This window comes from Streptomyces sp. SID5464 (assembly GCF_009862985.1).
GTDB classification, from domain to species: Bacteria; Actinomycetota; Actinomycetes; order Streptomycetales; family Streptomycetaceae; genus Streptomyces; species Streptomyces chartreusis_D.
The window spans coordinates 7,842-65,316 of record NZ_WWIQ01000001.1; the positions used below are offsets into that span (position 1 = coordinate 7,842).

The following is a 57,475-nucleotide window of genomic DNA, read 5'->3' on the forward strand; positions in this document are numbered from 1 at the left end:
GACTCAGGTCACTAGGCGGAACCCGAAAATCCGCCGATGCTGCGCACATGACATCTAACCTGATGCCCCGTCAGCTGACAAGACGTCAGATCCTCGGCATGGCAGCCCTGCAAACCGCAGCCACCCTGGGATTCACCCGCATCGGACTCGACTCCGCCCGAGCGGCGCAGCCACACGCAGTCGACACCGCCCCCGCCATCGTCGTCGGCTCCGGCTACGGCGGCGCCGTAGCCGCCCTCCGCCTCGCCCAGGCCGGCATCCGCACCCTCGTCCTGGAAATGGGCCGCCTCTGGAACACCGCGGGCCCGGACGGCAACGTCTTCTGCTCCACCCGCACCCCGGACCAGCGCTCCATGTGGTTCCGCACCCGCACCGAGGCCCCCCTGGGCACCTTCCTGTGGCTGGACGTCGTCAACAGGGACATCAGCCGCTACCCGGGCGTCCTGGACCGCGTCCACTTCGCGCAGATGTCCGTGTACGTCGGCCGGGGCGTCGGCGGCGGCTCGCTGGTCAACGGGAGCATGGCGGTCACCCCGCCGAGGGCGTACTTCGCCGAGCAGTTCCCCACCGTCGACGCCGACGAGATGTACGGCACGTACTTCCCGCGCGCCCGCGCCGCCCTCGGCGTGAACACCGTCGACCCCGCCTGGTTCGAGTCGACGGACTGGTACCGCTTCACCCGCGTCTCCCGCAAGCACGCCGACAACGCCGGCCTGCGGACCACCTTCGTGCCGAGCGTCTACGACTTCGGCCACATGGCGCGCGAGGCGGCCGGCACCGCCCCGAAGTCCGCGCTCGCCGGCGAGGTCATCTACGGCAACAACCACGGCAAGCGCAGCCTCGACAAGACCTACCTCGCCGCCGCCCTCGGCACCGGCAAGGTCACCATCCACACCCTGGAGAAGGTGCGCGCGATCAGCAGGGCGCCGGACGGCACCTACGTCCTGACCGCCGACCGCATCGACGCCACCGGCCGGGTCGTCGAGACCAAGGAGTACGGCTGCACGTACCTCTTCCTCGGCGGCGGCAGCCTCGGCACCACCGAACTGCTGCTGCGCGCCCGGGAGACGGGCACCCTGCCCGATCTCGACCCCGGCGTCGGCACCGGCTGGGGCACCAACGGCAACGTGATGCTCGGCCGGGCCAACCACCTGTGGGACACGGTCGGAGCGAACCAGTCGACCATGCCGGTCATGGGCATCGACGACTGGGCCAACGCCGCCAACCGCGTGTTCGCCGAGATCGCCCCGCTGCCGACCGGGCTGGAGCACTGGGTGAGCCTCTATCTGGCGATCACGGGGAACCCGGAGCGGGCGTCCTTCTCGTACGACACCGGCTCGGGCGAGCTGCGCCTCGGGTGGACGGCCGCCCACAGCGCGGTCTCCGTGGCCATGGCCAGGAAGCTGTTCGACCGGATCAACGCGGCCAACTCGACGATCTACCGCTACGACCTCTTCGGATCGAGCAGCAAGGTCTTCGCCGACGACTTCACCTACCACCCGCTGGGCGGCTGCGTGCTGGGCCGGGCGACGGACGACTACGGGCGCGTGAAGGGGTACCCCCGGCTGTACGTCACGGACGGCTCGCTCGTGCCCGGGTCGCTCGGGGTGAACCCCTTCGTGACCATCACCGCGCTCGCCGAACGCACGATGGCGCGGGTCCTCGCCGAGGACACCGCGCCATAGCCGACCCCTGGGGTCACTTCGCGTAGATCGCCTCGACCTCGTGCGCGTAGTCCTTCGCCACCACGTTCCGCTTCAGCTTCAGCGAGGGGGTCAGGTGGCCCGACTCCTCCGTGAACTGGGAGGACAGAATGCGGAACTTCCGCACCGATTCCGCCTTCGACACCGCGGCGTTGCCGTCGTCGACCGCCGCCTGGATCGCGGCCAGCAGATCCGGGTCCTCGCACAGCGACGCCGCGGTGGAACCCGCCGGCTTGCCGTGGTCCGCGCACCAACGGCCCAGGAACTCCTCGTCGATGGTGATCAGCGCGCCGACGAACGGCCGCCCGTCGCCCACCACCATGCACTCCGCGACCAGCGCGTGCGCCCGGATGCGGTCCTCGATCACGGCCGGGGCGACGTTCTTGCCGCCCGCGGTGACGATGATCTCCTTCTTGCGGCCGGTGATCCGCAGGTAGCCGTCCTCGTCGAGGGTGCCGATGTCACCGGTGTGGAACCACCCGTCGGCCAGCGCCTCCGCGGTCGCGCCGGGGTTGTTCCAGTACTCCTTGAACAGGTGCTCGCCGTGCAGCAGCACCTCGCCGTCGTCGGCGATCCGGACCACCGAACCGGGCAGCGGCTGGCCGACCGTGCCGATCTTCTGCCGGTCCCAGGGGTTGAACGCGGTGGCCGCGCAGGACTCGGTCAGGCCGTAGCCCTCCAGGACCGTGAAGCCGATGCCGCGGAAGAAGTGGCCGAGGCGCTCGCCCAGCGGGGCACCGCCGGAGATGGCGTACTCGCCCCGGCCGCCGAGGACCGCGCGGAGCTTGCTGTAGACGAGCTTGTCGAACGTCCTGTGCTTGATCCTCAGGCCGAGGGAGGGGCCCGAGGGGGTGTCCAGCGCCTTGCTGTACGCGATCGCCGTGTCGGCGGCCTTGTCGAAGATCTTGCCCTTGCCGTCGGCCTGCGCCTTGGCGCGCGCCGAGTTGTAGACCTTCTCGAAGACCCGCGGCACGCCCAGGATCAGCGTCGGGCGGAACGCGGCCAGCTCGTCGGTGAGGTTCTTGATGTCCGGGACACAGCCCAGCTTGATCGGCGCCATCATCGGCGCGATCTGCACCAGCCGCCCGAAGACGTGCGCGAGCGGGAGGAACAGCAGCACCGAGCACTCACCGGTGCGGAACAGCGGACGCAGCCGCTCCACGATGTTGCCGCACTCCGCGAAGAAGCTGCGGTGGGTGAGCACGCAGCCCTTGGGGCGGCCGGTGGTGCCCGAGGTGTAGACGATGGTCGCCGGGTCGTCGGCCTTGGCGAACGAGCCGCGCTCCTCGACCGTCTCGTCGGTGACGTCCTGGCCGAGCCGGCCCAGCTCGTCGATGCCGCCGCCGTCGATCTGCCACACGTGCTTGAGCGCCGGAAGCCCGTCGCGCACCGACTCGATCGCGGCCGAGTGGGCGTCCGACTCCACGACACAGGCGGTCGCGCCGGAGTCGCCGAGGATCCACTGCACCTGCTCCGGCGAACTGGTCTCGTACACCGGCACGGTCACCGCGCCCGCGCTCCAGATCGCGAAGTCCAGCAGCGTCCACTCGTAACGGGTGCGGGACATCAGGCCCACCCGGTCGCCCGGCTGGACCCCGGCGGCGATCAGCCCCTTCGCGGCCGTGTGCACCTCGGCGAGGAAGGCGGTGGCCGTGACGTCCTGCCAGGCGCCGCCGACCTTGCGGGCGATGACGGCGACGTCCGGGTGCTGCGCGGCGTTTCTGCGGACGATGTCGGTCAGATTGCCGTCCGCAGGGACCTCGTACAAAGCCGGAAGGCTGAACTCGCGCAAGACTGCTGCTCCTCATAGGGCGCCGGCGCCACGACGTTGTGTGATGCGACGGTCCGGTCCAAGGCTCGGGCAGGTGCTCGGACATTCACTTGTTGAAATGCAGAGCACGACTGGACTGCCCGGACGTTACCCGCCGGTATGCGTCTCCGACAGGGGGTCCCGTCGAGATGTTCGCTGCGTCACACAGTTGGGTATTCCTTCGCGCACAGTAGTCCACCCACTAACTGACTGGCCAGTAACCGCAGGTAGGGCCGCCACTGTTCACAACCGCACCGCTCGACCTACCCTTGATCGCCATGGCACCCACACCAGCCGGAAAACACAGGACGCGCGTGCATGTGGTGAGCGACGTGCACGGCAACGCCCGTGACCTGGCCAGGGCCGGCGAGGGCGCCGACGCCCTGATCTGCCTGGGCGACCTCGTCCTCTTCCTCGACTACGCCGACCACTCGCGCGGCATCTTCCCCGACCTGTTCGGCGCCGAGAACGCCGACCGCATCGTCGCGCTGCGCACCGCCCGCCGCTTCCAGGAGGCGCGGGAGTTCGGGGCCCGGCTGTGGGCCGGCGTCGGCGAGGACCGCGCCTCGGTGATCGAGAAGGCGGTGCGCAAGCAGTACGCCGAGATGTTCGCGGCGTTCCCCACTCCTACGTACGCGACCTACGGCAATGTCGACATGCCGCCCCTGTGGCCGGAGTACGCCGGCCCCGGCACGACCGTCCTCGACGGCGAGCGCGTCGAGATCGGCGGCTGGGTCTTCGGCTTCGTCGGCGGCGGCCTGCGGACGCCGATGCGGACACCGTACGAGATCAGCGACGAGGAGTACGCGGCGAAGATCGAGGCGGTCGGCGAGGTCGACGTGCTGTGCACGCACATCCCGCCCGAAGTGCCCGAACTGGTCTACGACACCGTCGCGCGCCGCTTCGAGCGCGGCAGCCGGGCCCTGCTGGACGCCATCCGCCGCACCCGCCCCCGCTACTCCCTCTTCGGGCACGTCCACCAGCCGCTGGTGCGGCGGATGCGGATCGGGGCGACCGAGTGTGTGAACGTGGGGCACTTCGCGGGGACCGGTACGCCGTGGGCGCTGGAATGGTGAGGACGTCCCAGGTCGGGTGAGATCGGCGGGTCCCGTGCGCGGTAGCCTTCACGCTGCACGCGTTTGCGCACGACGACCTCATACCGGCCCGTATCTGGAGGAGCCACGGCGATGGCGGAACACACCAGCTCGAGCATCACCATCGAGGCGGCCCCGGCCGACGTCATGGCGGTCATCTCCGATTTCGCCCGCTACCCGGACTGGACGGGCGAGGTGAAGGAGGCCGAGGTGCTCAAGAGCGACGAGCAGGGCCGCGCCGAACAGGTCCGGCTCGTCATGGACGCCGGTGCGATCAAGGACGACCAGGTCCTCGCGTACACGTGGACCGGCGAGAACGAGGTCTCCTGGACCCTGGTCAAGTCCCAGATGCTCCGGTCCCTGGACGGCACATACCTGTTGAAGCCGGCGGGGGCGGGGGGCACCGAGGTCACGTACGCGCTGACCGTCGACGTCAAGATCCCCATGCTCGGCATGATCAAGCGCAAGGCGGAGAAGGTCATCATCGACCGGGCGCTGGCGGGTCTGAAGAAGCGAGTGGAAGCGGGCAAGTAGGGGTCGCGCCGTAGCGGCGCCCGCGCCGTGCCGGGCGCGGCCCGTCGTGGCTGGTCGCGCAGTTCCCCGCGCCCCGGAGGGCGTGTCGGTTACCGTTCACCCCCATGCGCACCATCCTGATCACCGGCCCCGGCGGCAGCGGCCGTACCACCCTCGCGGCCGCCACCGCCCTGGCCGCGGCGGCCGACGGCACGGACACCCTCGTGCTGTCCGCCGACCCCGTGGACACCCTCGGTGCCGCCCTGGGCGTGGCCACCGGCCCGACCCCGGTCGAAGCCGCCCCCCGGCTCACCGCCTGGCGTCCCGACCCCGCCCAGGACTTCCGCAAGGACCTCACCGCCCTCCAGGACCGCGCCTCCTCCGCCCTGGACCTCCTCGGCGCCTCCCGCCTCGACCCTGAGGAACTCACGCCCCTCCCCGGCGCCGGTGAACTCGCCCTCCTGCGCGCCCTGCGCGACGCCGCACTGTCGGAGTCGCACGACCTGCTCGTCGTCGACCTGCCCCCGGTGCCGCAGGCCCTCGCCCTCCTCGCCCTGCCCGAGGAGCTCCGCCGCTACCTGCGCCGCCTGCTCCCGCCCGAACGCCAGGCCGCCCGCGCCCTGCGCCCCGTGCTGGGCCGGCTCGCCGGCGTCCCCATGCCCGCCGAGTGGCTGTACGAGACGGCCGCCCGCTGGGACCTGGAGCTGGCCGCCGTCGAGGCGGTCGTCGCCGACCGCGACACCGTCGTACGACTGGTCGCCGAGCCCGGCCCGGCCGGTGCCGACGCCCTCCGCACCGCCGGCCTCGGCCTCGCCCTGCGCGGCCTGCGCACCGACGTCGTGGTCGCCAACCGCGTACTGCCCGAGGCGTCCCCGGACACCTGGCTGGCCGGTCCGGTCGCCCAGCAGCGCAAGACACTGGACGAGTGGCGGGAGGCGTACGACGTCCGGACCGTCGCCCACCTCGGACGCGACCCGGTCGGCGCCGACGACCTGGCCGCCCTCGCCGTGCCCGGCACCGACCCGGGCGCCCCCCTCCCCCCGGTCGAGTGGCGGGTGGCCGACCGGCTCGGCGAGGAGGGTGTGCTCGTCTGGCACATCCCGCTGCCCGGTGCCATACGCGAGGAGCTGGACCTCGTCCGGCGCGGCGACGAACTCGTCGTCACGGCGGGGCGGTTCCGCCGTATCGTTCCGCTGCCCTCCGCGCTGCGCCGCTGCACCGTCGACGGGGCCGCCCTGCGCGAGGGCGAACTGCGCATCCGCTTCGCCCCCGACCCGAAGCTGTGGCCGCAGACCCGTTGAGAGGGGGGTAACGTCGTAGGGACGAACCGTAGTCAGGAGTCCGTCATGAGCGAAGAGCTCCCCCCGTCCGACGCCGCCCGCGAAGAGGCCGCGGACGAGGTGCGGGACACCGACGCCGACGCCTGGGCGACCGCGTGCGCCGAGGACCTCGAGGCGGAGAAGGCCCGCCGCCGTGCCCGGTACGGCCCGCCCCCGGGCTCCGCGGCCGAGGAACTGAAGAAGCTCGTCGACGCCGTCGCGGACAAGCTGTCGGGGATCCAGTCCCCGTTGTTCGGCGCGGTCGCGGGGCCCGCCGCCGAGCAGGTCGTCCGCCAGGTCGTCCAGCAGGCCAAGGCAGCCGTGGAACCCGTCATCGAACGCAACCCGGACGTCTTCGACCACCTGGCCGCCGCCGGGAACGAACTGCTCGCCGCCTACCGCTCCGCCGTCGAGGCCCAGGAGCGGCGCTGGAGCGGCCGGGACGACCGGATCGACCCGCGTGACGTGGACGATCGTCATGACCGGGGCGACGACGCCGGTCCCGGGGAGCGCATCGACCTGGACTGAGCCCCCCAGCTCGGGACGAGCCGCGACCGGTGTGCCGCCGCCGGTCCTGCCCAGCGTGCGGACGACAGCGAACCGACGGCAGTGCCTCGGGTACCGTTGGCCGTAGCGGGGCTCGACCGAAACTGAGGGATTCATGGGACTCACCATCGGCGTCGACATCGGCGGCACGAAGATCGCGGCCGGCGTGGTCGATGAGGAAGGCAACATCCTCTCGACCCACAAGGTGCCGACCCCGGGCACGCCCGAGGGCATCGTGGACGCCATCGCCTCGGCGGTGGAAGGCGCACGCGTCGGACACGACATCGTCGGCGTGGGCATCGGCGCCGCCGGCTACGTCAACCGGCAGCGCTCCGAGGTGTACTTCGCGCCCAACATCCACTGGCGCAACGAGCCGCTCAAGGAGAAGGTCGAGGCCCGTGTGGGCCTCCCGGTGGTCGTCGAGAACGACGCGAACGCCGCGGCGTGGGGCGAGTACAAGTTCGGCGCGGGCAAGGGCCACCGCAACGTCATCTGCATCACGCTCGGCACCGGCCTCGGCGGCGGCATCATCATCGGCAACAAGCTGCGCCGCGGGCACTTCGGCGTGGCCGCCGAGTTCGGACACATCCGCATGGTGCCGGACGGCCTGCTGTGCGGCTGCGGCTCGCAGGGCTGCTGGGAGCAGTACGCGTCGGGCCGGGCGCTGGTGAGGTACGCCAAGCAGCGCGCCAACGCCACCCCCGAGAACGCGGAGGTCCTCCTCGGCCTCGGCAACGGCACGCCCGACGGCATCGAGGGCAAGCACATCTCCATGGCCGCCCGCCAGGGCGACCGTGTGGCGGTCGACTCCTACCGTGAGCTGGCCCGCTGGGTCGGCGCGGGCCTCGCCGACCTCGCCTCCCTCTTCGACCCGTCCGCCTTCATCGTCGGCGGCGGCCTCTCCGACGAGGGTGAACTGGTCCTGGGCCCGATCCGCAAGTCCTACAAGCGCTGGCTGGTCGGCGGCAACTGGCGCCCGGTCGCCGAGGTCCGCGCCGCGGAACTGGGCAACAAGGCCGGCCTGGTGGGCGCGGCCGACCTGGCGAGGGAACCCGACCCGATCATGTAGACGCCTTCGGGGCCGTGCCCCGAGGGGCGCGGGGGAACTGCGCGACAAGCCACGAACAACCGGTACGCGCGCGCAGTCCCCGCGCCCCGAGCTCTGGGGCGTAAATTGATCACATGCCGCTGCTCCCCAACTCCCGTACGGAACCCGACGGTTCCGCGGTCATCAGGGTCCTCAGCTACAACATCCGCTCCATGCGGGACGACACCGCCGCCCTGGCCCGTGTCATCAAGGCCTGCGAGCCCGACCTGGTGCTCGTCCAAGAAGCCCCCCGCTTCTTCCGCTGGCGCAAGAAACTCGCCCGCCTCGCCCTCGCCTCCGACCTGGTCGTCGTCACCGGGGGAGCCACCACCACGGGGCCGGCGATCCTCAGCTCGCTCCGGGCGAGCGTCGAACGCACGGAGGACGTCCTCCTGCCCCCCACGCCCGGACTGCACCGCCGTGGCTTCGCCACCGCCGTCGTCCGGTTCGCCGGCACCCGCCTCGGCGTCCTCAGCTGTCACCTGTCGCTCCAGAAGGACGAGCGCTACGACCAGGCCGGCCTGCTCCTGGACCGGCTCGCCGGGATGGGCGTGGAGCACGCGATCGCGGGCGGCGACCTGAACGAACGCCCTGACGGACCCGCCTTCCGCCGTCTCGCGGATGCCCTGCGGGACTGCCACGCGACCGCGCCGTGGGGCGGCGAGCACACCTGGACACCCACCGACCCCTACCAGCGCATCGACGCGATCTTCGCGACCGAGGGCATCGAGGTGCTGGGCTGCGGCGTGCCGGCCGGCCACCCCGGGGTGACCGACACAGACCTGAGGGCGGCCACCGACCACCTCCCGGTCCTGGCCGCCCTCAGGATTCCAGTCGCCTGAAATCCAGCCGTCTAGACGACCGCACCCCGCCCGGGGTCGTCGTCGTCCTCGTCGTCCGTCCGCATGCGCATCACCAGCGTCGCGAAGCCGCCGAGGAACCCGCCGATCCCCAGCGTGGCCAGCCACCAGGTCATCTCCCAGCCGAGCAGCACGGCGAGCATGAGCAGCACCGGCCCGCCCAGCACGCCGAGCCAGGCGAACTTCGCGGTGGGGTCGGCGGACGGCAGCGGGGGCGGCTCCGGCGGCACGAAATGCCCCTCGTCGTCCTCGTCGAAGTCGTCCTCGGCGGGCTCGGGCGCGGTGTAGTCGCGCGGTCCGACGCCGGGCGCGAAGGAGACGGAGCCACCCAGCGGCTTGTCCGGCTTGTCCGGCTTGTCTGCTGACGCCTTCGGCTCCGGCCCGTCCGGCTCGCCGGGCTTACCGGCCTCTGCGGGGGCCGGCCCGGTCCCCGCTGCCGTGTCCACCCTGTCGTCGTTGGTCGGAGACTCCAGCAGCGCCAGGTCCTCGACCGACTTGAACGGCTTGGCGCCCGGCGGGTCCGGCGGCTCCTCGCCGTACCCGGCGACGATCGCCGCCCAGGCGGCCTCCTCGTCGAACGGGACGCCCTTCTCGTCCGGCTCGCGGCCCTCGCGGTCGGAGTCGTGCTCAGCCACCTGCGGTCGTCCCTTCCTTGCCGAGACCGGGCTCCTTGCCGAGGCCGGACGCGAGCCGACCGATGAAAGCGGTGCTCTCCTCGAAGATCCGGTCCGCGTCATGGTCCAACGTGGCGACGTGGTAGCTCTGTTCCAGGAGGACCTCTTTCACGTCCGTCGACGAGATGCGGCTGAGGATACGGGCCGAGTCGGCGGGCGGCACCACATGGTCCTGCGGGCTGCGCAGCAGCAGCACCGGCTGGGTGACCTGCGGCAGCTCGCGGTCGGCGACCTGGAAGAACTGGCGCAGGGAGTGCGCGGCGTGCAGCGGCACCCGGTCGTAGCCCAGCTCCCTGCTGTCCGGCTTGGCGATGTCACTGGCGATGCCCTTCGTCGCGGGGACGAAGTGGCGGATCACCGGCAGGGCGTGCGCGGCCAGGCCGTGCACCTTGTTCGCCGGGTTGACGACCACCACACCGCTGACGGCGTCGCCGTGCCGCGCGGCGAGCCGCAGGGCCAGGGCGCCGCCCATGGACAGCCCGGCCACGAACACCTGCTCGCGGCGCTCGCACAGGAGGCGCAGCTCGCGCTCCACCTCCGCGTACCAGTCCTGCCAGCCGGTGATCCGCAGGTCCTCCCAGCGCGTGCCGTGCCCGGGCAGCAGCGGCAGCGAGACGGTCATGCCGCGTGCGGCGAGATGCTCCGCCCAGGGGCGCAGCGACTGCGGTGAACCGGTGAAGCCGTGGCAGAGGAGCACGGCGATCTCCCCGCCCTCGTGGCGAAACGGCTCGGCTCCGGCAAGGACCGGCACCTTCGGCCTCCTGGTCGTGAGAAGGGACTGGCACGATCACGGATTGTCACGGAACGTCATGACGGGGATCGCACGGCGTTCGCGGGACCTTCACCGTACGCGACGGCACTGACACCGACCAGGGCCGTCGGCGCCTTTGACAGCGCGCCGGGTTAAGGTCTGATCGACACATACAGGAGGCACTCGGTTGTTGTACGGCGCGATGAAGGTCGCTGTTGGGGGACCGCTGAAGGTCGCCTTCAGGCCCTGGGTGGAAGGCCTGGAGAACGTTCCCGCAGAGGGCCCCGCGATCCTGGCGAGCAACCACCTGTCCTTCTCGGACTCGTTCTTCCTGCCCGCGGTCCTGGACCGCAAGGTCACGTTCATCGCGAAGGCCGAGTACTTCACCACGCCCGGGGTGAAGGGCCGGCTGACGGCCGCCTTCTTCAAGGGCGTGGGCCAACTGCCCGTCGACCGCTCCGGTGCGCGCGGCGCGGGTGAGGCCGCCATCAAGAGCGGCATAGAGGTGCTGGAGCGCGGCGAGCTGTTCGGCATCTACCCGGAGGGGACCCGCTCGCCCGACGGGCGGCTCTACCGCGGCAAGCCGGGTGGCCTCGCGCGCGTGGCGCTCGCCACCGGCGCGCCGGTCATCCCCGTCGCCATGATCGACACGGAGAAGATCCAGCCGCCCGGAAAGGTCATGCCGAAGCTGATGCGCCCCGGCATCCGGATCGGCAAGCCCCTGGACTTCAGCCGCTACCAGGGCATGGAGCACGACCGGTTCGTGCTGCGCGCGGTGACCGACGAGGTCATGTACGAGATCATGAAGCTCTCCGGCCAGGAGTACGTCGACATGTACGCGACGGCCATGAAGCGGCAGCTCGCGGAGGCGGCGAAGGCGGAGAAGGAAGCCGGGAAGGCGGCGAGGGCCGCGCTCGCACGGGCGGAGAAGGAACAGGCGGACAAGGAAAAGTCGGAGCGGGAAGAGCCGGAGAACAGGCGGACGGAGCCCTAGTCGGGGGTCCGCTTCGGGGGTGGGGGAGATGGCCGAGCGCGAGCGAGTCATGAGGATGTCGGTCGAGCAGCCGCTGTGGCGCGCGCTGACCGCCTACCGGGTGCTCACGATGCTGTACGCGGTCGGCCTCTTCGCCACCGCCTACGAGGAGTTCGTCCGGCCCTGGGTCGCCGTCGCCTACTACGCCGTGCTGGCCGTGTGGACCCTGGCCACCCTGCCCCGGGTCGCGAACGCCGCCCGCTGCACCAAGCGGTTCCTCGCCGCCGACCTCACCGTCGCCCTCACCGGCATCCTGCTCACACCCGTCGCCGACGCGCACGAGCGGGTCCAGGCGGGCGGCCCGACCCTGCCGTCGATATGGACCGCCGGCGCCGTCCTCGCCTTCGCGGTCAAGGGCGGCTGGCGCTGGGCGGCCCTCGCCTCCAGCCTGGTGGCCGCCGCCAACCTGGTGGAGCGCGGCAGCCCGGCCCGCGACACCGTCCACAATGTCATCCTGGTCTGCATCGCCTCCATCGCCATCGGCTACGTCGTGGAGGTCGCCCGTGCCTCCGAGCGCACCCTCGCCCGCGCCCTGGAGATCGAGGCCGCGACACGCGAGCGGGAGCGTCTCGCCCGGGACATCCACGACAGCGTGCTCCAGGTGCTGGCGATGGTGCAGCGGCGCGGCGCAGTGATCGGCGGCGAGGCGGCCGAGCTGGGCCGGATGGCCGGTGAGCAGGAGGTCGCGCTGCGCACCCTGGTCTCCGGCGGACTCGTGCCCGTCTCCCGGGTCTCGGAGGACGCCGCCGATGGAGCCGTCGTCCGGGCCGTCGACGAACAGCCGGAGGGGAGCGGCCCCGTCGACCTGCGCGCCCTGCTCGCGCCGTACGCCGGCGCCAGGGTCAGCCTCGCCGAGCCCGGCGCGCCCGTGCCGCTGGTGCCGGTCGCGGCACGGGAGGTGGCCGCCGCCGTCGGGGCGGCCCTGGACAACGTCCGCAAGCACGCCGGGGAACAGGCGCGCGCGTGGATCCTCGTCGAGGACGAGCCGGACGAGGTGATCGTCACCGTGCGGGACGACGGACCCGGCATCCCGGAAGGGCGGCTCGCCCAGGCCGAGGGCGAGGGGCGGCTCGGTGTCGCCCTGTCGATCCGCGGCCGGCTGCGCGACCTGGGCGGCAGCGCGGAGCTGATCTCGGTGCCGGGCCAGGGCACGGAGGTCGAGCTGAAGGTACCGAAGGACGTGACGACCGTACGGGGGAAGGCGGAGCAGCGATGACGGAGACCACCGCGGACCAGCGGGAGCCGATCAAGGTCATGGTGGTCGACGACCACCCCATGTGGCGCGACGCGGTCGCCCGTGACCTGGCCGAGTCGGGCTTCGAGGTGGTCGCCACCGCGGGCGACGGCGAGCAGGCCGTGCGCCGCGCCAGGGCCGCCGCTCCCGAGGTCCTCGTGCTCGACCTGAACCTGCCCGGCAAGCCCGGCGTCCAGGTCTGCAAGGAGGTCGTCGCCGCGAACCCCGCGCTGCGCGTCCTGGTGCTGTCCGCGAGCGGCGAGCACGCCGACGTCCTGGAGGCGGTGAAGTCCGGCGCGACCGGCTACCTGCTGAAGTCGGCCTCCACCGAGGAACTCCGGGACGCGGTCCGCCGTACGGCCGTCGGTGACCCCGTCTTCACCCCCGGCCTCGCCGGACTGGTCCTCGGCGAGTACCGCCGCCTGGCCTCCGAACCCGCCCCCGCGCAGGACACCGACGAACCGAAGGCGCCCCGGCTCACCGAGCGCGAGACCGAGGTGCTGCGCCTGGTCGCCAAGGGCCTGAGCTACAAGCAGATCGCCGAACGCCTGGTCATCTCCCACCGCACGGTGCAGAACCACGTCCAGAACACCCTCGGCAAGCTCCAGTTGCACAACCGCGTGGAGCTGGTCAGGTACGCGATAGAGCGCGGCCTCGACGACGAGTGAGGCGCACGTCACACTGACCCTTCGTCAGGCACCTGCGGCGAAGGGACTGTTCCATGCGCGTCGGAGTACTGACCGGAGGCGGCGACTGCCCCGGGCTCAACGCCGTCATCCGGGCCATCGTCCGCAAGGGCGTGCAGGAGTACGGCTACGACTTCACCGGCTTCCGGGACGGCTGGCGAGGCCCCCTGGAGAACGACACCGTCCGGCTCGACATCCCCGCCGTGCGCGGCATCCTGCCCCGCGGCGGCACCATTCTCGGCTCCTCGCGGACCAATCCGCTGAAGGTGGAGAACGGCATCCGCCGCATCAAGGAGAACCTCGCCGAGCTGGAGGTCCAGGCGCTCATCGCCATCGGCGGCGAGGACACCCTGGGCGTGGCCGCCCGGCTGTCCGACGAGCACGGCGTGCCCTGCGTGGGCGTGCCGAAGACCATAGACAACGACCTGTCCGCCACGGACTACACCTTCGGCTTCGACACCGCGGTCGGCATCGCGACCGAGGCCATCGACCGGCTGCACACCACCGCCGAGTCCCACATGCGGGTCCTGGTCTGCGAGGTGATGGGCCGGCACGCCGGCTGGATCGCCCTCCACTCGGGCCTGGCCGGCGGCGCGAACGTCATCCTCATCCCCGAGCAGCGCTTCGACGTCGAGCAGGTGTGCGCCTGGGTGACGTCCCGCTTCCGGGCGTCCTACGCGCCGATCGTCGTCGTCGCCGAGGGGGCGATGCCCAAGGACGGCGACATGGTCCTCAAGGACCAGTCGCTGGACTCCTTCGGGCACGTCCGGCTGTCCGGTGTCGGGGAGTGGCTCGCCAAGGAGATCGAGAAGCGCACGGGCAAGGAGGCCCGCACGACGGTGCTGGGCCATGTCCAGCGCGGCGGTACCCCCAGCGCCTTCGACCGCTGGCTCGCCACCCGTTTCGGACTGCACGCCATCGACTGCGTCCGCGACGGCGACTTCGGCACGATGGTCGCCCTGCGCGGCACGGACATCGTCCGCGTCCCCATCGCGGACGCGACGGCCCGCCTGAAGACGGTGGACCCGACGCTGTACGAGGAGGTCGGGGTGTTCTTCGGCTGACCGCCCGGTGCCGGTGCCGGTCGGGGCCGCGCGGCCCCGACCGGACCCGTCCTACGCCGAGGGCGTGCTCGTGCCCCGCAGCTGCCGCACCAGCTCCCGTACGACGGTCGCGCCGTTCAGCGTCAGCACCGACTCGGGGTGGAACTGGACGCCCGCGAACCCGGGCCCGCGCAGCGCGTGCACCTCACCGTTCGCGGCACGGCTGACCTCCACGCCGTGCGCGGCCAGCTCCTGACGGGCCCCCTCGTCGCAGCACGCCACGAAGCTGTTGTAGAAACCGACCGTCTCCGGCCGCCCGAACAGGTCGATCGTCGTCTGCGCCCCCTGGTAGGGCACTTCCTTCCGTACGATCTCCAGCCCCAGCTCGGCCGCGATCAGCTCGTGTCCGAGGCAGACGCCGAGCACGCCCTGCCGTTCTCCCCGGATCACTTCGGCGGTCAGGGAGCGCAGGAACCGCATCTTCGGATCCGCCAGGTCGGACGGATCACCCGGCCCGGGCCCCAGCACCACCGGCCCCTCGTGCCCCAGCACCGCTTCCCGCAGTCCGGGCTCGTCGTAGCGACGCACGCTCACCTCCAGGCCGCTGGAGCGCAGCACGTGCGCGAGCATCGCCGTGAAGGTGTCCTCGCCGTCGACGACCAGGGCGTGCCCCGCCAGTTCCCCGGACCGCTCCTGCATCCGCAGCCAGAAGGGCGCGAGCGAGGCCCGGCGGCCGTCCAGCGCCGCCCGGACCCGGGGGTCGTCGGCCAACTGCGGCCGTGCGGCCTCCGCGCGCGGCCGTCCCGGCCGTACGCCCAAGGCCGCCAGCACACCCGCCGCCTTCGCGTGCGTCTCCGCGACCTCGCCCGCCGGGTCGGATCCCCGCACGAGCGTGGCGCCCACCGGCACCCGCAGCCGCCCGTCGGCGTCGATGTCGGCGGTGCGGATGAGGATGGGGGAGTCGAGGGTCTGCGTCCCGCCCGCGTCCCGGCCGAGCAGCGCCAGCGCGCCGGCGTAGTACCCGCGCCCGCCGACCTCGTGCCGCTCGATGACCCGGCAGGCGTTCTGCACCGGCGAGCCCGTGACGGTCGCCGCGAACATGGTCTCCTTCAGGACCTCCCGCACGTCCAGCGAGGACTTCCCGCGCAGTTCGTACTCGGTGTGCGCGAGGTGCGCCATCTCCTTCAGACGGGGCCCGACGACGACCCCGCCCATGTCGCCGACGGTGCACATCATCTTGAGCTCCTCGTCGACGACCATCGACAGTTCCTCGATCTCCTTGCCGTCGGCGAGGAAGCCGAGCAGGTGCTCGGGCGTGGGCCCCTCGGCGGGATAGCGGTACGTCCCGCTGATCGGGTTCATGACGACCGTGCCGCCGGACATCCGCACGTGCACCTCCGGGCTCGCCCCGACCAGGGTCCGGTCCCCGGTGTGCACGACGAACGTCCAGTACGCGCCCCGCTCGCCCTCCAGCAGCCGCCGGAACAGCGCCAGCGCGTCGGCCCGGCCGAACCCGGGGATCTCACCCTCGTACGTCCGCCGGATGACGAAGTTCGCGCCCTCGCCCCGCCCGATCTCCTCCCGCAGCACGCGCCCGACGATCTCCGCGTACTCCTCGTCACCGACGTCGAAGCCACCGCCCTCGACCCGTACGTGGTGCGCCGGGAGCTGCTCCAGGGCGTCGGCGAGCGGGACGACGGAGGACTCCGCGGGTGTCAGCACCGACAGCGGCGTGCCGTCGTCGCGGACGTCGAAGCCGCGCTCGCGGATCTGCCGGAAGGGGACGAGCGCCAGGCCCTCGTCGGGCAGGTCGGCGAGGCGGTCGTACGTGGTGACCGGGCCGACGAGGACCTCGATCACGTCGTGGTCGTGGCCCGGGGCGCGGCGGCGGAGCAGCGCGAAGGGGCGGGGCTCGTGCAGCAGCTGTGTCAGGTCCATGGTTCCTCCGTGGCTGTCGATCGACGGCGATCGATGTCGGTGAGGAACGGACCCCGGAAACGCCGAAGGCCGCCCCTCGGGCGGCCTTCGCGAAGTGAAGTCGTACGCGCAGTCAGCGGGCCGCCGGATGAGCGGTCCACCACCAGGTCTGGATCGAGTGCGCGAACATGGCAGGCACACTACCCCATGTCCGAGTCGTGTACCCCGTGTCTCAATTGCTGGGCATGGGTCAGGACGCCCGACACGACCCCGTAATGTTGAGGCCGTGACCGTGAACGCTAAGACCAGCGCGAGTGCTGGCAACACCTGGCGAGACCTGCCCGCGGCGCAGCAGCCCGAGTACCCCGACACCGAGGCTCTGCGCGCAGTCGTTGCGGACCTCGAGTCGTATCCGCCGCTCGTCTTCGCGGGCGAGTGCGACCAGCTGCGCGCCCGGATGGCGGCCGTCGCCAAGGGAGAGGCGTTCCTCCTCCAGGGCGGCGACTGCGCCGAGGCCTTCGACGCGGTGTCCGCGGACCACATCCGCAACAAGCTCAAGACGCTGCTCCAGATGGGCGCGGTGCTGACGTACGCCGCGTCCGTGCCGGTCGTGAAGGTCGGCCGCATCGCCGGCCAGTACTCCAAGCCGCGCTCCAAGCCGACCGAGACCCGCGACGGCGTGACCCTGCCGACGTACCGGGGCGACTCCGTCAACGGTTTCGAGTTCACCGAAGAGGCCCGCGTCCCGGACCCCGAGCGGCTGAAGCGGATGTACCACGCCTCGGCCTCCACGCTGAACCTCGTGCGCGCCTTCACCACCGGCGGCTACGCCGACCTGCGCCAGGTGCACGCCTGGAACCAGGACTTCGTGAAGTCGTCCCCGTCGGGGCAGCGCTACGAGCAGCTCGCCCGCGAGATCGACAACGCGCTGAACTTCATGCACGCCTGCGGGGCCGACCCGGAGGAGTTCAAGACGGTCGAGTTCTACTCCTCGCACGAGGCGCTGCTGCTCGACTACGAGTCCGCCCTGACCCGGGTCGACTCGCGCACCGGACAGCTCTACGACGTCTCCGCGCACATGGTGTGGATCGGTGAGCGCACCCGGCAGCTGGACCACGCGCACATCGAGTTCGCCTCCAGGATCCGCAACCCGATCGGCATCAAGCTGGGTCCGACGACCACGGCCGAGGACGCGCAGCAGTACATCGAGCGCCTCGACCCGGAGCGGGAGCCGGGCCGGCTGACCTTCATCGTCCGCATGGGTGCCGACAAGGTCCGCGACAAGCTCCCCGAGCTGGTCGAGAAGGTCACCGCCTCGGGCGCCACCGTCGCCTGGGTGACCGACCCGATGCACGGCAACACCTTCGAGGCGGCCTCCGGGCACAAGACCCGCCGCTTCGACGACGTGCTCGACGAGGTCAAGGGCTTCTTCGAGGTCCACAAGGCGCTCGGCACCCACCCGGGCGGCATCCACGTGGAGCTGACCGGCGACGACGTCACCGAGTGCGTGGGCGGCGGCGACGAGATCTTCGTCGACGATCTGCACCAGCGCTACGAGACGGCCTGCGACCCGCGGCTCAACCGCAGCCAGTCGCTGGATTTGGCGTTCCTCGTGGCCGAGATGTACAGGGACCAGTAGCGGGATCGCCTGTCACCCGACACGACTGGGGCGCGGATCACATACGATCCGCGCCCCTCTCCACTTTTGTGCCTCCCACCCGGCGGGTAAGGTTAGGTTAGCCTCACCGATCAACGGGGACGGCGCCTTGGAACGACCTGTCGGGAGGTGGACCGCGTGTACGTGTGCAGTTGCTTCGGGATCACCGAGCAGCAGGTCAAGCAGCACGCGGACGGCGGCGCCTGCACCCCTCGGCAGATAGCCTCCGCCTGCAAGGCGGGCACGGACTGCGGGTCGTGCGTACGCCGCATCCAGGCGCTCCTCGGCAGGGGGTCGTGCCCTCGCCGCGAGCTGGCGGACCGGGGCGAGCCGGTGCTCGCGGAACTGGAAGACGCCGCCTAGGCCCGCCTAGCTCGGCTGCTCGATCTGCTGCGCGATGTACAGCGCCTCGCCGATCTTGTCGATGAGCTCCAGCTGCGTGTCCAGGTAGTCGATGTGGTGCTCCTCGTCCTCGAGGATCGACTCGAAGAGGTTCGCGGACGTGATGTCGCCCTTGGTGCGCATCACCTCGATACCGCGCTTGAGGCGGTCGATGGCCTCGACCTCGACCTGCCGGTCGGCCTGGAACATCTCGGTGACCGTCTGGCCGACCCGTACGTGGAAGAGCCGCTGGTAGTTGGGCAGGCCGTCCAGCATCAGGATGCGTTCGGTGATCTTGTCCGCGTGCTTCATCTCGTCGATGGATTCTTCACGCGTGTACTTGGCGAGCTTGGTCCAGCCTTTGTTGTCCTGGATCCGGTAGTGCAGCCAGTACTGGTTGATCGCGGTCAGCTCGCCGGTCAACTGCTCGTTCAGGAATTCGAGGACCTCGGGGTCGCCCTGCATCGCAGAGGCTCCTTCCACGCGGGGGAACTGGCAGGTTGCGCCGCATGATTCCACCGGCGACGAAGATCGTCCAGTAAGTCTTCACTTAGTAAGTAAGGGCATGCTTAGTTCTAATTGCCCCGTTTTGGGATTGCCCCGGTCAGGGGCATCACCGGGGGTCTGTCAGGATGGAGTCATGGGTCAGCCGGTGGGACACGAGTCGGGAGAAGGGCGCGATCCGGCAGGAGCGACGCAGCCCGGGCTTCCGCCGGGACAGCGGGTCCAGCGCGGCTGGCCGGTCACGCACTACGGGCCCGTCCCCAAGTTCCGGCCCGAGCGCTGGGAGTTCAGGGTCTTCGGCGCCACGGCGGACGGCGGCAAGCACTGCTGGACCCACGAGGAGTTCACGGCCCTGCCGTACACCACCGTCGTGGCCGATCTGCACTGCGTCACGAAGTTCAGCATGCTCGGCGCCGAGTGGGGCGGTATCCCCGCGCGCACGATCCTCGACATCGCGCCGCCCGCGGACGACGTCACCCATGTGATGGTGTGGGCCGAGTACGGATTCAGCTCCAACCTCCGGCTGTCCGACTTCGCCTCCGAACACGTCCTGTTCGCCACCCACAAGGACGGCGAACTGCTCACCGCCGAGCACGGCTTCCCGCTGCGCCTGATCGTGCCCCACCTGTACGCCTGGAAGGGCCCCAAGTGGGTGCGCGGCGTGGAGTACATGACCGCCGACCGGCGGGGCTTCTGGGAGGAGCGGGGCTACCACAACATCGGCGATCCATGGCAGGAGCAGCGCTACTCGTACCAGGAGGAGCCCGGGGACGGCCCCGACCTCTGAGGCCCGGGGCTCCGACGCCTCCGGGGTCTGTCTGGGCCTTCAGCAGTCGCGCAGCTTCTTCAGCCGCTCCACGTCCGCCGCGTGCCCCTCCTTGCCGCCCGGCGTCTCGATGATCAGCGGCACGCCCGCGGTCGCGGGGTGCGTCATCAGGGCCCGGAACGGGTCCTCGCCGATGTGGCCCACGCCGATGTTCTCGTGCCGGTCCTTGTGCGCCCCCACCACGTCCTTGGAGTCGTTGGCGTGGATCAGCTTCAGCCGGCCCTCGCCGACCGTGTCCACCAGCAGGTCCAGCGTCTGGTGCATGCCGCTGGGGCCGGTCAGGTCGTGCCCGGCGGCGAAGATGTGGCAGGTGTCCAGGCACACGCCGAGCATCGGATGGGCGTCCAGCGCCTCGAAGTACGGGCCGAAGTCCCACGTCCGCGAGCACAGGGAGGCGCCCTGGCCGGCGGTCGACTCCAGCAGCAGATACGGGTCGTCGTCGTGGGTCAGCTCGTCGAGCAGCGGCAGCAGATGCTCCCGGACCTGCTTCAGCGCCACCGACCGCTCCCGGCCGCCGGTCGCACTGCCGGTGTGCACGACCACGCCCAGCGCCCCGATCTCCCGCCCGCGGCGCAGCGAGTGCCGCAACGACTCCACCGACCGCTCCACGGTCGCCTCGGTGTGCGAGCCGAAGTTGATCAGGTAGGGGGCGTGCACGTACGCCGGGATGGACTCGGCCTCGCACGCGGCGCGGAACGCCTCGTCCTGCTTCGGATTGCCGGCCGGAGTGGCCCAGCCGCGCGGGTTGGCGACGAAGACCTGGACGGTCTCGGCCTTCAGGTCACGGGCGTAGGTCAGGCCGACGGAGTGGAGCCCACCGGCCACCGGGACGTGGCCGCCCACGGGGTTGCGGGGGCGGCCGGACAGCTGATTGTTCACCCGTTCAGGGTGTCATGCGTCCGGCCCTGCCCCGTCCACGGGCTCCCTGCCCGCATCCGTCACCTGATCTTGATGGTGATCGTCGAGCCCTTGGGCGCGGTCTCCCCGCCCTTCACGGACTGGTCCTTCACCGTGTCGCCGAACAGGCCGAGCAGTCCGCGGTCCTCGTCGACCTGGAATCCGGCGCTCTTCAGCTCCCGGGTGGCGTCGTCGACGCTGTCGCCGACCACGTCCGGGACCTCGATCATCTCGGGGCCCTTGGACACCGTCAGCGTGATCGTGTCGCCCTCGGCCGCCCGGCCGCCGGGGTTCGGGCTCTGCTCGGCGACCTGGCCCTTGTCGAACTCGGAGGAGGTGACCCGCTCGGCGGCGACCTTCACCTTGAGACCGGCGCCCGTCAGCTCGGCCCTGGCGTCGGCCAGGTCGTCACCGGTGACGTCGGGGATGTCGATGGGGCTGCCCTTGCTGACGACGAGCGCGACCGCCGTGCCCGCGCGCACCTTGGTGCCGTCCGCCGGCCGTGCGGAGATCACCGAGCCCTTGGGCACGTCCTCGCTGAACTCCCGGGTGACCATGCCCGGCTCCAGCCCGTCCTCCTTCAGCAGGGACCGCGCCTTCTCCAGCCGCTGACCCTCCAGGGCGGGCACCCGTACGTTCTGCGGGCCGTCGGAGATGGTGAGGGACACCGAGTCGTTGCCGCGGATGCGTGTCCCGGCCTTCGGGTCGCTGCTGATGACCGTGCCGCGCTCCACGGTGTCGCTGTAGGCGTGCTCCACCTTGCCGAGTTCCAGCCCGGCGTCCTGCAGCCGGTCCTCGGCCTGCGCCTGGGTCTTCGCCAGCAGCGGGGGGACCTCGGTGAACTGGCCCGAGTTGATGTACCAGATGCCGGCGCCGAGTCCGAGCACCAGCAGGACGGCGGCGACGATCGCCATCGGGCCGCGCCGGGGCCCCGAGCGGCGCCGGGACGGCGGGGGCGGCGGGGACGCGAAGCGGCTCGTGCGGTTCAGCGCGGCCGCGGACCCCTCCTCGTCCTCGTTGACGGGCAGCGGGCGCGGCGTGGCGAGCGCCCGGGGGATCACGCTCGTACGGTCGTCGGCGTTGTCGTGGTCCGCCGCGAGCGCCTGCGGCGGCACGGCGTCCAGCTGCTCCACGGTCAGCCGGCCGCGCCCGTCACGGACCTGCGCGAGCAGCGCCACCGCGTCGTGCGGGCGGATGTCCGGGGTGCGGGCGGTCGCCGAGGCCACCATCTCGTCCAGCTCGTACGCCAGACCGGGCACGGCGGCCGAGGGCGGCGGGACGTCCTCGTGCAGATGCTTGTAGAGGATCACGGCCGGGGAGTCCCCGTCGTGCGGCTTGTCGCCGGTGAGCATCTCGTACAGCATCACGCCGCACGCGTACACGTCGACGCGGGGGTCGGCGGTGCCGTTCTCTATCTGCTCGGGGGCGAGGTACGAGACCGTGCCGAGCACGGTGCCGGTGGTGTTCGTCACCGTGTCGACGGCCCGCACCAGCCCGAAGTCGGCGACCTTGACCCGGCCGTCGTCCCCTATCAGGACGTTCTCGGGCTTCATGTCCCGGTGCACGAACCCGGCGCGGTGCGCGGCGCCCAGCGCGGCCAGCACCGGCTCCAGGATGTCCAGGGCGGCACGCGGCTGCAGTGCCCCGCGCTCGCGCAGCACGTCCCGCAGGGTGCAGCCCGCGACGTACTCCATGGCGAGGTAGACGTAACTGCCGTCGGTGCCCTGGTCGAAGACCTGCACCACGTTCGGGTGGGCCAGCCGGGCCACCGACTTCGCCTCGCGGATGAAGCGCTCGACGAACGAGCCGTCGACCGCGAGCGAGGGGTGCATCACCTTGAGCGCGAGGACCCGGTCGAGCCGGGTGTCCACGGCCCGGTAGACCGTGGCCATCCCGCCGACGGCGATCCGCGCGTCAATGCGATACCGGCCGTCGAGCACCTGCCCGACCAAGGGGTCCTGAAGGGTCGTGTCCACGCAGGCGAGTGTACGAGCCATGACTGACAGCTCCGTCGCCCCGCCTGCTTTCGGAGCGTGACTGAAGCGGACCTGTGACGTGCGTCCCACGCCCGCTGCCTCCGCTCACTGGAAAGCGGGCCGCTCCGGATCCAGCACGGCCACGCCGTCCATCGGAGACGACGCCTCCGCGAAATGCCGCCGAGGGATGCGTCCCGCCCGGTAGGCCAACCGCCCCGCCTCCACGGCATGCCGCATCGCGTCGGCCATCAGCACCGGCTCCTGCGCCCGCGTCACCGCCGAGGCGAGCATCACACCCGCACACCCCAGCTCCATCGCCAGCGCGGCGTCCGACGCCGTACCGGCCCCCGCGTCCAGGATCACCGGCACGCGCGCGTGCTCGACGATCAGCTGGAAGTTGTGCGGATTGCGAATGCCCAGTCCGGAGCCGATCGGCGAGCCGAGCGGCATGATCGCCGCGCAGCCGACGTCCTCCAGCTTCCGCGCCAGCACGGGATCGTCGTTGGTGTACGGCAGCACCGTGAACCCGTCGTCGACCAGCGTCTCGGCCGCCTCCAGCAGCTCGATCGGATCCGGCAGCAGCGTGCGCTCGTCTGCGATGACCTCCAGCTTGACCAGGTCGGTGCCGAGGGCCTCGCGCGCGAGACGGGCCGTGAGGACGGCCTCACCGGCCGTGAAGCAGCCCGCCGTGTTGGGCAGGACGCGGATGCCCAGCTTGTCCAGGACGGACAGCACCGAGCCGTGCACCGAGGCGTTCACCCGGCGCATCGCGACCGTCGTCAGCTCCGTCCCGGACGCGACCAGCGACCGCTCCAGCACGTCGAGGCTGGGCGCCCCGCCCGTGCCCATGATCAGGCGGGACGTGAAGGACGTACCACCGAGGACAAACGGATCGTCGGCCATGGTCAGCCTCCTTGGACGGCGGTGAGGACTTCCACGCGGTCCCCCTCGGCGAGGGGCGTGGACGGCCACTGGGCGCGCGGGACGACGGTTTCGTTGAGGGCGGCGGCCACGCCGGACGGCGCGGCGGTGAGGGACTTCACGACGGAGTCGAGAGCCGTACCGGGCCGGACGTCCCGGGGCTCCCCGTTGACGGAGATGTTCATGCGGGCTGCTCCGTGAGGGCGGTGGCGGTGCTGAAGCGCTTCGGAGTGAAGGGGCGGGCTTCCTCGGGGAGTTCACCCGTCGTCAGGACGTGCGCCATGGCGTCGCCGGTGACCGGCGTGAGCAGGACGCCGTTGCGGTAGTGCCCGGTGGCCAACGAGAGCCCTTCGAGACCGGTCGGGCCGAGCAGCGGCGCGTTGTCGGGGGAGCCGGGGCGCAGTCCGGCCCGGGTCTCGGTGAGGGGCAGCTCGGTGATGCCCGGGACCAGCTCGTGCGCGTCGCGCAGCAGCTCGTACACACCGCCCGCGGTCACGGTGGTGTCCCAGCCCAGCTCCTCGCTGGTCGCCCCGATGACCAGCTCGCCGCTCTCGCGCGGCACCAGGTAGACATGGCTGCCGCGCACGACCGCGCGCACGGTCCGGCTGAGGAACGACCCGTGCCGCTGCGGCATGGTCAGCCGTACGACCTGCCCCTTCACCGGCCGCACGGGGGGCAGCACATCCTCCGGGACGCCCGCGAGCCGCCCGCTGAGACTGCCCCCGGCCAGCACGACCTGTCCGGCGTCCAGCGGGGTGCCGTCGTCCGTGACGGCACCCGTGGCCCGGTCCCGTACGACGGTGAGCCGCTCCGCCCATGCCCGGTGGAAGACCACACCGGTCCGCTCGCACGCGGCGACCAGCGCCCCGGCCAGCCGCCGCGGGTCGATCTGGTGGTCCCCGTCGACCCGCAGCCCGCCGCGCACGCCCGGCGCGAGCATCGGCTCCAGGCGACGGCACTCCCGCCCCGACAGCCACTGCGATTCCAGGCCCGACTGCTGCTGCAAGGCGTGCAGTTCGCGCAGATGGGCCCGGTCGTCGGCGTCCAGGGCCACGGCGAGCGTGCCGCACCGGCGGTAGCCGAGGTCGTGGCCGGTCTGCTCGGTGAGCTCGGCCGCGAAGTCCGGATAGCGCCGGGCGGAGGCGAGGTTCAGACCGAGCAGGGTCTGCTCGCCGTAGTGCAGTTCCGTGACGGCGGCCAGCATCCCGGCCGCCACCTGTGCGGCTCCGCCGCCCGGCTCCGGGTCCACCACGGCCGTGGCGAGTCCGCGCTGCGCGGCCCGCCACGCGGTGACCAGGCCGATGATCCCGCCCCCGACGACGAGGACGTCTGACGTTCGCGTACGCGACATGGGCGTCCAGCCCCTCCCTTCGCCGGCATGACCCGGATCAGGTTCGTACGGTCGGAGGCCGCCAGCCTCCCTCTCAGCCCGGTGCGTCCGGGCTCCCGCGAGTGCCTTACGTTGGCCACCCACCCTAGCCCGATGCCGTACGCCGCAGTAAGGGAGCCACCGCCATGGCCCGATCCCTCGACGGTCTCGTCCTGGCCCCGGTCGCCGACCAGGCACCCGGCCAGGTGGGGACCCGCACCCGGTTCACGTACCACGAGCAGGACGGAGAGGTCTGGGCCGAGTACTCGGGCGGCGACGTCGTACGCGGACATCTCGTGGGTACCCGGGAGGGCGACAGGCTGGACTTCCGGTACGTACAACTCAAGGGGGACGGGACCACCTCCTCCGGGCACTGCGTGTCGACCGTCGTGGAACTGCCCGACGGGCGGGTGCGGCTGGAGGAGAGCTGGGAGTGGGAGTCCCAGGCGGGCAGCGGGACGAGCGTTGTGGAGCAGGTCACTGCGGATGAGCACTGACTGACGAAATGTCAGTTGTCTATGGTGATCAGGTGAGCGAGCAGACGCAGGAACCAGGTTCGTCCGCGCCGGGGCGCGTGGTCGTGGCGGGCGCGGGCATGGCCGGTGTCCAGACCGCGGTCGCCCTGCGCGAGCAGGGCTTCACCGGCACGGTGAGCGTGCTCGGCGCCGAGCCGCACCAGCCCTACGACCGGCCCCCCCTGTCCAAGGCCGTCCTGCTCGGCAAGGCCGAGGGCTCAGCCTTCGACGTCGACTTCGAGGCCCTCGGCATCGAACTGCGGCTCGGCTGCGAGGTGCTGGGCCTGCGCCCAGGCGACCACGAGCTGGACACCGAGGACGGGCCCGTGCCGTACGACGTCCTGGTCGTCGCGACCGGTGCCGAACCGATCCGGCTGCCCGGGGCGGAGGGCGTGCCGGGCGTGCACCTGCTGCGCACCCTGGACGACGCCGAGCGGCTGCGGCCGGTGCTGGCCCGCCGGCACGACATCGTGGTCGTCGGCGCGGGCTGGATCGGCGCGGAGTTCGCCACGGCCGCGCGCGAGGCGGGCTGCGCGGTGACCGTCGTGGAGGCCGCCGACCGGCCCCTCGCCGGGGCGCTGCCCGCCGAGGTCGCCGCGCCGATGGCCCGCTGGTACGCCGACGCGGGTGCCGTGCTGCGGACGCACGCGCGCGTGGAGCGTGTGGAACCCGGAACGGTGGTCCTCGACGACGGCTCGCGGCTGCCCGCGGGCGCGGTCGTCGTCGGCATCGGCGCCCGTCCGGCCACGGCCTGGCTGTCCGGCTCCGGGATCGAGCTGGGCACGCACGGCGAGATCGTGGCCGACCAGCACCTTCGTTCGTCGGTGCCCGACGTGTACGCGGTCGGCGACTGCGCCTCCTTCCCCTCGGGCCGGTACGGCGAGCGCCTGCTGGTGCACCACTGGGACAACGCCCTCCAGGGGCCGCGCACGGTCGCCGTGAACATCGTCGGCCGGGCCTCGGGGGAGACCCCGGCGGTGTACGACCCCGTGCCGTACTTCTGGTCGGAGCAGTTCGGACGGTTCGTGCAGTACGCCGGGCACCACGCGGCCGCCGACACGACCCTTTGGCGGGGCGACCCGGCCGGACCGGCCTGGACGGTCTGCTGGCTGCGCGGCGACCGGCTGGTCGCGCTGCTGGCGGTGGGCCGCCCCCGGGACCTGGCGCAGGGCCGCCGCCTGATCGAGTCGGGCACGCCGATGAATCCGGCGTTGCTGGCGGACCCGGCGAGGCCGTTGAAGGCGGCGACGGCGTAGCTGTCGAGGCGGGCGTGTCCGCCCAGGTGGGCGGGCCCGACTTCCGACTGTCAGTGGGGGATGGCAGGCTGGTTTCCGTGACCGAGATTGACGCAAAGATCGATGCTCTCGTCCCTGCCTGGCTCACCCTCCCCGACATCGCCGAACAGCTCGGCGTCGAGGTGACGCGCGTGCGGCAGCTGGTCAAGGACGGCCAGCTCATCGCCGTACGCCGCGGTGAGAACCGCGCGCTGCACGTCCCCGCGGCCTTCATCGACGGGGACAAGGTCGTCAAGGGCCTGTCCGGGACCCTGACGCTCCTGCGGGACGACGGCTTCACGGTCGAAGAGATGCTGGAGTGGCTCTTCACCCCCGACCCGAGCCTGCCCGGCACGCCGGCCCAGGCCCTGAGCGAGAACCGCGGCACGGAGGTGAAGCGCCGCGCCCAGGCGCTCGCGGTCTGACCCGACCACGACCGAACAACCGTCCGGTGCCGTGCGAGCGGGGCCGGACCTGAACAAACGCCCGGTGTGTGTGGGCCGGGGCCTGTGCGGTCGACCCGCAAGGTCCCGGTCAGGGGGTGGCTTGTGCCCGGCCGGGGGGGGGAGGCCGACCGGAGTCACCGGAGCGGGCGTTCCGGCGCTTGGGCCCGCCCGCACTTGTACGGTGCCACCGGTGCATCCGCACCCGTGCGCAACGATGGGCCACCTGCGCCCGCACCCGCGCCGGTGCGGAACCATGGGAGCAGCCGCACCTGACGGCGCCGGGGCGCGCACCCCGCACCCGTACGCCACCGACAAACCAGGGGGACACACGCATGGCCGCCACAACTGCCGGCACCGCCCGCGCCCAGCTCGCCGACGCCCGGGTCTACCTCTGCACCGACGCGCGCAAGCGGCAGGGCGATCTCGTGGAGTTCCTGGACGCCGTCCTGGCGGGCGGGGTCGACATCGTGCAGTTGCGGGACAAGGGCATGGAGGCGGCCGAGGAGCTGGAGCACCTGGCCGTCTTCGCCGACGCCTGCGCCCGGCACGGCAAGCTGCTCGCGGTCAACGACCGCGCGGACGTCGCCCACGCCGCCGGCTCCGACGTACTGCACCTCGGCCAGGGCGACCTCCCCGTCCCCGCGGCCCGCGCGATCCTCGGCGACGGCGTCCTGATCGGCCGCTCCACGCACGCCGAGTCCGAGGCCGCCGCGGCCGCCGTCCAGGACGGCGTGGACTACTTCTGCACCGGCCCCTGCTGGCCCACCCCCACCAAGCCCGGCCGGCACGCCCCCGGCCTGGACCTCGTCCGGTACACCGCCGCCCTCGGCACCGACCGGCCCTGGTTCGCCATCGGCGGCATCGACCTCGGCAATCTCGACCAGGTCCTGGAAGCGGGGGCCCGCCGCGCCGTCGTCGTACGGGCGATCACGGAGGCCGACGACCCCGGCGCGGCGGCGGCCGAGTTCGCCGAGAGGCTGCGGGAGAAGCGGTAGCCGGTTTGTGGGCCGGTTTGTCCAAGGGATGGACAACAAGTGCGCAAAACGGGCAAAACCCTGCGCCCGGTTGGGGGACCGACCGCCCCTGGCTAACCTGCCGGTATGGCCCTCGGCACCGCATCCATCAGGTCGGACCACGCGCGCACCGTCCGCGACATGCTCGCGACCGGCAAAACGACGTACTCGTTCGAGTTCTACGCCCCGAAGACCCCGAAGGGCGAGCGGAACCTGTGGAACGCGCTGCGCCGGGTCGAGGCCGTGGCGCCCGACTTCGTCTCCGTGACGTACGGCGCGGGCGGCTCCACCCGGGCGGGCACGGTCAAGGCGACCGAGGCGATCGCCTCCGACACCACCCTCACGCCCATCGCGCACCTCACGGCGGTCGACCATTCGGTGGCCGACCTGCGCAACATCATCGGCCAGTACGCCGACGCGGGGATCCGCAACATGCTCGCCCTGCGCGGTGACCCGCCCGGCGACCCGATGGGCGAGTGGGTGCCGCACCCCCGGGGTCTCGCCTACGCCGCCGAACTGGTCGAGCTGATCAAGGCGTCCGGCGACTTCTGCGTGGGCGTCGCCGCCTTCCCGGCGATGCACCCGCGCTCCACCGACTGGGACTCCGACGTCCGTCACTTCGTCGACAAGTGCCGTGCGGGCGCCGACTACGCCATCACGCAGATGTTCTTCCACCCGGAGGACTACCTCCGGCTGCGCGACCGCGTCTCGGCCGCCGGCTGCGACACCCCGATCATTCCCGAGGTCATGCCGATCGCCAGCGTGCGGTCGCTGGAGCGGATCGGGTCCCTCACCAACGCCGCGTTCCCGGCCGCCCTGAAAGAGCGGATCCTCACAGCAAAAGACGATCCGGCCGCTGTACGCTCCATTGGTATCGAATTCGCCACGGAGTTCTGTGCGCGGCTGCTCGCCGAGGGCGTGCCCGGCTTGCACTTCATCACGCTCAACAACTCCACGGCGACGCTGGAAATCTACGAGAACCTGGGCCTGCACCACCGACCGCAGGCCTAGACCGTTCGCACCGGTATACGACACACTGCGTAGCGGCGACTGGGAGAGGGGCGTACATGGGCTGGGCGGTCCTCTACATCGCGTTCGGCATCGTCGCGCTGTGGCTGTTGGGCGAGGTGCTGTTGCAGTACAAGGCACGGCTGCGCTGGCGGCTGCTCGCCTTCGTCGGTTTCCTCGGTGTCGTGGTCGGTGTGCTGATCCCGTCGGTCGTCGTGATCGGGCTGGGTGCGGCCGCCTTCGCGGTCGGGCAGACGTACGTCACCCTGTCCTTCCGCAGCGGCTTCTCGGCCGGCTGGGCGATGAACGCGCCGATGCTGGGCGGCGGCAAGGGCCGCCGCGGTGAGCGCGGCCGCCAGGAGCCGAGCCTTGAGGTCTCGGGCCTGGAGGCGGCCGACGGCGGCTTCGGCGACGAGGGCGCCGACTACCGCCACGACGCCACCGCCCCCGCCTACGGCCAGGACGACGACTACGACCACGACGACGTCTTCACCCCGTCGCGCCCCGTCCACCCGACGGCCGCCGAGACCACCGCCGTCTACGAGCCGCAGCCCGTGCCCGACGACACCGGCTCCTACGGCGTGTACGGCGACACCGGATACCAGCCGGGCTTGCCCCACGACCAGTACGCCGCCACGGCCCAGGGCACCGACCAGCCCTACGCCTACGACTACTCGGGCTACGGTCGGCAGCAGGGCTACGACGCCACGGACCAGCAGCAGTACGCCGCCTACTCCGACCCGTACATCGGCTCGCCGACCTACGGCGGAGGCTCGTACGACACCTCCTACGGCGACCAGCAGTACTACGCCCAGCAGGGCTACGGCCAGGACCAGTACGCCGGTACCTACGGGGGCGAGACCCCGCCCGGCGGTGCCTGGGTCCCGCAGCAGCGCAACACCGACGAGTACGGCCAGGAGCTGCCGCCGGAGCAGTCGTACCCGTACCAGGGCACCGGGCAGCAGCAGACACCCGGGAACGGCTTCGACGAGCAGTACCGTTTCTGAAGCCTGAACGCCGCTGGGGCGGCGAGCCTACTGGGAGCCCCGGAACTCCGGCCCCTCCACGATCAGTCCCGCCACCAGCGCGCCCGACATGCCGGCGTGCGGCAGTCCGCCACCGGGATGCGCCCAGCCGCCCACGGTGAACAGACCGGGCACGCGGGTGCTGTTGGACGGATGCAGCAGCCGCCCGCCGCCCGCCGCCAGAGCGGGCACCGGCACCGCCCCGCCCTCCGCGCCGGTCGCCTCGGCGATGTCGGCCGGGGTGCGCACGTCGTGCCAGAGGAGACGGTCGCGCAGGTCCGGTACGGCGCGTTCGGCGACCGTGATCATGTTTTCGGTGAGGTCGTCGCAGGGCTCGTCGGGCCGCGCGGGCACCACCGTCGTGAGGGTGACCGCCTCGTGGTCCGGATCCGGGACCAGCCGCGGGTCGTCGGGCCGCAGGACCGTGACCGTAGGGCGTGGGTGCCGCGCCGCCGTGCCGAAGAGGGCGTCCAACTCGGCCTCGCGGTCCGCCGCGTGCACCACTGTGCGGTGTGCCGTGCCCTCGGGGCGGGCGCCGCGCAGGGCGAGCAGCACCGTGACCCGGCTCGCCGACGCCGGCTGCGGCGGCACCTCGCCGTCACCTCGCACCCTGGCCGGTGCCGACAGCCGGTCCAGCGTGCCGGGCGCGACACCCGCGACCACGAAGTCCGCCTCCGCGACCGTGCCGTCGGCGAGTTCCACCCCCGACGCCCGGCCGTCCTTCTCCAGCACGCCGGTCACGTCGGCGCCGAAACGGAACTCGACCTTTCGGGCCACGCACCGCTCGTACACCGCGCGGGCCAGCTCGCGCAGGCCGCCGCGCACGTACCAGGTGCCGAAGGCGTGCTCCAGGTACGGCAGTACGGCAGCGCTCGCCGGGGTCGTCCGGGGGTCCAGGCCGTACGCCAGGGCGTGGCTCTCCAGGAGGGCGGTGAGCCGGGCGTCCCGCAGCTCCCAGGCGCCGACCTCGGCGAGCGTGCCGGCCCGGCGGGTGCGCAGCAGCCGCTTGTGAGGCACCGCCGGGTACGGCTCGCGCTCGGCCAGCACCTGCCAGTTCGGCCACAGCGGCTCCTCCAGGAGGGGCCGGCGGGTGCGGTCCCAGGCCTCGCGGGCCCGCACCAGGAAGTCGCCCCAGCGCTTCCCGGCCCCGGAGCCGAGCGCCTCGTCCAGCGCCGCCACGACGCCCGCGCGCGAGGCGTTCGGCAGCGACACCCGGGTGCCGTCCGCGAACACGTGCCGGGACGACGGGTCGACCTGGACCAGGTCGACGCAGGCCTCCAGCGGCTCCTTGCCGGTCTTGACGAACAGATCGCGGTAGACGGCGGGCAGCGGGAGCAGGCCGGGGCCGGTGTCGAAGGAGAACCCGTCGCGCTCGAAGCGGCGCAGCGCTCCGCCGTACGTGTCCGTCCGCTCGTACACCACCACCCGGTGGCCCGCGACGGCCAGCCGGGCGGCCGCCGCCAGCGCGCCCATCCCGGCGCCGATCACCGCAATCCGTGCCATGCCAGGGACTTTATCGGCCCCCACTGACAACCTTTGCGCGGCCGCCTCCGAGTACGGACGCGGAGGCGATCGTGACCAGCCGGCCACGGGGCGTTCTGTGGCCGCGTGCGCAGGGCTGAGTACCCGTACCTAGTGAGGGAGTTGAGTACGCGCGCGGATGGGAGGCGACCTGCGAGAACGAGAGAGTGGAGGCACGGAGAGGGGCACGGTTCCGGTACCGGCGACACGGGGCGCCGGAACGGGACCGGGCCCACGATCCGCTCCTTCCGCCGACGGTGTCGGCGGGAGCGAGGCACGGGGGAGAACCGGGGGATGACCGAACGGGGGTCCTGCGGGGGAAGTACGGGGGAGCAGGAAAACGGGGGAGCAGGGAAGGCGCCGGTTCGAGGTGGCCCGCGGGGGACGCGGCCACAGCGGACCGGCGCTTTCACATCTGCACCAGGGATGCCCTCAGCGGCAGCGTTCAGGGGTGTGCCCTCAGCGGCAGCCGCTCACCCGTCCCTGGAGCAGCCGGGACAGCGCCGCGTGGACGTCGTCCAGGGAGCGCTCCGGCTGGAAGGACTTCCAGTCCAGCGCGGCCACCAGGACCATGCCGACCAGCGCGGCCGCCGTCAGCGGGATGTCGATCTCGTCGCTGAACTCACCGCCCGCCACGCCGTCGCGCAACACGTCCTCCACCACCGCGACGGCCTGCTGCCGGACCACCATCAGCGTCGACTGCCAGGCCCGGTTCGTGCGCCACAGCTCGGCCACGTACAGCTGCGTGAAGGCCGGGTAGCGGTCGATGAAGACCAGTCCCGCGCGGATCATCGCGTCCAGGGCGTCGACCTTGGTGCCGCCATCCCGGGCGGTCCGCTCGGCCGCTTCCCGCAGGGAGGCGGTGAGGAGGCCCACTCCGTGCCGCAGCAGTTCCTCGAAGAGGACGGACTTGCTCGCGAAGTTGTAGTAGACCGTGCCCTTCGCGACTCCGGCACGCTCGGCGATCTCGTCCACGGTCGTGGCGGAGAAGCCCTGCTCGGCGATGAGCGTGACGGCCGCCTCGTAGAGCTTCTGCCGGGTGGCCTCGCGGCGCGTGCTGCCGCCCGACGCGGCACTGCTGCTTTCCATGGCCCCGATTGTCACAGGAACCTTTCCGGGGGATGTCACCGAAGGGTTCACCGGGGATGTCGCCGAAGGGCTCACAGACTCAGCTCCGGGTGCAGCCGGTCCAGCGTCCACACCTGGCGGCGGCGGGCCGCCACGGCGGTCAGCGCCAGGGCGCCGGCGGTGAACGCGGTCAGCACCACGCACGCGTGCCACACCGGTTCCAGACCGCCGCCCGTGATGAGCCTGCGCAGAGCGTCGACGACGTAGCTCATCGGCAGGAACGGGTGGAGCGCGTTGAAGAAGCCGGGGCTGGTCTGCACGGGGTACGTGCCGCCCGCCGAGGTCAGCTGGAGCATCAGCAGGGCGAGGACGAGGATCCGGCCCGCCGCCCCGAAGCGCGCGTTCAGCCACTGCACGATCGCCGCGAAGCACGCCGTCACCAGGAACAGGAAGCCCACCGTCCCGGCCGCCCGCGCCATCTCCAGGCCGACCGCCCAGTGCAGCACCGACATCAGGGCCACCGTCTGGAGCACCCCGATCGCCACCACCGGCAGCCAGCCGGCCAGCGCGATCCGCCATGCCGGGGCGCCCGCGGCGAGCGCGCGCCGGTTCATCGGCGCGATCAGCATGTAGGCCACCATCGCGCCCACCCACAGCGACAGCGGGATGAAGTACGGGGCGAACCCGGTGCCGTAGTTGGGCGCCTTGTGCAGGTCCTGGGAGGCGAGCCGCACGGGGTCGGCCATGACCTCGGTGCGCTGGTCGCGGTCCTGCTTGTCGTAGTCGGGGATCCGCTCCGCCCCGTCGTGCAGCCCGCCGGCGAGCTTGCCGGAGCCGTCGACGAGCTTGAACATGCCGCCGCTGAGGTCGTCCGCGCCCGTCTTCAGCCGGCCGACGCCCTTGTCCAGGTCGACGGCACCGGTCCTGGCCGTGCCGAGCCCCTTGTGCAGCTTCTTCGCGCCCGCGGCGACCTTCGCGGCCCCGTCGTTCAGCTTGTTGATCTTCTTGACGGCGTCGTCGAGGTCCTCGGACAGGTGCGGCGCCCGGTCTGCGAGAGCCTGGGACTGCTTCTGGAGGGCGGCGAGGTTCTTGTCGAGCTTCGTCAGGTCGCCGTTCTGGTCCGCGATCAGTGTGTTGACGTCGCCGGCGATGACGGCCACGTCGGCCGCCGCGTCCTTGGCCTTCTTCAGGTCGGCACAGGCGGCGTCGGGCAGGACGGGGTCGTCGCAGCGCCTGGCGTAGACCCCGTTCAGCGTGTCCGACGCCGTGCGGGCGCCCTTGGCGGCGGTCGGTGCCGTCCTCGCCAGGGTGTCCAGGTGCTTGCGGATCGCACCGGAGGAGTCGGCGACCAGCCGGGCCGTGTCACCGATGGTCTTCTCGTTGCCCCTGAGGAAGGGGCCGACCTTGCCGGCGGTCGTGTTGACCCGGTCGGCGAGCTTCTGCGTGCCCTCCGCGACCTGCTTCGAGCCGTCCTCCAGGTCGCCCGCGCCCGTGTGGAGTTTCTTCAGGCCCGTGGACAGCTTGCCGCTGCCGTCCTTGGCGTCCTTCAGGCCGTCGGCGAGGTCCTTGGAGCCCTTCTCGGCCTTGCCGATACCGCCCTTGAGCTTGTCGGCGCCCTTCGCCGCCTGCACGGTCTTGCCGTGGATGTCGGAGAACGAGACGAAGATCCTGTCCAGGAAGGACCGCGACGTCTTCGTGGATGCGGCCTGCCGCACCTCGCTGAACACCGTCCGGGAGATCTGCCCGACGATGTAGTTGTTCGCGTCGTTCGTGTGCACCTGGAGGGCGCCGGTCTCCGGGGACTTCCCGGAACTGGAGGCGATCCGCTCGCTGAAGTCGGCGGGCATGGTGAGCGACAGGTAGTAGGTGCCGTCCTCGACTCCCCTGCGGGCCTCGGCGGCGCTGACCTCCTGCCAGTCGAAGGTCTTGCTGTCGTGCAGGCCCTTCGTGATGTCGTCGCCCGCCGTGATCCTCTTCCCGTCGGCGGTCGCCCCCTTGTCGTCGTTCACGAGCGCCACGGGGATACGGTCCAGACGGCCGTACGGGTCCCAGAACGACCAGAGGTACAGCGCGCCGTACAGCAACGGCAGCACCAGCAGCGCGACCAGCGCTGCGCGCGGCAGCTTGCCCCTGCCGAAGCGGCGCAGCTCAAGCGCGGCCAGTCTCGGCGAGCGCATCGGCCTTCTCCTCTCCCTGACCGGCCTTCTCGTCCTCGGCGGCCGGGTCGTCCTGGTTCTCCCGGGCGTCCTGGTTCTCGTGGGTGGACACCCTGACGGCGCCTTCGGGGGCCTCACTGCACACCGCCACGACCGTCGTCCCGGCGCCGGCGAGGGACCTGAGCAGGGACCAGACCTCGTCCCGCTCGCCGTCCGAGAGCTTGAGGTCGGTGTCGTCGACCCCGAGCAGCCGGGGCCGGCCGACGAGGGCGAGGGCGATGGACAGCCGCAGCGCCTCCACGCGCTCCAGATCGCGTACGGCGGTACGGGGCCCCTTGGGCAGTGCCTCCAGGTCGAGACCGGCGGCGGCCAGTGCCGCGTCGACGCGCTGCCCGGCCTCGGCCGCCCGCTCGCCACGGGGCCGCAACAGCCCGCGCAGGGAGTCGCCGAACCGCCGCTGGAGCAGCGCCCGTTCCCGCAGGTGCTCGCCGACGGTCAGGGCCGGGTCGAGGTCGCTGACCCCGGGCACATGGGCCAGGGCGCTGACGCGACGCACCGCCGACAACTGCTTGGGGAGCCTGGCCCCGCCGACGGTGGCGGTGCCCTCCGCGATCTTCATCCTCCCCGTCAGCGCGAGCAGCAGGCACGTGCGGCCGGACCCGGACGGGCCCTCGACCGCGACGAGCGAACCCGGCTCGGCATCGACGGAGATACCGCGGAACGCCCAGCCGCGCGGCCCTTTGACCCCGAGGCCCTCGGCGGCGACCCGCGCCCCTCCCACTCGTTCCCCCACGAGTCTCCCTCGATCTGTCGGAGAATTTGAACTGACTGGTCAGTGCAAAAACTACTCCGAACCTACGATCGAAGCAAAACCGCAGGTCAGAACGGATTGTCAGTGCCATACCTCACGATGGGTCACATACGGCACTCCGTGGCCGGACGTGCCGTCACACAGACGACAGGAGGTTCGTCATGGCCAGCTACCACGCAGCAGCCGCCCGTCGGCGCCGCGCCACCGGCCCTGCCCCCTCACTGACCGGCCCGGCGAGCGACGTGCACCCCGTGCTGCGCCGGGCCACGGCCCCGCCCGCCGCCCTCGACCTGCTCGCCCAGGCCCGCGCCGGCCTCGAAGAGGCCACCGTCCTGGAAACACCGAACGAGCGCTACGCGACGGCCCATCTCGCCGCCCTCCGCACCGCCGCCGCCGTGCTCGCCGCCCGGGGGCGGCCGGAGACCTCGCCCCGGGCCCGGGCCAAGATCAGGAGCGCCTGGGAAGTGCTCCCCGAGATCGCGCCCGAACTGTCCGAGTGGAGCGCGCTGTTCGCGTCCGGCGCCCGGCGCCGCGCCCGCGCCGAGGCGGGCATCCAGGACGCGGCCAGCAGCCGGGACGCCGACGACCTGATACGGGACGTGGCGATGTTCCTCCGCCTCGTCGAGCGCATGCTGGTCCTCCAGCCGGTCCTCCCACAGCCCCGCCCGGACCAGGACCGGCCCGAGGGGCCGGGGGAGGGGCGGGACATGCCGGACGCGGGCTGAGCGGGCGGCGGCGCGTGTCCGCCCGGTCGGGCCGACGCGTGTCCGGGTGAGTACCGGGCCATGCCGGCTGCCCTGGCGGAGGCAATAGGGTGGGGGACGCCTGAAGTCTTCCCTCCCCGTCACCGGGGCCGGGGAGACACCCCGTTCGCTCCGCCGTGCAAGAGGCGGTGCCGCGCCGAGGAGTCAACTGCCGTGTCGGACCCGATGCGCCCCCGCGCCTCACTCCGTACCGCCGTGGTCTGGGAGGTCCTCCAGGACGCCCTGGACCGCCGGGTCAAGGCCACGGGTCGGGAGTCGCTGGACGTCCTCGACACCGGGGGCGGCAGCGGCAACTTCGCGGTGCCCGTCGCCCGTCTCGGCCACCGGGTCACCGTCGTCGACCCCAGCCCCAACGCGCTGTTCGCCCTGGAGCGCCGGGCCGCCGAGGCAGGGGTCGCCGAGAGGGTGAAGGGCGTGCAGGGTGACGCCCACGGCCTCTTCGACGTGGCCGAGCGCGGCGGCTACGACGTGGTGCTGTGCCACGGCGTCCTGGAGTACGTGGACGACCCGGCCGAGGGGGTCCGCAACGCGGTGGCCGCCCTGCGCCCGGAGGGTGTCCTCAGCCTGCTCGCCGCCGGTCTCGGCGGTGCCGTGCTGGCCCGCGCCCTGGCCGGTCACTTCAAGGAGGCCCGCCAGGCGCTCGACGACCCGAACGGTCGATGGGGCGCGGGTGACCCCGTCCCGCGCCGCTTCACCGCCGAACAGCTCACCGGGCTGGTCGAGGGCGCGGGCCTGCGTGTCGGCGCCGTGCACGGCGTGCGGGTCTTCGCCGACCTCGTGCCCGGCGTCCTCGTCGACACCGAGCCCGGCGCTCTGGAGGCGCTGCTGAAGCTGGAGGAGGCCGCCGCCGAGCTTCCCGCCTTCCACTCGGTGGCCACGCAGCTTCATGTGCTGGGTGAGACCGCCGAGACCATCGAGACCGATGAGGCGATCGAGACTGCTGGGTCTCCCGAGGCCTGAGTCCCTCCTGAGGTACCGCCGCTGATCAGCGCCTTGGCTGTGCATGGAGTACGCCACAGGCCCCCCGAATGGGGGCTTGGCGCCGTATGATCGAGGGAGACCGTTCCGGCATGACGGGTCGGCCGCCGGGGAATGGAAGCCTCAGCGAGCCGGGGACGTCCATGGCGGGTTCCGGTTGGCCAAATGGCGCAGAGGGGCGGGTTTCACGGGGGCGATTCCCTGCCTATCCTGAAGAGACCCCCCGGGTCGCCCCGGCGACTGCACGATGAGGAGGACTCCGTGCCGCTCTCGGAGCACGAGCAGCGCATGCTCGAGCAGATGGAGCGAGCGCTGTACGCCGAAGATCCCAAGTTCGCGTCGGCGCTTGAGGGAAGCGGGCTGCGTACGTACACCCGGCGGCGGGTCTACCAGGCGGTCGCGGGCTTCCTCGTAGGTATTGCGCTCCTCATGGCCGGTATGGTCGCCAAGCAGGTCTGGCTCAGCGTCGTGGGCTTCCTCGTCATGCTGGGCTGTGCGGTGCTGGCCGTGACCGGCTGGCGCAAGGCCCCCAAGCCGGGCGAACAGGCGGCGGGGGCCGGCGGACAGCAGGCCGCCCGCCGACAGGGCCGGCAACGGCGCTCCATGATGGACCGCATCGAGCAGCGCTGGCAGAAGCGCCGCGACGAACAGGGCGGCCATTAGCCCGGAGCGCAGCTCTCCAGGACATGTGAAGACATGAGTCAGGGGTGACCACCGACTGGGTGGTCACCCCTGACGTATGCCTACCAGGCCCTGATGTACGCGTACCTGGCGCGACTGGCTCCCGAGGCAGGCGCCTCCGTGCCCCGGGGGAGGCGGCGCGGGCGGCCGGAAACAAGCCCGACCGGCCCCAGACCCCCGGCGCCCGTCAGCCCTGCTGTCCCGATGCCTTCCGCCACGTCGGCCGCAGCGCCAGGGCACGTGCCCGCATGCCCGACCACCAGGCCGACGCCGCCCACACCAGGCGCACGGTGGAGCGCGGGACGAGAACCGCACGGAGTCTGGCGCCGCGGCCGACCCCGGCGCTCAGGCCCGCCGCCGCACGGCGGACGTCGTCCGTGAGGCCCGCCGTCGGGCGGGGGTGCGGTGCGTACAGGACCTGCTCCACCGCGTTCGCCACCCGGTGCACCGAGGCCGCGGCCGTCGCGTCGAGAGAGCCCAGCCGGACGATACGGGCGGCCGCCTTGCGCGGTGTCTGTGACTCGTCCGGCGCGATGCCGAAGTCCCACGCCGTGTCGGTCAGCTCCTGCCAGACGGCCAGCGTGTGCGGCATCGCGTCCGCCTCACCGCGGCCGTGCGCCCCCAGCCGTACCGCGCGGGTCCGCAGGCGCCACAGCATCGGTGCCAGCGGGAGCACCAGGACGGCGAGGCCGCCCAGGGTCCAGGCCAGGAGCGCGTACCACTTCGGGCCGTCGTCCCCCGTGGGCAGCACCGCCTGCGGGGACTCGCTCGCGCACCCGCCGCCCAGCTTCTTCTGCTCCGGCGTGCAGCTGTCGCTCGTCGAGGGCGTCGGGGACGGCGCGGCGGACGACGTCCGGGACGGGCGCGCCTCGTCCGGCACCGAGCTGCCGGGGTTGTCCGGCAGGGTGTACGGCGGCATCGAGCCGCGGTTCGGCGTCGGCTCGAAGCGGGTCCAGCCCACGCCCTCGAAGTACAGCTCGGGCCAGGCGTGCGCGTCGCGCAGCCCCACCGACACCGAGCCGTCCGCCTGCGGTGAACCGGGCGCGAAGCCGACCGCGACCCGGGCCGGTATGCCCAGGGAGCGGGCCATCGCCGCCATCGCGAAGGAGAAGTGCACGCAGAAGCCCTGCTTGTCCTTCAGGAAGCGGGCGATGCCCTCCGAGCCGCTGCCGACCTGCACCTGGGTGTCGTACTCGAAGCCGCCGGTCACGGCGAACCAGTCCTGGAGCTTGACCGCCTGGTCGTAGGGATTGGCGGCGCCGGCGGTGACCTGGCGGGCGGTGCGGGCCACCACCGACGGCAGCGAGTCGGGCAGCTTGGTGAAGTCGCGCTCGATCGCCGCCGGCGGAGGCGGCGCCGAGGCCAGCTGCTCCGCCGTCGGCTGCACGTCCAGGCTCTTGACCCGGTACGTCAGCCCTCGTGTGTTCTGGCCGTGGTCTCCGACCAGCGTCATGCCCAGGGGCTCGTAACGCCAGTTGCCCCGGATGCTGACGCCGCTCGGCGGGTACGGCATGGGCAGCCAGTCCTGGGCGTACCAGCCGGCCGCCGTGATCGTGGTGTCGACCTCCGTGCGCTTGACGTCGGGACCGAGGCCGATCGGAGTCGGGAAGGTGCCGTCGGGGACGGCGGTGATGGAGCGCCGGGACGGCTTCCAGGTGGTGCCGTCGAAGTCGTCCAGGGACACGATCCGCAGATAGAGGTCCGAGACGTCGGCCATCTTCGTCTTCACGGAGAGGACCTGCCGGTCCTCGTCCACGTTCAGACTGTCGCGCAGCGACACCAGCGGGTTCACGGCGGAGATCGTGCCGCCGCTGCCCGTGCCGCCGCCCGCGCCCGTGCCCACGGAGTCCAGCAGGCCGCCGTTCATGGCGGGCAGGCCGAGCGGCACCACCAGGGCGATGCCCAGCGCGACCACGCCGATGCGCCGGCCGGTGCGGACCGGGGCGAGCGCGCCGCTCGGTTCCCCTCCGGCCGTGCGCGGTGCCCCGCCGAAGACCCGGCCCCACTGGGAGAGCCGGTCCCGGCCCTCGGCCAGGAGCAGCATCAGATAACCGGCCGCCGCCACCAGGAACCACAGCCAGTCCGTGCCCCCGTCGGACAGCCCCGCGGCCACCGAGTACAGCGCGAGCAGCGGCAGACCGGCCGGGGCGGCGCTGCGGAAGGTCACCGCCAGGGTGTCCACCAGCAGTCCGATGATCAGGACACCGCCGATGAGCATCAGCCGGATGCCGTCGGACTCCAGGGGCGCCGGGATCGCGTACCGCGCGATGTCTTCCCCGCCCTGCTGGAGCAGGAGCGTGAAGCGGTCGATGGCCTGCGGCCCGGGGATCAGCCCGGCCAGGGCCTGCTCACGGGCGAACACGAACGTCAGCAGCGCGACCGTGACCACGGCCTGCGCCGCGACCGTCAGCGGGCGCGCCAGCGGTACCCGGCGGGCCGCGGCGCCCACACCGGCCTGCACGGCGAGCAGGAAGGCCGCCTGGACGATCCACGTCGCCGGTTTGACGAGGGGCAGCAGGGCGCACGCGGCCATCAGTGTGGCCGCCCACGCGCCCAGCGTCAGCCGTACCCGCCCGCTCATCACGGTCCCTCCCCGCCGCTCGCGGCGACCACGCCCCTGCGCACCCGGTCGGCCTGCCGCCACAGCTCGTCCACGGAGGCACCCCGCGGCACACCGAGGGCCGTCCAGCCCGCCTCGCGCAACATGCGCAGCCGCTCCCCGCTCCGGTCCAACGGCCCGGGCACATCGCTCGGTTCCCGCACCCAGGTGTCGCTGTCCAGCACGAAGGCGACCGCGCCCGGGCTGCGCTGCCGCATCCGGCCCAGCACGGCCGCCTGCTCCTCGTCCAGGTCGCCGAGGAAGGCCACCAGCAGCCCCTCGTTCCCGCCGCGCAGCACGTCGTAGGCCCGGGACAGCCCCGCGCCGTCGGAGTGGTCGATCACCGCGAGGGTGTCCATCATCAGCCCGGCCGCGTCCGCCGACTCCTGGCTCGCGCCCGCGAAGCCGTCTCCGCCCTCGCCGGGCACCGCGTTGCCGGTGTCCGTCAACAGCCGTACCGAGTAGCCCCGTTCGAGCATGTGCACCAGCACGGACGCGGCGCCCGACACGGCCCACTCGAAGGCCGAGTCGGGGCCCGCGCCCTGGTAGGCGATGCCCCGGGTGTCGAGCAGCACCGTGCAGCGGGCGCGCTGCGGCTGCTCCTCGCGGCGCACCATCAGCTCGCCGTAGCGGGCGGTGGAGCGCCAGTGCACCCGGCGCAGGTCGTCGCCGTAGCGGTACCCGCGCGGGATCACGTCGTCCTCGCCGGCCAGCGCGAGCGAACGCAGCCGCCCGTCGCCGTACCCCTTCGCCTCGCCGCTGAGGCGCACCGGCGCCAGCGCCTCCACGTGCGGGATCACCGTCAGGGTGTCGTACGTCGAGAAGGACCGGGTCAGCTCGCACATGCCGAACGGGTCGGTCAGGCGCAGTTGGAGCGGGCCCAGCGGGTAGCGGCCGCGCAGGTCGGAGCGCACCCGGTAGGACACCTCGCGCCGGCCGCCCGCCTCCACCCGGTCGAGCACGAAACGGGGCCGGGGACCGAGCACGTACGGCACCCGGTCCTGGAGCATCAGCAGGCCCGTGGGCAGCCGCGAGACGTTGTCCATCCGCAGGTGGACCCGGGCCTCGCTGCCGGCCGGCACGCGCGCGGGGGAGAGGCGGCGGCTGCCCGCGACCCGGTAGCGCGTGCGGTACAGCACCGTCGCGCAGACCAGCGGCAGCACCGCCAGCAGCAGGCCCACGCGCAGCAGGTCGCTCTGCCCGAGCACGTACGAACAGACGGCGGCCGCGACGCCGGCGGCCAGGAAGGAGCGTCCGCGGGTGGTCAGACCGGCCAGGGCGGTGCGGATGCCGCCCTTCTCGCCCCGGTCGGCCTCCGCCTGCCCCGCCCCCGCGGTGGTCATCACAGCCTCCGCGGCGGCTGCTGGGGATACGCCGGCACGCCCCGGCCGAGGCCGCCGAAGCCGCTCTGCTGCGGTGGCGCGGCCGGCACCGGAGTGCGCTGGAGGATCTCCTCGACGACCTGCTCGGCCGTGCGGCGGTTGAGCTGGGCCTGGGCGGTGGGCAGCAGACGGTGGGCCAGGACGGCGACGGCGAGTGCCTGCACGTCGTCCGGCAGCGCGTACTCCCGGCCGCTCAGGGCCGCGGACGCCTTCGCCGCGCGCAGCAGGTGCAGCGTCGCGCGCGGGGAGGCGCCGAGTCTCAGGTCGGGGTGCGTGCGCGTGGCGCCGACCAGGTCCACCGCGTAGCGCCGGACCGGCTCGGCGACGTGGACGCCGCGCACCGCCTCGATCAGCTTGAGGATCTCGTGCGCGTGGGCCACCGGCTGGAGGTCCTCCAGCGGCGAGACGCCGCCGTGCACGTCCAGCATATGAAGCTCGGCCTCGGCACTCGGGTAGCCGACGGAGACCCGGGCCATGAAACGGTCGCGCTGGGCCTCCGGGAGCGGGTAGGTGCCCTCCATCTCGACCGGGTTCTGCGTCGCCACCACCATGAAGGGGCTGGGCAGCTCGTAGGTCTTGCCGTCGATGGTGACCTGGCGCTCCTCCATGGATTCCAGGAGCGCGGACTGCGTCTTGGGCGAGGCGCGGTTGATCTCGTCGCCGATCACCACCTGCGCGAAGATCGCGCCCGGCTTGAACTCGAAGTCGCGGCGCTGCTGGTCCCATATGGACACACCGGTGATGTCCGAGGGCAGCAGGTCGGGCGTGAACTGGATGCGCCGCACCGAGCAGTCGATGGACCGCGCCAGTGCCTTCGCGAGCATCGTCTTGCCGACGCCCGGGACGTCCTCGATCAGCAGATGTCCCTCGGCGAGCAGTACGGTCAGCGAGAGCCGTACGACCTCGGGCTTGCCCTCGATCACGCCTTCCACCGACTCCCGCACGCGTTCCACCACGGCGGTCAGATCAGTGAGGCTCGCTCGATCGTCATAGGTCGTCACCCGGCCCTCCTCGGCCTTTCCCTTGCTCCCAGGGAGCACGGGATACCCCATTTTCCCGGGTCGACGCCGCATGACGCGGGCCGGCCCACCCCGAACCACGGACACCACGCGTGAAAAGTTCCGCGCGACGCCACTCCCGCATTCTTGCTGCCGTTACCGATTCGTGTCACTCGACTGTGGATAACTGGCCGCGATATGTCGGCCTTGCGACCATTCGAACGCGTGACTGACAGGCTTTCGACAGCTACAGCAGGTTGTGTCCGGGGCGGGCGAGCAGGTCAGGCGGCCGGGTCGACCTCCCGCAGCAGGCCGGTCTTCACGTCGAAGACGAAACCCCGCACGTCGTCCGTGTGCGGCAGGAACGGCGAGGTGCGCACGCGCTGCATCGACTGCCGTACGTCCTGGTCGACGTCCCGGAAGGACTCCACCGCCCACGCCGGGCGCTGGCCGACCTCGGCCTCCAGCTCGTTGCGGAAGTCCTCGGTGAGGCTCTCCAGACCGCAGCCCGTGTGGTGGATGAGGACGATGCTGCGCGTCCCCAGCTTGCGCTGACTGATGGTGAGGGAGCGGATCACGTCGTCGGTGACGACGCCGCCCGCGTTGCGGATCGTGTGGCAGTCGCCGAGTTCGAGGCCCAGTGCCGCGTGCAGGTCGAGGCGGGCGTCCATGCAGGCCACGACGGCGACGTGCAGCACGGGCCGGGCGTCCATCCCCGGGTCGGTGAATTCGGCGGCGTACCGGGCGTTGGCGTCGACGAGGCGGTCGGTGACCGTGCCGCCGCCGGCCGGGGCGTTCTCCGAGGCTGTGGGAACCGATGCAGAAGTCGTCATATCCATGACGTTACTGGTCACACCCCGTCCGGGCCTCTTGTGGGAGTGGACAAAGAACGCCAGCGGGCCTGTGATGTGAGGTAACCCACAAGGGTGGTGTGCCGGCGGTCGCGACGCGCAGGCCGGTTGATTGACCGGGAGACAGGGTGGACTAAAGTGACGCGAAGCGGGAGGCGAGACCCTCCCCGCTGGACTGTTTTCCCCGGAGACCCCGGCGACGGCCGGAGGTCTCCCCACGTGCGCGGCGCGTACGTACGGCTCGGCCTCCTCCCGCTCCCGGTCGGCTGACGCTTCCGGCGCCGGCAGGCCTCCCCTTCGAGCGGGCGGGGACCCGGCGGTGCGTAGGGCCGCGCCGGATCTGAGAGGGCCCTTTGAGCCAGAGTCGACACGTCCCGGTGATGCTCCAGCGGTGCCTGGATCTGCTGGCACCCGCCCTGGAGGGCCCGGAGGCCGTGGTCGTCGACTGCACCCTCGGCCTCGGCGGCCACAGCGAGGCGCTCCTGGAGAGGTTCCCCGGTGTCCGCCTCGTCGCCCTCGACCGCGACAAGGAGGCCCTGCGCCTGTCCGGCGAGCGCCTCGCGCCCTACGGGGAGCGCGCCACCCTCGTCCACGCCGTGTACGACGAGCTCCCCGAGGTGCTGCGCAAGCTCGGCATCGCGCGCGTGCAGGGCGTGTTGTTCGACCTCGGCGTCTCCTCCATGCAACTCGACGAGGCCGACCGCGGTTTCGCCTACGCCCAGGACGCCCCGCTCGACATGCGCATGGACCAGACGTCCGGGGTCAGCGCCGCCGAGGTCCTCAACACGTACGCACCGGGCGAGCTGGTGCGCATCCTCCGGGCGTACGGGGAGGAGAAGCAGGCCAAGCGGATCGTGTCCGCGATCGTGCGCGAGCGCGAGAAGGAGCCGTTCAGCAGCAGCGCGCGGCTGGTCGAGCTGATCCGGGACGCGCTGCCGCAGGCCGCCAAGCGCACCGGCGGCAACCCGGCCAAGCGCACCTTCCAGGCCCTGCGCATCGAGGTCAACGGCGAACTCGCCGTCCTGGAGCGGGCGATCCCGGCCGCCGTGAAGGCGCTGGACGTGGGCGGGCGCATCGCCGTGCTGTCGTACCACTCGCTGGAGGACCGGCTGGTCAAGCAGGTGTTCGCGGCGGGTGCCGCCACCACGGCGCCGCCCGGGCTGCCCGTCGTGCCCGAGCGTTACCAGCCGCGGCTCAAGCTGCTCACGCGAGGTGCCGAACTCCCCACGGAGGAGGAGATCGCCGAGAACCGGCGGGCGGCACCGGCGCGGCTGCGCGGCGCCCAGCGCATCAGGGAGGACATCGAGTGAGCCACGTGCAGGGCGGGCGGGTGTCCCGGACCCGAGGGAGCGTGAGTGAGCAGTAAACCCGAACTGAAGGGGAGGGCGGCACGTCTCGCGCAGCTCTTCCCGACCGGCCCCGGGCAGGCGGCCCGCACCCCCTTCGTCCTCCTCGTGGTCCTCCTCCTCGGCGGTGGTCTCATCGGCCTCCTCGTGCTGAACTCGGCCCTCAGCGAAGGCGCGTTCAAGCTCGACGACCTCCAGCGCGAGACCAAGAGCCTCACCGACGAGGAACAGGCCCTCCAGCGGGACATCGACGCCTACTCCGCTCCCGAGGCTCTCCAGCGCCGCGCCCGCGAACTCGGCATGGTCCCCGGCGGCGACCCCGCCTTCCTCGCCCCCGACGGCACCGTCAAGGGCGTCCCGAGCCCCGCCCCCGGCGTCCGGCCGACCTCCGCCCACATCCCCCTGGTCCTGGCCCCCGAGGCCATGTCCGACGGCTCCACCTCGATCTCCGGCAGGTGACGGAAGTGACCGACAGGGAACCCCCGCGCCGCCGCGTGCCCGGCCCCGCCAGGCCCGCTCGCCCCGACGCCCGGCGCCGTCCCGGCCCCGGAGCCCGACCGGCCCGCCGCCCGGGCCCGGCCCGTCCGGGGGCCCCCAAGCCCCTCCGGCTGGGCAGCCCCCGACCGCGGCTGCGTCTGGTCGGGCTCGCGCTGACGCTGGTGCTGATCGCCTTCGTCGTGCGGCTGTTCCAGGTCCAGGCCGTCGACGCGAGCACGTACGCCGCCAAGGCGGAACAGAACCGGTACGTCGGGCAGGTGCTGGCCGCCGACCGGGGCGAGATCACCGACCGGTCCGGTGTGGCCCTGGCGACCAGCGAGGACGCCTACGACATCACCGCCGACCCCACGATGTTCGCCCCCGACAAGCTGAAGATCGGGGACGGCCCCGAGCAGGCGGCCGCGCTGCTCGCGCCGATCCTGGGCCAGGAGCAGGAGACCCTGGTCGAGAAGCTGCGGCCGAAGAACAAGGCGCTGCGGTACGTCAAGCTGGCCTCCCGCCAGACCCCGCAGGTCTGGAAGCAGATCAAGGACCTCAAGTCCGCGCTCGCCAAGAAGGAGGAGACCGACAAGTCCACGCACAACGTCCTCGCGGGTGTCTTCTCCGTCGCCACCAGCAAGCGCGTGTACCCGGGCGGCGACCTCGCCGCCGGGATACTGGGCTGGGTCAACGGCGAGGGCAAGCCCGGCGGTGGCATCGAGCTCCAGCTGAACAAGCGGCTGGCCGGCAAGGACGGCAAGATCCGCTACGCCCAGTCCGGCGGCCGGCTCGTCCCCACCGCGGGTTCCACCGAGACACCCGCCGTGCCCGGCAGCGACGTCGAGCTCACCATCGACCGCGACATCCAGTGGGCCGCCCAGAAGGCCATCAGCGACCAGGTGACGGAGTCCGCGGCCGACCGCGGCTACGTCATCGTCCAGGACACCCGCACCGGCCAGGTCCTGGCCATGGCCAACTCACCCGGCTTCGACCCCAACGACCTGTCCGACGCCGACCCCGCCGCGCTCGGCAACGCGGCACTCCAGGACGCCTTCGAGCCCGGCTCCACCGCCAAGGTCATGTCGATGGCGGCCGTCCTCCAGGAGGGCGCGGCGACCCCCATGACCCACGTCGTCGTGCCCAACCGGCTGCACCGCGGCGACCGGCTCTTCAAGGACGACGTGAACCACCCGACCTGGTACTTGACGCTCAACGGCGTCCTCGCCAAGTCCAGCAACATCGGCACCATCCTCGCCACCGGGCAGCTCGGCAAGACCCAGGCCCAGGCCAACAGGGTCCTCTACGACTACCTGCGCAAGTTCGGCCTCGGCCGCTACACCGGCCTCGGCTTCCCCGGCGAGACCCCGGGCATCCTCGCCCCGCCCGACAAGTGGTCGACCTCGCAGCAGTACACGATCCCTTTCGGCCAGGGCGTCTCCATCAACGCCATGCAGGCGGCGTCGGTGTACTCGACCATCGCCAACGGCGGCGTCCGCGTCGAACCCACGCTCGTGCGCGGCACCAGGGGCCCCGACGGCCGCTTCACTCCGGCCCCCAAGCCCGAGAAGACCCGGGTCGTCAGCGCCAAGACGGCGAAGACCCTCGCCCAGATGCTGGAGTCGGTCGTGGACGACGAGGAGGGCACGGGCACCAAGGCGCGCATCCCCGGCTACCGCGTGGCGGGCAAGACGGGCACGGCCAACCGCGTGGATCCGGCCACCGGCAAGTACCACGGCTACACCTCCTCCTTCGCCGGGTTCGCCCCCGCCGACAAGCCCCGCATCACCGTCTACTGCGCCATCCAGAACGCCACCAAGGGCAACTACTTCGGCGGCCAGATCTGCGGCCCCGTCTACAAGCAGGTCATGGAGTTCGCACTGAAGTCCCTCCAGGTCCCGCCGACCGGGGCCAAGCCCGCGAGGCTGCCCGTCACGTTCAAGAACTGAACCGGCCCCGAGAACTGGACCCGCCCCGAGAACCGAACCGACCCCGAACCGTCAAGCCCTGATCAGCACCGAGCACCACCGAGCCACCAGGACCGCCCCCGTGACAACGATCACCCCCGATCCCGGGAACCAGAGCTCCCCCCGCCCCTCACTTCGCCCGGAGGCGGGTACGCCCGGTACGCTCACCGCCGTGCCACACGCTGATCAGTCCCAAACCACCCAGAAGGGCCATCCCGTGACATACCCCGGGCCGCCCAGGCCGGCGCAGGTCTCCGCCACACCCCTCGCGGAACTCGCCGGTCAACTGGGTGCCCCCGCGCCGGAGGGCGCCGCCGACGTCACGGGCATCACCCACGACTCACGCGCAGTGCGCCCCGGCGACCTGTACGCCGCCCTCCCGGGCGCCCGTCTGCACGGCGCCGACTTCGTCGAACAGGCCGCGAGCCTGGGCGCGGCCGCCGTGCTGACCGACCCCACCGGCGCCGAGCGCGCCGTCGCCTCCGGGCTGCCGGTCCTCGTCGTCGACGACCCTCGCGGGCGGATGGGCGAGCTGGCCGCCACGATCTACGGCCACCCCGGCCGGGACCTGCTCCAGATCGGCATCACCGGCACCTCCGGCAAGACCACCACCGCCTACCTCGTCGAGGGCGGCCTGAGGACCGTGAAGTCGACCGGCCTGATCGGCACGGTCGAGATGCGCATCGGCGACGAGCGCATCAAGTCCGAGCGCACCACGCCCGAAGCCACCGACCTCCAGGCCCTGTTCGCCGTCATGCGCGAGCGCGGCGTCGAGGCGGTCGCCATGGAGGTCTCCAGCCACGCCCTGGTCCTCGGCCGCGTCGACGGCTGCGTCTTCGACATCGGCGTCTTCACCAACCTCAGCCCGGAACACATGGAGTTCCACTCCGACATGGAGGACTACTTCCGGGCCAAGGCGCGGCTGTTCACGCCGGAACGCGGCAAACTCGGCGTGGTCAACGTCGACGACGAGTACGGCCGCAGGCTGGCGAACGAGGCCACCGTCCCGGTCGTCACCTACTCCGCCGAGGGCCACCCCGACGCCGACTGGCGCGCCGAGGACGTCGAGGTCGGCAGGCTGGACTCGACGTTCACCGTCGTCGGGCCCAAGGGCGAGCGGATCAGCGCCAAGTCGCCGCTGCCGGGCCCCTTCAACGTGGCCAACACCCTCGCCGCGATCGTCGCCCTCGCCGTGGCCGGCCTCGACCCGCAGGCCGCCGCCGACGGTGTCGCCGCCGTACCGGGCGTGCCGGGCCGCCTGGAGCGCGTGGACGCCGGACAGCCGTACCTCGCGGTCGTCGACTACGCCCACAAGACCGACGCCGTCGAGTCCGTCCTGCGCGCCCTGCGCAAGGTCACCGAGGGCCGGCTGCACATCGTCCTCGGCTGTGGCGGCGACCGCGACATCACCAAGCGCGCCCCCATGGGCGCCGCCGCTGCCCGGCTCGCCGACACCGCCGTACTGACCTCCGACAACCCCCGCTCCGAGGACCCCCTCGCGATCCTCGCCACGATGCTCCAGGGCGCGGCCTCCGTGCCGGCGCACGAGCGCGGCGAGGTGCAGGTCTTCGAGGACCGGGCCGCCGCGATCGCCGCCGCCGTCGCCCGCGCCGAGCCGGGCGACACCGTCCTGGTCGCGGGCAAGGGCCACGAGCAGGGCCAGGACATCGCCGGGGTGGTCCGTCCCTTCGACGACCGCCAGGTGCTTCGCGAAGCCATTCAGAAGACCCAGGGATGAATTCCCGCATGATCCAGGGGATGAACTTGTGATCGCCCTCTCCCTCGCCGAGATCGCAGAAGTCGTCGGCGGGCAGACGTACGACATACCGGATCCGACCGTCCAGGTCACCGGCCCGGTCGTCCGGGACTCCCGCGAGGCGGGGCCGGGCAGCCTGTTCGTGGCCTTCGCCGGGGAGCGCGTGGACGGCCACGACTTCGCGGCGGCGGTCGTGGAGGCGGGGGCGGTGGCCGTGCTCGGTACCCGGCCCGTCGGCGTGCCCGCGATCGTCGTGGACGACGTCCAGACCGCCCTCGGCGCCCTCGCGCGGTACGTCGTACGACGCCTCGGCGCCACGCTCGTCGCCCTCACCGGCTCGGCGGGCAAGACCAGCACCAAGGACCTCATCGCACAGGTGCTCCAGCGCAAGGCGCCGACGGTGTTCACGCCCGGCTCGCTCAACAACGAGATCGGGCTGCCGCTGACCGCGCTCAGCGCCACCGAGGAGACCCGGTTCCTCGTCCTGGAGATGGGCGCCCGCGGTATCGGGCACATCTCCTACCTCACGGGTCTGACGCCCCCGAAGATCGGCCTCGTCCTGAACGTCGGCAGCGCCCACATCGGCGAGTTCGGCGGCCGCGAGCAGATCGCCCAGGCCAAGGGCGAGCTCGTCGAGTCCCTGCCGTCCGAAGCCGACGGCGGGACGGCCGTCCTCAACGCGGACGACCCCTACGTACGGGCCATGGCCTCCCGAACGAAGGCGAAGGTGATCTTTTTCGGAGAGTCCGACGAAGCGGACGTTCGCGCCGAGAACGTACGACTCACGGACACCGGACAGCCCGCGTTCAGGCTTCACACACCCTCCGGTGCAAGCGATGTGACCATGCGCCTGTACGGTGAGCACCACGTGTCGAACGCGCTCGCCGCGGCCGCCGTCGCCCACGAGTTGGGCATGTCCGCAGACGAGATCGCCCTCGCGCTCTCCGAGGCGGGCTCCCTCTCCCGCTGGCGGATGGAGGTCACCGAGCGCCCGGACGGCGTGACGGTCGTCAACGACGCCTACAACGCGAACCCCGAGTCCATGAAGGCGGCGCTGCGCGCGCTCGCGGCCATCGGCAAGGGGCGTCGTACGTGGGCGGTGCTCGGCAAGATGGCCGAGCTCGGGGACGAGGCTCTCGCCGAGCACGACGCGGTCGGACGGCTCGCCGTCCGGCTCAACGTCAGCAAGCTCGTCGCGGTCGGTGGCAGGGAAGCCGCCTGGCTGCAACTGGGCGCATATAACGAGGGTTCGTGGGGTGAGGAGTCGGTGCACGTGTCCGACGCACAGGCGGCGGTCGACCTGTTGCGCAGCGAGTTGCGCCCGGGGGACGTCGTGCTCGTGAAGGCGTCCCGTTCGGTCGGCCTCGAGAGCGTTGCCCAGGCGCTGCTCGAGACCGGTGCCGAGGGTGAGGTTTCCGCCCGATGATGAAGCAGATCCTGTTCGCAGGAGTCATTGGCCTCTTCCTGACGCTGGTCGGCACCCCGCTGCTGATCAAGCTCCTCGCGCGCAAGGGCTACGGCCAGTACATCCGCGACGACGGCCCGCGCGAGCACGCCAGCAAGCGCGGTACGCCGACCATGGGCGGTATCGCCTTCATCCTGGCGACGGTCGCCGCGTACTTCCTGGCCAAGGTGATCACGGGCTATCTCGACCCGGACGTCGACGCGGCGCCGACCTTCTCGGGTCTGCTGGTGCTCGGCCTGATGGTGGGCATGGGCCTGGTCGGCTTCCTCGACGACTACATCAAGATCGTCAAGCGGCGCTCGCTGGGTCTGCGGGCCAAGGCGAAGATGGCCGGCCAGCTGATCGTCGGCATCGGCTTCGCGGTGCTCTCGCTCCAGTTCGCGGACAACCGCGGCAACACCCCGGCGTCCACGAAGCTGTCGTTCATCACCGACTTCGGCTGGACGATCGGACCCGTGCTGTTCGTGGTCTGGGCGCTGTTCATGATCCTCGCGATGTCGAACGGCGTGAACCTGACCGACGGTCTGGACGGTCTGGCCACCGGCGCCTCCGTGCTCGTCTTCGGCGCCTACACCTTCATCGGCGTCTGGCAGTTCCAGGAGTCCTGCGCCAACGCGCAGACGCTGACCAACCCCGGCGCGTGCTACGAGGTGCGCGACCCCCTCGACCTCGCGGTGGTCGCCTCGGCGCTGATGGGCGCCTGCCTCGGCTTCCTGTGGTGGAACACCTCGCCGGCCAAGATCTTCATGGGTGACACCGGTTCGCTCGCGCTCGGCGGTGTGCTCGCCGGCCTCGCGATCTGCTCCCGCACCGAGCTGCTGCTCGCCATCCTCGGCGGCCTCTTCGTCCTGATCACCATGTCCGTGGTGATCCAGGTCGGCTCCTTCCGCCTCACCGGGAAGCGCGTCTTCCGGATGGCGCCACTCCAGCACCACTTCGAACTCAAGGGCTGGTCCGAAGTGCTCGTCGTGGTCCGCTTCTGGATCATTCAGGGCATTTGTGTGATCGTCGGACTGGGCCTCTTCTACGCAGGATGGGCAGCGGACAAGTGACCTCCTCGGTGTCTTCGGAACTCAAGGGCAAGCACGTCACCGTCGCCGGGCTCGGCGTCTCCGGCGTCCCGGCGGCCAAGGTGCTGCACGGCCTCGGCGCGATCGTCACGGCCGTCAACGACGGCGCCGACGAGCGCGCGCGGGCGCAGGCCGCCGAACTGGAGGCGCTCGGCATCACCGTGCGCCTCGGTGACGGCGACACCCTGCCCGAGGGCACCGAGCTGATCGTCACCGCGCCCGGCTGGAAGCCGGACAAGCCGCTGTTCGCGGCGGCGGAGCGGGCGGGCGTCCCCGTCTGGGGCGACGTCGAGCTGGCCTGGCGCCTGCGCGGCCCGGACGCCGCCCCCTGGCTGGCCGTCACGGGCACCAACGGCAAGACCACCACCGTCCAGATGCTCGCCTCGATCCTCAAGGCCGCGGGCCTGCGCACGGCCGCCGTCGGCAACATCGGCGTCTCCCTCCTGGACGCGGTGCTCGGCGAGGAGCAGTACGACGTGCTGGCCGTGGAGCTCTCCAGCTACCAGCTCCACTGGGCGCCGTCGCTGCGCGCCCACTCGGCCGCCGTACTCAACCTCGCCCCCGACCACCTCGACTGGCACGGCTCCATGGAGGCGTACGCCGCCGACAAGGGCCGTATCTACGAGGGCAATCGCGTCGCCTGCGTCTACAACGCCGATGCCACCGACAAGCCGTCCACCGAGGACCTGGTCCGCGAGGCCGACGTCGAGGAGGGCTGCCGGGCCGTCGGCTTCACCCTCGGCACGCCCGCGCCCTCCCAACTGGGCGTCGTGGAGGGCATCCTGGTCGACCGCGCCTTCGTCGAGAACCGGCAGAAGAACGCCCAGGAGCTCGCCGAGGTCGCCGACGTCAACCCGCCGGCCCCGCACAACATCGCCAACGCCCTCGCGGCGGCGGCCCTCGCGCGGGCGTACGGCGTGCCCGCCAAGGCCGTACGGGACGGCCTGCGGGCGTTCACCCCGGACGCCCACCGCATCGCGCACGTGGCCGACGTGGACGGGGTCGCGTACGTCGACGACTCCAAGGCCACCAACACCCACGCCGCGGAAGCCTCGTTGGCGGCCTACGAGAAGATCGTGTGGATCGCGGGCGGGCTCGCGAAGGGCGCCACCTTCGACGAGCTGGTCAGCAAGTCGGCGCCCAGGCTGCGCGGGGCCGTGCTGATCGGCGCGGACCGCGCGCTGATCCGCGAAGCCCTGGCGCGACACGCCCCCGAAGTACCCGTCGTCGACCTCGACCGGACCGACACTGGGGCGATGCGCGCGGCGGTCCAGGAGGCGCGGCGGCTCGCTCAGGCCGGTGACACGGTGCTGCTGGCTCCGGCCTGCGCCTCCATGGACATGTTCGCCAACTACAACAAGCGCGGGGACGCTTTCGCGGACGCCGTTCGCGAGCTCGGCTCCGTCGACGGCTGACCCGGGTCCGCCTCGCCCGGCGGTGGCGCCGGGCGTATCTGGGAGGGACGCGTGACACGGATGTGGCTGGTGCCCGAGCGGCCGGGGAGCGTCAGGGGCCGTTCCGGCCGCACGACGTTCCCCTCCGGCATGGCGGGGTGAGCGGCGATGCCCACCAGCCGCACCGGACGGCCTCCCGTCCCCCGCGCTCCCAGGCGCCCCGCCGCGCCCCGGCTCGTCCGTGAGAACCGCGTCCTGGCCTTCTACCACCGTGCGCGCAGGGGCTGGGACCGGCCGCTGACCGCCTACTACCTCATCTTCGGCGGCAGTCTGCTGATCACCGTGCTGGGCCTGGTGATGGTCTACTCGGCCTCCCAGATCACCGCGCTGCAGATGTCGCTGCCGGGCTCGTACTTCTTCCGCAAGCAGCTGCTGGCCGCCGTGATCGGCGCCGGACTGCTCTTCGCCGCCTCGCGGATGCCGGTGAAGCTGCACCGGGCCCTGGCCTACCCGATCCTCGCCGGCGCCGTCTTCCTCATGGCCCTCGTGCAGATCCCCGGCATAGGAGTGTCGGTCAACGGCAACCAGAACTGGATCGCGCTCGGCGGCTCCTTCCAGATCCAGCCCAGTGAGTTCGGCAAGCTCGCGCTCGTGTTGTGGGGGGCCGACCTGCTGGCCCGCAAGCAGGACAAGAGGCTGCTGACCCAGTGGAAGCACATGCTCGTGCCGCTGGTGCCGGCCGCCTTCATGCTGCTCGGGCTGATCATGATCGGCGGCGACATGGGCACCGCGATCATCCTCACGGCCATCCTGTTCGGCCTGCTCTGGCTGGCCGGCGCGCCCACGCGGCTGTTCGCCGGAGTGCTGTCGGTAGCCGCCGTACTCGGCCTGATCCTCATCAAGACCAGCCCCAACCGCATGGCGCGCCTGCAGTGCCTGGGCGCCACCGAACCCCAGTCCGGCCCGGTCGACTGCTGGCAGGCCGTGCACGGCATCTACGCCCTCGCCTCCGGCGGAATCTTCGGCTCCGGGCTGGGTGCGAGTGTGGAGAAATGGGGTCAACTCCCCGAAGCCCACACCGACTTCATCTTCGCCGTCACCGGTGAGGAACTGGGCCTGGCGGGGACGCTGTCGGTACTCGCCCTCTTCGCGGCTCTAGGCTATGCGGGTATCCGCGTGGCCGGACGCACGGAGGACCCCTTCGTGAGGTATGCCGCGGGAGGCGTGACCACCTGGATCACGGCCCAGGCCGTGATCAACATCGGTGCGGTGCTCGGTCTGCTGCCGATCGCCGGCGTCCCCCTCCCGCTGTTCTCCTACGGGGGATCCGCCCTGCTGCCGACCATGTTCGCCATCGGGCTGCTGATCGCCTTCGCGCGCGACGAGCCCGCTGCGCGGGCGGCGCTTGCGATGCGGCAACCCCGCTTTGGTAGAAAGCGGGGGGCTGGGGGAACCGGTTCCGGCCGGAGTCCCCGGAGATGGAACACGATGCGACGGCGCGCCTCGGCGGCGCGCTCGTCCGGAGAGCGGTGAATTTCGGTGCATGTCGTACTCGCCGGCGGAGGAACCGCGGGCCACATCGAGCCCGCGCTCGCCCTCGCGGACGCCCTGCGCAGGCAGGATCCGACCGTGGGCATCACGGCCCTGGGCACGGAGCGAGGCCTGGAGACCCGTCTCGTACCCGAGCGTGGGTACGAACTCGCGCTGATCCCCGCCGTACCGCTGCCACGCAAGCCCACCCCCGAGCTGATCACCGTCCCGGGCCGGCTGCGCGGCACCATCAAGGCGACCGAGCAGATCCTGGAGCGCACCAAGGCGGACGCCGTGGTCGGCTTCGGCGGCTACGTCGCCCTGCCCGGCTACCTCGCGGCCAAGCGCCTCGGCGTGCCGATCGTCATCCACGAGGCCAACGCCCGCCCGGGCCTGGCCAACAAGATCGGCTCGCGGTACGCCAGCCAGGTCGCCGTCTCCACCCCGGACAGCAAGCTGCGCGGCGCCCGCTACATCGGCATCCCGCTGCGCCGCTCCATCGCCACCCTGGACCGGGCCGCCGTACGCCCCGAGGCCCGCGCCGCGTTCGGGCTCGACCCCAACCTGCCCACGCTGCTGGTCTCCGGCGGCTCCCAGGGCGCCCGCCGCCTCAACGAGGTCGTGCAGACGGTCGCGCCCTGGCTCCAGCAGGCCGGGATCCAGATCCTGCACGCGGTCGGCCCGAAGAACGAACTGCCGCAGGTCCAGCAGATGCCGGGGATGCCCCCCTACATCCCGGTAAGTTACCTGGACCGGATGGACCTCGCGTACGCCGCGGCCGACATGATGCTCTGCCGCGCGGGCGCGATGACCGTCGCCGAGCTCTCCGCCGTCGGGCTCCCGGCCGCCTACGTCCCGCTGCCCATCGGCAACGGCGAACAGCGGCTCAACGCCCAGCCGGTGGTCAAGGCCGGCGGCGGCCTGCTGGTCGACGACGCGGAGCTGACCCCCGAGTGGGTCCAGCAGAACGTCCTGCCCGTGCTCGCCGATCCGCACCGGCTGTACCAGATGTCCCGCGCCGCCGCCGAGTTCGGCCGCCGGGACGCCGACGACCTGCTCGTCGGCATGGTGTACGAGGCGATCGCCGCCGCTCGTGCACACCGCTAGGACCGTATGACGGAAGGCAGGGGAGCGTGGCCGGATCGACCACCGCCGAGCGCGGTGAACGCCAGCGGGAGTCGTCCGGCCCGCCGCCGGTCAGGCGCCTGAGGCGACGTCACCTTCGTATGATCGTCATTCTGGGTCTCGCCCTGGTGTTCCTCGGCATCCCGACGGTGTGGCTGTTCTACGGCTCCGACTGGCTGCGCGCCGAGCACGTCTCCGTGTCGGGGACCCGGGTCCTGACACCGCATCAGGTCGAGGCGGCCGCCGACGTCCCGCTCGGGAAGCCGCTGATCTCCGTCGACACCGATGCGATCGGGACGCGACTGCGGCAGAAGTTGCCCCGAATCGACTCGGTTGACGTGGTCCGTTCCTGGCCCCATGGAATCGACCTGAAAGTGGTCGAGCGGACTCCGGTTCTGATTGTCCAAAAGGGCGGAAAGTTCGTCGAAGTGGACGACGAAGGTGTCCGTTTCGCTACGGTTTCTGAGGCGCCGAAAGGCGTTCCCGCACTGGAATTGACGCTCTCCCGGTCCAGTTCCGCCGCCGCGAGCCTGCGCCGTTTCGGCGAGTCCCGGCTGGTGCGCGAGGCGGTGGGCGTCGCCCGCGCCGTTCCGGCCGCCGTCGCACGCGACACACGGATCGTCAAGGTCCGTTCCTACGACGACATCTCGCTGGAGTTGCGGGACGGCCGCACGATCGCCTGGGGGAGCAGCGAGAAGGGCGCCGCGAAGGCCCGTACGCTCACCGCCCTGATGAAAGCCTCGCCCGCCGCACGGTACTTCGACGTGAGTGTTCCCACCGCGCCCGCGTCAGCAGGGAGTTGACGCACATCCGCGCAGGCCAGCACCCTGGTTGGGCAGTGCTACGGCTGATCACATAGGGTGAAAAGAAAAACGGGAGGTTCGGCGTGTTCGTTGAAGGAGCGCCACTTGTCGACTTAGTGTCCTGTTCAGAAGACTCCAAGGAACAGACACACTGGTAACCCTAAACTTCAGGGTTAGGGTTCGGGTCGGCGATACGGACCGTCCCATTCGGCATCAGTCGTCGGGTCGCGGGGCGCAGCGCGCCACGGTGATTCGGCGACACGTAACTCGAGGCGAGAGGCCTTCGACGTGGCAGCACCGCAGAACTACCTCGCAGTCATCAAAGTCATCGGTGTCGGCGGCGGTGGTGTCAATGCCATCAACCGGATGATCGAGGTCGGTCTCAAGGGCGTCGAGTTCATCGCCATCAACACCGACGCGCAAGCTCTGTTGATGAGCGACGCCGACGTCAAGCTGGACGTCGGCCGTGAACTCACCCGCGGACTCGGCGCCGGAGCCAATCCGGAGGTCGGCCGCAAGGCCGCCGAGGACCACCGCGAGGAGATCGAGGAGGTCCTCAAGGGGGCCGACATGGTCTTCGTGACGGCCGGTGAAGGTGGCGGCACCGGCACCGGCGGCGCGCCCGTCGTGGCCAACATCGCGCGCAATCTGGGC

The 57,475-nt window shown here is 71.7% G+C and carries 52 protein-coding genes and 1 riboswitch (1 of these 53 running past the window's edge); of the genes, 34 read left to right on the forward strand and 18 right to left on the reverse strand.

Translation table 11 applies throughout. The features are described from left to right. Positions 1-98 precede the first annotated feature (98 nt). Complete coding sequence (locus tag GTY47_RS00040) at positions 99-1,685, forward strand: GMC oxidoreductase (protein WP_010039258.1); 1,587 nt, start codon at positions 99-101, stop codon at positions 1,683-1,685. 13 nt (positions 1,686-1,698) lie between these two features. On the opposite strand, the gene GTY47_RS00045 is transcribed toward GTY47_RS00040, so the two are convergent. Further along, positions 1,699-3,495, reverse strand: coding sequence for an AMP-dependent synthetase/ligase (locus GTY47_RS00045; RefSeq protein WP_010039260.1), 1,797 nt, complete (start codon positions 3,493-3,495; stop codon positions 1,699-1,701). A 296-nt stretch (positions 3,496-3,791) separates the two neighbouring features. Here GTY47_RS00045 and GTY47_RS00050 point away from each other — a divergent pair, with 296 nt between their 5' ends. The 6 genes from GTY47_RS00050 to GTY47_RS00075 all read left to right on the forward strand — a co-directional run bounded on the left by GTY47_RS00050 (position 3,792) and on the right by GTY47_RS00075 (position 8,914). Continuing rightward, positions 3,792-4,589: a metallophosphoesterase gene (locus tag GTY47_RS00050; protein ID WP_078602816.1), complete on the forward strand. Its 798-nt coding sequence runs from the start codon at positions 3,792-3,794 to the stop codon at positions 4,587-4,589. A gap of 111 nt (positions 4,590-4,700) precedes the next feature. Further along, the gene (locus GTY47_RS00055; RefSeq protein ID WP_010039262.1) at positions 4,701-5,141 is read left to right on the forward strand and encodes an SRPBCC family protein; all 441 of its coding nucleotides are present in this window, start codon (positions 4,701-4,703) and stop codon (positions 5,139-5,141) included. Positions 5,142-5,245: 104 nt separating this feature from the next. Continuing rightward, positions 5,246-6,421, forward strand: a complete 1,176-nt coding sequence (locus GTY47_RS00060; protein ID WP_010039263.1) for an ArsA-related P-loop ATPase — start codon at positions 5,246-5,248, stop codon at positions 6,419-6,421. Between the two features lie 45 nt (positions 6,422-6,466). Further along, complete coding sequence (locus tag GTY47_RS00065) at positions 6,467-6,967, forward strand: DUF5304 domain-containing protein (protein WP_010039264.1); 501 nt, start codon at positions 6,467-6,469, stop codon at positions 6,965-6,967. Positions 6,968-7,100: 133 nt separating this feature from the next. Then, entirely contained in the window at positions 7,101-8,054 is a 954-nt protein-coding gene (locus GTY47_RS00070; protein ID WP_010039265.1) for an ROK family glucokinase, read from the forward strand. Between the two features lie 113 nt (positions 8,055-8,167). After that, entirely contained in the window at positions 8,168-8,914 is a 747-nt protein-coding gene (locus tag GTY47_RS00075) for an endonuclease/exonuclease/phosphatase family protein (RefSeq protein ID WP_010039267.1), read from the forward strand. A gap of 11 nt (positions 8,915-8,925) precedes the next feature. Here the strand turns inward: GTY47_RS00075 and GTY47_RS00080 are convergent, their stop codons facing one another. Together GTY47_RS00080 and GTY47_RS00085 are read right to left on the reverse strand one after the other, a co-directional pair. Then, complete coding sequence (locus GTY47_RS00080; protein WP_010039269.1) at positions 8,926-9,567, reverse strand: membrane protein; 642 nt, start codon at positions 9,565-9,567, stop codon at positions 8,926-8,928. Then, entirely contained in the window at positions 9,560-10,357 is a 798-nt protein-coding gene (locus tag GTY47_RS00085) for an alpha/beta fold hydrolase (protein ID WP_010039270.1), read from the reverse strand. Before GTY47_RS00085 ends, GTY47_RS00080 begins: the two co-directional genes overlap by 8 nt. Before the next feature lie 202 nt (positions 10,358-10,559). On the opposite strand from GTY47_RS00085, the gene GTY47_RS00090 reads away from it, so the two are divergent. The 4 genes from GTY47_RS00090 to GTY47_RS00105 are packed head-to-tail and all read left to right on the forward strand — an operon-like array spanning position 10,560 to position 14,374. Beyond that, complete coding sequence (locus tag GTY47_RS00090) at positions 10,560-11,351, forward strand: lysophospholipid acyltransferase family protein (protein WP_010039272.1); 792 nt, start codon at positions 10,560-10,562, stop codon at positions 11,349-11,351. 28 nt (positions 11,352-11,379) lie between these two features. Then, entirely contained in the window at positions 11,380-12,606 is a 1,227-nt protein-coding gene (locus GTY47_RS00095; RefSeq protein WP_010039274.1) for a DUF5931 domain-containing protein, read from the forward strand. Beyond that, entirely contained in the window at positions 12,603-13,292 is a 690-nt protein-coding gene (locus GTY47_RS00100) for a response regulator transcription factor (RefSeq protein ID WP_010039275.1), read from the forward strand. The genes GTY47_RS00095 and GTY47_RS00100 overlap by 4 nt, the downstream gene beginning before the upstream one ends. A gap of 53 nt (positions 13,293-13,345) precedes the next feature. Then, positions 13,346-14,374, forward strand: coding sequence for a 6-phosphofructokinase (locus tag GTY47_RS00105; protein ID WP_010039278.1), 1,029 nt, complete (start codon positions 13,346-13,348; stop codon positions 14,372-14,374). 51 nt (positions 14,375-14,425) lie between these two features. On the opposite strand, the gene GTY47_RS00110 is transcribed toward GTY47_RS00105, so the two are convergent. Further along, positions 14,426-16,291 carry a phenazine-specific anthranilate synthase component I gene (locus tag GTY47_RS00110; RefSeq protein ID WP_010039280.1) on the reverse strand — a complete coding sequence of 622 codons (1,866 nt, stop codon included), beginning with the start codon at positions 16,289-16,291 and terminating at the stop codon, positions 14,426-14,428. Between the two features lie 265 nt (positions 16,292-16,556). Between GTY47_RS00110 and GTY47_RS00120 the strand changes: the two genes are divergently transcribed. Together GTY47_RS00120 and GTY47_RS00125 are read left to right on the forward strand one after the other, a co-directional pair. Beyond that, positions 16,557-17,909 carry a 3-deoxy-7-phosphoheptulonate synthase class II gene (locus tag GTY47_RS00120; protein WP_010039284.1) on the forward strand — a complete coding sequence of 451 codons (1,353 nt, stop codon included), beginning with the start codon at positions 16,557-16,559 and terminating at the stop codon, positions 17,907-17,909. A gap of 156 nt (positions 17,910-18,065) precedes the next feature. Beyond that, positions 18,066-18,290, forward strand: coding sequence for a (2Fe-2S)-binding protein (locus GTY47_RS00125; RefSeq protein ID WP_173937306.1), 225 nt, complete (start codon positions 18,066-18,068; stop codon positions 18,288-18,290). 6 nt (positions 18,291-18,296) lie between these two features. Here the strand turns inward: GTY47_RS00125 and bfr are convergent, their stop codons facing one another. Beyond that, positions 18,297-18,773 (reverse strand): bacterioferritin, encoded by a 477-nt coding sequence (gene bfr / locus GTY47_RS00130; RefSeq protein ID WP_010039288.1) that lies wholly within the window; start codon positions 18,771-18,773, stop codon positions 18,297-18,299. A 175-nt stretch (positions 18,774-18,948) separates the two neighbouring features. Here bfr and GTY47_RS00135 point away from each other — a divergent pair, with 175 nt between their 5' ends. Then, positions 18,949-19,599 (forward strand): sulfite oxidase-like oxidoreductase, encoded by a 651-nt coding sequence (locus GTY47_RS00135; RefSeq protein ID WP_010039290.1) that lies wholly within the window; start codon positions 18,949-18,951, stop codon positions 19,597-19,599. Positions 19,600-19,638: 39 nt separating this feature from the next. On the opposite strand, the gene GTY47_RS00140 is transcribed toward GTY47_RS00135, so the two are convergent. The 5 genes from GTY47_RS00140 to thiO form a co-directional block, all read right to left on the reverse strand. Next, positions 19,639-20,517, reverse strand: coding sequence for a deoxyribonuclease IV (locus tag GTY47_RS00140; RefSeq protein WP_010039295.1), 879 nt, complete (start codon positions 20,515-20,517; stop codon positions 19,639-19,641). 59 nt (positions 20,518-20,576) lie between these two features. Next, a complete protein-coding gene (gene pknB, locus GTY47_RS00145) occupies positions 20,577-22,511 on the reverse strand; it encodes a Stk1 family PASTA domain-containing Ser/Thr kinase (protein WP_010039297.1) in 1,935 nt (644 codons plus the stop codon). A 105-nt stretch (positions 22,512-22,616) separates the two neighbouring features. Beyond that, a complete protein-coding gene (locus GTY47_RS00150; RefSeq protein ID WP_010039299.1) occupies positions 22,617-23,414 on the reverse strand; it encodes a thiazole synthase in 798 nt (265 codons plus the stop codon). A 2-nt stretch (positions 23,415-23,416) separates the two neighbouring features. Continuing rightward, a complete protein-coding gene (gene thiS / locus GTY47_RS00155) occupies positions 23,417-23,617 on the reverse strand; it encodes a sulfur carrier protein ThiS (protein ID WP_010039301.1) in 201 nt (66 codons plus the stop codon). Beyond that, complete coding sequence (thiO, locus tag GTY47_RS00160) at positions 23,614-24,783, reverse strand: glycine oxidase ThiO (protein WP_010039303.1); 1,170 nt, start codon at positions 24,781-24,783, stop codon at positions 23,614-23,616. The genes thiS and thiO overlap by 4 nt, the downstream gene beginning before the upstream one ends. Next, positions 24,781-24,892, reverse strand: a riboswitch (TPP riboswitch). It overlaps the preceding gene by 3 nt. A 55-nt stretch (positions 24,893-24,947) precedes the next feature. Between thiO and GTY47_RS00165 the strand changes: the two genes are divergently transcribed. The 6 genes from GTY47_RS00165 to GTY47_RS00190 all read left to right on the forward strand — a co-directional run bounded on the left by GTY47_RS00165 (position 24,948) and on the right by GTY47_RS00190 (position 30,064). Beyond that, positions 24,948-25,298, forward strand: coding sequence for a hypothetical protein (locus GTY47_RS00165; RefSeq protein ID WP_010039306.1), 351 nt, complete (start codon positions 24,948-24,950; stop codon positions 25,296-25,298). A gap of 32 nt (positions 25,299-25,330) precedes the next feature. Beyond that, positions 25,331-26,572: an FAD-dependent oxidoreductase gene (locus GTY47_RS00170; RefSeq protein WP_010039308.1), complete on the forward strand. Its 1,242-nt coding sequence runs from the start codon at positions 25,331-25,333 to the stop codon at positions 26,570-26,572. Positions 26,573-26,649: 77 nt separating this feature from the next. After that, positions 26,650-27,015, forward strand: a complete 366-nt coding sequence (locus GTY47_RS00175; protein ID WP_010039310.1) for an Rv2175c family DNA-binding protein — start codon at positions 26,650-26,652, stop codon at positions 27,013-27,015. A 353-nt stretch (positions 27,016-27,368) separates the two neighbouring features. Further along, positions 27,369-28,031 (forward strand): thiamine phosphate synthase, encoded by a 663-nt coding sequence (gene thiE / locus GTY47_RS00180; protein ID WP_010039311.1) that lies wholly within the window; start codon positions 27,369-27,371, stop codon positions 28,029-28,031. Between the two features lie 105 nt (positions 28,032-28,136). Then, positions 28,137-29,060, forward strand: coding sequence for a methylenetetrahydrofolate reductase [NAD(P)H] (gene metF / locus GTY47_RS00185; protein WP_010039313.1), 924 nt, complete (start codon positions 28,137-28,139; stop codon positions 29,058-29,060). Positions 29,061-29,116: 56 nt separating this feature from the next. Further along, entirely contained in the window at positions 29,117-30,064 is a 948-nt protein-coding gene (locus GTY47_RS00190) for a hypothetical protein (RefSeq protein ID WP_010039314.1), read from the forward strand. 27 nt (positions 30,065-30,091) lie between these two features. On the opposite strand, the gene GTY47_RS00195 is transcribed toward GTY47_RS00190, so the two are convergent. The 4 genes from GTY47_RS00195 to GTY47_RS00210 form a co-directional block, all read right to left on the reverse strand. Continuing rightward, on the reverse strand, positions 30,092-31,585 hold the full coding sequence (locus GTY47_RS00195; RefSeq protein ID WP_010039315.1) for an NAD(P)/FAD-dependent oxidoreductase: 1,494 nt from the start codon (positions 31,583-31,585) through the stop codon (positions 30,092-30,094). Positions 31,586-32,062: 477 nt separating this feature from the next. After that, positions 32,063-32,692, reverse strand: a complete 630-nt coding sequence (locus GTY47_RS00200; protein ID WP_010039316.1) for a TetR/AcrR family transcriptional regulator — start codon at positions 32,690-32,692, stop codon at positions 32,063-32,065. Between the two features lie 71 nt (positions 32,693-32,763). After that, positions 32,764-34,848: a YhgE/Pip domain-containing protein gene (locus GTY47_RS00205; protein WP_010039317.1), complete on the reverse strand. Its 2,085-nt coding sequence runs from the start codon at positions 34,846-34,848 to the stop codon at positions 32,764-32,766. Further along, entirely contained in the window at positions 34,820-35,620 is an 801-nt protein-coding gene (locus tag GTY47_RS00210) for an ATP-binding cassette domain-containing protein (protein WP_029181128.1), read from the reverse strand. The genes GTY47_RS00205 and GTY47_RS00210 overlap by 29 nt, the downstream gene beginning before the upstream one ends. A 179-nt stretch (positions 35,621-35,799) precedes the next feature. On the opposite strand from GTY47_RS00210, the gene GTY47_RS00215 reads away from it, so the two are divergent. From GTY47_RS00215 to GTY47_RS00225, 3 genes are all read left to right on the forward strand, one after another. Continuing rightward, a complete protein-coding gene (locus GTY47_RS00215; RefSeq protein WP_010039321.1) occupies positions 35,800-36,363 on the forward strand; it encodes an SAV_6107 family HEPN domain-containing protein in 564 nt (187 codons plus the stop codon). Positions 36,364-36,555: 192 nt separating this feature from the next. Beyond that, a complete protein-coding gene (locus GTY47_RS00220) occupies positions 36,556-37,362 on the forward strand; it encodes a methyltransferase (protein WP_010039324.1) in 807 nt (268 codons plus the stop codon). A gap of 279 nt (positions 37,363-37,641) precedes the next feature. Then, positions 37,642-38,043 (forward strand): DUF3040 domain-containing protein, encoded by a 402-nt coding sequence (locus tag GTY47_RS00225; protein ID WP_010039328.1) that lies wholly within the window; start codon positions 37,642-37,644, stop codon positions 38,041-38,043. A 205-nt stretch (positions 38,044-38,248) separates the two neighbouring features. Here the strand turns inward: GTY47_RS00225 and GTY47_RS00230 are convergent, their stop codons facing one another. From GTY47_RS00230 to GTY47_RS00245, 4 genes are all read right to left on the reverse strand, one after another. After that, on the reverse strand, positions 38,249-40,642 hold the full coding sequence (locus GTY47_RS00230) for a DUF3488 and transglutaminase-like domain-containing protein (protein WP_010039330.1): 2,394 nt from the start codon (positions 40,640-40,642) through the stop codon (positions 38,249-38,251). Beyond that, complete coding sequence (locus GTY47_RS00235) at positions 40,642-42,003, reverse strand: DUF58 domain-containing protein (protein ID WP_010039331.1); 1,362 nt, start codon at positions 42,001-42,003, stop codon at positions 40,642-40,644. The genes GTY47_RS00230 and GTY47_RS00235 overlap by 1 nt, the downstream gene beginning before the upstream one ends. Beyond that, positions 42,003-43,043: a MoxR family ATPase gene (locus tag GTY47_RS00240; protein WP_010039333.1), complete on the reverse strand. Its 1,041-nt coding sequence runs from the start codon at positions 43,041-43,043 to the stop codon at positions 42,003-42,005. Before GTY47_RS00240 ends, GTY47_RS00235 begins: the two co-directional genes overlap by 1 nt. 278 nt (positions 43,044-43,321) lie before the next feature. After that, complete coding sequence (locus tag GTY47_RS00245; protein WP_010039336.1) at positions 43,322-43,873, reverse strand: carbonic anhydrase; 552 nt, start codon at positions 43,871-43,873, stop codon at positions 43,322-43,324. A 371-nt stretch (positions 43,874-44,244) separates the two neighbouring features. On the opposite strand from GTY47_RS00245, the gene rsmH reads away from it, so the two are divergent. The 11 genes from rsmH to ftsZ all read left to right on the forward strand — a co-directional run. Beyond that, positions 44,245-45,201, forward strand: coding sequence for a 16S rRNA (cytosine(1402)-N(4))-methyltransferase RsmH (rsmH, locus tag GTY47_RS00250; protein WP_010039338.1), 957 nt, complete (start codon positions 44,245-44,247; stop codon positions 45,199-45,201). 45 nt (positions 45,202-45,246) lie between these two features. Continuing rightward, positions 45,247-45,696, forward strand: coding sequence for a septum formation initiator family protein (locus GTY47_RS00255; RefSeq protein WP_010039340.1), 450 nt, complete (start codon positions 45,247-45,249; stop codon positions 45,694-45,696). Continuing rightward, positions 45,693-47,660 carry a penicillin-binding protein 2 gene (locus GTY47_RS00260; RefSeq protein WP_040903120.1) on the forward strand — a complete coding sequence of 656 codons (1,968 nt, stop codon included), beginning with the start codon at positions 45,693-45,695 and terminating at the stop codon, positions 47,658-47,660. The genes GTY47_RS00255 and GTY47_RS00260 overlap by 4 nt, the downstream gene beginning before the upstream one ends. Positions 47,661-47,895: 235 nt before the next feature. Continuing rightward, positions 47,896-49,416: a UDP-N-acetylmuramoyl-L-alanyl-D-glutamate--2,6-diaminopimelate ligase gene (locus GTY47_RS00265; protein ID WP_010039344.1), complete on the forward strand. Its 1,521-nt coding sequence runs from the start codon at positions 47,896-47,898 to the stop codon at positions 49,414-49,416. A gap of 28 nt (positions 49,417-49,444) precedes the next feature. Further along, positions 49,445-50,860, forward strand: coding sequence for a UDP-N-acetylmuramoyl-tripeptide--D-alanyl-D-alanine ligase (gene murF, locus GTY47_RS00270; protein ID WP_010039346.1), 1,416 nt, complete (start codon positions 49,445-49,447; stop codon positions 50,858-50,860). Further along, positions 50,860-51,951: a phospho-N-acetylmuramoyl-pentapeptide-transferase gene (gene mraY, locus GTY47_RS00275; RefSeq protein WP_010039348.1), complete on the forward strand. Its 1,092-nt coding sequence runs from the start codon at positions 50,860-50,862 to the stop codon at positions 51,949-51,951. Before murF ends, mraY begins: the two co-directional genes overlap by 1 nt. After that, a complete protein-coding gene (murD, locus tag GTY47_RS00280) occupies positions 51,933-53,384 on the forward strand; it encodes a UDP-N-acetylmuramoyl-L-alanine--D-glutamate ligase (protein ID WP_078602817.1) in 1,452 nt (483 codons plus the stop codon). The genes mraY and murD overlap by 19 nt, the downstream gene beginning before the upstream one ends. A gap of 147 nt (positions 53,385-53,531) precedes the next feature. Then, positions 53,532-54,896, forward strand: a complete 1,365-nt coding sequence (gene ftsW, locus GTY47_RS00285) for a putative lipid II flippase FtsW (protein WP_010039352.1) — start codon at positions 53,532-53,534, stop codon at positions 54,894-54,896. Positions 54,897-54,902: 6 nt separating this feature from the next. After that, complete coding sequence (gene murG, locus GTY47_RS00290) at positions 54,903-56,000, forward strand: undecaprenyldiphospho-muramoylpentapeptide beta-N-acetylglucosaminyltransferase (RefSeq protein WP_010039354.1); 1,098 nt, start codon at positions 54,903-54,905, stop codon at positions 55,998-56,000. A 26-nt stretch (positions 56,001-56,026) separates the two neighbouring features. Continuing rightward, positions 56,027-56,821 carry an FtsQ-type POTRA domain-containing protein gene (locus GTY47_RS00295; protein WP_029181130.1) on the forward strand — a complete coding sequence of 265 codons (795 nt, stop codon included), beginning with the start codon at positions 56,027-56,029 and terminating at the stop codon, positions 56,819-56,821. A gap of 288 nt (positions 56,822-57,109) precedes the next feature. Next, on the forward strand, positions 57,110-57,475 hold the 5' end (the start) of the coding sequence (gene ftsZ / locus GTY47_RS00300) for a cell division protein FtsZ (protein ID WP_010039359.1). The gene runs 828 nt beyond the window's last position; the window shows 366 of its 1,194 coding nt (coding positions 1-366); the start codon lies at positions 57,110-57,112; its stop codon lies beyond the right edge, outside the window.

Coding starts and splice junctions, on each gene's coding strand:
- GTY47_RS00165 (WP_010039306.1), top strand. CDS start 24,948: ATGGCCCGATCCCTCGACGGTCTCGTCCTGGCCCCGGTCGCCGACCAG.
- GTY47_RS00070 (WP_010039265.1), top strand. CDS start 7,101: ATGGGACTCACCATCGGCGTCGACATCGGCGGCACGAAGATCGCGGCC.
- GTY47_RS00105 (WP_010039278.1), top strand. CDS start 13,346: ATGCGCGTCGGAGTACTGACCGGAGGCGGCGACTGCCCCGGGCTCAAC.
- GTY47_RS00090 (WP_010039272.1), top strand. CDS start 10,560: ATGAAGGTCGCTGTTGGGGGACCGCTGAAGGTCGCCTTCAGGCCCTGG.
- mraY (WP_010039348.1), top strand. CDS start 50,860: ATGAAGCAGATCCTGTTCGCAGGAGTCATTGGCCTCTTCCTGACGCTG.
- GTY47_RS00230 (WP_010039330.1), bottom strand. CDS start 40,642: ATGAGCGGGCGGGTACGGCTGACGCTGGGCGCGTGGGCGGCCACACTG.
- murD (WP_078602817.1), top strand. CDS start 51,933: ATGGGCAGCGGACAAGTGACCTCCTCGGTGTCTTCGGAACTCAAGGGC.
- GTY47_RS00075 (WP_010039267.1), top strand. CDS start 8,168: ATGCCGCTGCTCCCCAACTCCCGTACGGAACCCGACGGTTCCGCGGTC.
- GTY47_RS00135 (WP_010039290.1), top strand. CDS start 18,949: ATGGGTCAGCCGGTGGGACACGAGTCGGGAGAAGGGCGCGATCCGGCA.
- GTY47_RS00050 (WP_078602816.1), top strand. CDS start 3,792: ATGGCACCCACACCAGCCGGAAAACACAGGACGCGCGTGCATGTGGTG.
- GTY47_RS00060 (WP_010039263.1), top strand. CDS start 5,246: ATGCGCACCATCCTGATCACCGGCCCCGGCGGCAGCGGCCGTACCACC.
- GTY47_RS00095 (WP_010039274.1), top strand. CDS start 11,380: ATGGCCGAGCGCGAGCGAGTCATGAGGATGTCGGTCGAGCAGCCGCTG.
- GTY47_RS00195 (WP_010039315.1), bottom strand. CDS start 31,585: ATGGCACGGATTGCGGTGATCGGCGCCGGGATGGGCGCGCTGGCGGCG.
- thiE (WP_010039311.1), top strand. CDS start 27,369: ATGGCCGCCACAACTGCCGGCACCGCCCGCGCCCAGCTCGCCGACGCC.
- GTY47_RS00215 (WP_010039321.1), top strand. CDS start 35,800: ATGGCCAGCTACCACGCAGCAGCCGCCCGTCGGCGCCGCGCCACCGGC.
- GTY47_RS00100 (WP_010039275.1), top strand. CDS start 12,603: ATGACGGAGACCACCGCGGACCAGCGGGAGCCGATCAAGGTCATGGTG.
- GTY47_RS00190 (WP_010039314.1), top strand. CDS start 29,117: ATGGGCTGGGCGGTCCTCTACATCGCGTTCGGCATCGTCGCGCTGTGG.
- metF (WP_010039313.1), top strand. CDS start 28,137: ATGGCCCTCGGCACCGCATCCATCAGGTCGGACCACGCGCGCACCGTC.
- GTY47_RS00065 (WP_010039264.1), top strand. CDS start 6,467: ATGAGCGAAGAGCTCCCCCCGTCCGACGCCGCCCGCGAAGAGGCCGCG.
- GTY47_RS00110 (WP_010039280.1), bottom strand. CDS start 16,291: ATGGACCTGACACAGCTGCTGCACGAGCCCCGCCCCTTCGCGCTGCTC.
- GTY47_RS00200 (WP_010039316.1), bottom strand. CDS start 32,692: ATGGAAAGCAGCAGTGCCGCGTCGGGCGGCAGCACGCGCCGCGAGGCC.
- GTY47_RS00055 (WP_010039262.1), top strand. CDS start 4,701: ATGGCGGAACACACCAGCTCGAGCATCACCATCGAGGCGGCCCCGGCC.
- GTY47_RS00235 (WP_010039331.1), bottom strand. CDS start 42,003: ATGACCACCGCGGGGGCGGGGCAGGCGGAGGCCGACCGGGGCGAGAAG.
- GTY47_RS00150 (WP_010039299.1), bottom strand. CDS start 23,414: ATGGCCGACGATCCGTTTGTCCTCGGTGGTACGTCCTTCACGTCCCGC.
- GTY47_RS00245 (WP_010039336.1), bottom strand. CDS start 43,873: ATGACGACTTCTGCATCGGTTCCCACAGCCTCGGAGAACGCCCCGGCC.
- bfr (WP_010039288.1), bottom strand. CDS start 18,773: ATGCAGGGCGACCCCGAGGTCCTCGAATTCCTGAACGAGCAGTTGACC.
- thiO (WP_010039303.1), bottom strand. CDS start 24,783: ATGTCGCGTACGCGAACGTCAGACGTCCTCGTCGTCGGGGGCGGGATC.
- ftsW (WP_010039352.1), top strand. CDS start 53,532: ATGCCCACCAGCCGCACCGGACGGCCTCCCGTCCCCCGCGCTCCCAGG.
- thiS (WP_010039301.1), bottom strand. CDS start 23,617: ATGAACATCTCCGTCAACGGGGAGCCCCGGGACGTCCGGCCCGGTACG.
- GTY47_RS00205 (WP_010039317.1), bottom strand. CDS start 34,848: ATGCGCTCGCCGAGACTGGCCGCGCTTGAGCTGCGCCGCTTCGGCAGG.
- GTY47_RS00040 (WP_010039258.1), top strand. CDS start 99: ATGGCAGCCCTGCAAACCGCAGCCACCCTGGGATTCACCCGCATCGGA.